The sequence below is a fragment of the Paenibacillus sp. plas6 genome (assembly GCF_057221655.1).
Map to the genome: position 1 here is coordinate 1,238,358 of NZ_CM170151.1, position 57,671 is coordinate 1,296,028.

The 57,671-nt window shown below is 38.5% G+C and carries 55 protein-coding genes, 1 pseudogene and 1 riboswitch (2 of these 57 cut by a window edge); of the genes and pseudogenes, 20 read left to right on the top strand and 36 right to left on the bottom strand.

What is annotated here, in order from left to right; all coding sequences use genetic code 11:
• On the bottom strand, positions 1-63 hold the start of the coding sequence (locus tag AC2TDL_RS05560) for a PAS domain-containing protein (protein WP_484699206.1). The gene continues 594 nt to the left of window position 1, outside the view; the window shows 63 of its 657 coding nt (coding positions 1-63); its start codon is at positions 61-63; its stop codon lies beyond the left edge, outside the window.
• Between the two features lie 53 nt (positions 64-116).
• Positions 117-710: a PAS domain-containing protein gene (locus tag AC2TDL_RS05565; RefSeq protein ID WP_484699207.1), complete on the bottom strand. Its 594-nt coding sequence runs from the start codon at positions 708-710 to the stop codon at positions 117-119.
• On the opposite strand from AC2TDL_RS05565, the gene AC2TDL_RS05570 reads away from it, so the two are divergent.
• Together AC2TDL_RS05570 and AC2TDL_RS05575 are read left to right on the top strand one after the other, a co-directional pair.
• Positions 695-1,027 carry a redoxin domain-containing protein gene (locus AC2TDL_RS05570; protein WP_484699208.1) on the top strand — a complete coding sequence of 111 codons (333 nt, stop codon included), beginning with the start codon at positions 695-697 and terminating at the stop codon, positions 1,025-1,027. The genes AC2TDL_RS05565 and AC2TDL_RS05570 overlap by 16 nt on opposite strands.
• 136 nt (positions 1,028-1,163) lie before the next feature.
• Complete coding sequence (locus tag AC2TDL_RS05575; protein ID WP_484699209.1) at positions 1,164-1,400, top strand: hypothetical protein; 237 nt, start codon at positions 1,164-1,166, stop codon at positions 1,398-1,400.
• A gap of 123 nt (positions 1,401-1,523) precedes the next feature.
• Here the strand turns inward: AC2TDL_RS05575 and AC2TDL_RS05580 are convergent.
• The 5 genes and pseudogenes from AC2TDL_RS05580 to AC2TDL_RS05600 all read right to left on the bottom strand — a co-directional run bounded on the left by AC2TDL_RS05580 (position 1,524) and on the right by AC2TDL_RS05600 (position 7,856).
• Positions 1,524-2,855 (bottom strand): annotated as a pseudogene (locus AC2TDL_RS05580) (IS3 family transposase).
• Positions 2,856-3,177: 322 nt separating this feature from the next.
• The gene (locus AC2TDL_RS05585) at positions 3,178-3,420 is read right to left on the bottom strand and encodes a hypothetical protein (protein ID WP_484699210.1); all 243 of its coding nucleotides are present in this window, start codon (positions 3,418-3,420) and stop codon (positions 3,178-3,180) included.
• A gap of 122 nt (positions 3,421-3,542) precedes the next feature.
• Positions 3,543-4,580 (bottom strand): PIN domain-containing protein, encoded by a 1,038-nt coding sequence (locus tag AC2TDL_RS05590; RefSeq protein ID WP_484699211.1) that lies wholly within the window; start codon positions 4,578-4,580, stop codon positions 3,543-3,545.
• A gap of 157 nt (positions 4,581-4,737) precedes the next feature.
• Positions 4,738-6,039 carry an ATP-binding domain-containing protein gene (locus tag AC2TDL_RS05595; protein WP_484699212.1) on the bottom strand — a complete coding sequence of 434 codons (1,302 nt, stop codon included), beginning with the start codon at positions 6,037-6,039 and terminating at the stop codon, positions 4,738-4,740.
• On the bottom strand, positions 6,036-7,856 hold the full coding sequence (locus AC2TDL_RS05600) for an ATP-dependent nuclease (RefSeq protein ID WP_484699213.1): 1,821 nt from the start codon (positions 7,854-7,856) through the stop codon (positions 6,036-6,038). Before AC2TDL_RS05600 ends, AC2TDL_RS05595 begins: the two co-directional genes overlap by 4 nt.
• Before the next feature lie 342 nt (positions 7,857-8,198).
• Between AC2TDL_RS05600 and AC2TDL_RS05605 the strand changes: the two genes are divergently transcribed.
• The 3 genes from AC2TDL_RS05605 (at position 8,199) to AC2TDL_RS05615 (ending at position 10,993) form a co-directional block, all read left to right on the top strand.
• The gene (locus AC2TDL_RS05605; protein ID WP_484699214.1) at positions 8,199-8,933 is read left to right on the top strand and encodes a hypothetical protein; all 735 of its coding nucleotides are present in this window, start codon (positions 8,199-8,201) and stop codon (positions 8,931-8,933) included.
• 77 nt (positions 8,934-9,010) lie between these two features.
• Positions 9,011-10,195 (top strand): IS256 family transposase, encoded by a 1,185-nt coding sequence (locus tag AC2TDL_RS05610; protein ID WP_484696077.1) that lies wholly within the window; start codon positions 9,011-9,013, stop codon positions 10,193-10,195.
• A gap of 144 nt (positions 10,196-10,339) precedes the next feature.
• The gene (locus AC2TDL_RS05615) at positions 10,340-10,993 is read left to right on the top strand and encodes a hypothetical protein (RefSeq protein ID WP_484699215.1); all 654 of its coding nucleotides are present in this window, start codon (positions 10,340-10,342) and stop codon (positions 10,991-10,993) included.
• 592 nt (positions 10,994-11,585) lie between these two features.
• Here the strand turns inward: AC2TDL_RS05615 and AC2TDL_RS05620 are convergent.
• Complete coding sequence (locus AC2TDL_RS05620; protein WP_484699216.1) at positions 11,586-11,720, bottom strand: hypothetical protein; 135 nt, start codon at positions 11,718-11,720, stop codon at positions 11,586-11,588.
• A 463-nt stretch (positions 11,721-12,183) separates the two neighbouring features.
• Between AC2TDL_RS05620 and AC2TDL_RS05625 the strand changes: the two genes are divergently transcribed.
• The 6 genes from AC2TDL_RS05625 (at position 12,184) to AC2TDL_RS05650 (ending at position 17,453) form a co-directional block, all read left to right on the top strand.
• On the top strand, positions 12,184-12,492 hold the full coding sequence (locus AC2TDL_RS05625; RefSeq protein WP_484699217.1) for a hypothetical protein: 309 nt from the start codon (positions 12,184-12,186) through the stop codon (positions 12,490-12,492).
• Positions 12,493-12,531: 39 nt separating this feature from the next.
• Positions 12,532-13,655 (top strand): IS3 family transposase gene (locus AC2TDL_RS05630; RefSeq protein ID WP_484699218.1). Its coding sequence is split into 2 segments (ribosomal slippage): positions 12,532-12,781 and positions 12,781-13,655, totalling 1,125 coding nucleotides; the frame shifts between segments, so codons are not numbered across the junction.
• An 18-nt stretch (positions 13,656-13,673) separates the two neighbouring features.
• The gene (locus AC2TDL_RS05635; RefSeq protein ID WP_484701057.1) at positions 13,674-14,144 is read left to right on the top strand and encodes a rolling circle replication-associated protein; all 471 of its coding nucleotides are present in this window, start codon (positions 13,674-13,676) and stop codon (positions 14,142-14,144) included.
• Positions 14,145-14,376: 232 nt separating this feature from the next.
• Positions 14,377-15,267, top strand: coding sequence for a recombinase family protein (locus AC2TDL_RS05640; RefSeq protein WP_484699219.1), 891 nt, complete (start codon positions 14,377-14,379; stop codon positions 15,265-15,267).
• Positions 15,268-15,298: 31 nt separating this feature from the next.
• Positions 15,299-15,757 carry a hypothetical protein gene (locus AC2TDL_RS05645; protein ID WP_484699220.1) on the top strand — a complete coding sequence of 153 codons (459 nt, stop codon included), beginning with the start codon at positions 15,299-15,301 and terminating at the stop codon, positions 15,755-15,757.
• A gap of 133 nt (positions 15,758-15,890) precedes the next feature.
• Positions 15,891-17,453 carry an IS1182 family transposase gene (locus AC2TDL_RS05650; RefSeq protein WP_484697438.1) on the top strand — a complete coding sequence of 521 codons (1,563 nt, stop codon included), beginning with the start codon at positions 15,891-15,893 and terminating at the stop codon, positions 17,451-17,453.
• A gap of 233 nt (positions 17,454-17,686) precedes the next feature.
• On the opposite strand, the gene rlmD is transcribed toward AC2TDL_RS05650, so the two are convergent.
• The 4 genes from rlmD to AC2TDL_RS05670 are packed head-to-tail and all read right to left on the bottom strand — an operon-like array spanning position 17,687 to position 21,299.
• Positions 17,687-19,237: a 23S rRNA (uracil(1939)-C(5))-methyltransferase RlmD gene (rlmD, locus tag AC2TDL_RS05655; protein ID WP_484701060.1), complete on the bottom strand. Its 1,551-nt coding sequence runs from the start codon at positions 19,235-19,237 to the stop codon at positions 17,687-17,689.
• Between the two features lie 42 nt (positions 19,238-19,279).
• Complete coding sequence (locus tag AC2TDL_RS05660; protein WP_484699221.1) at positions 19,280-20,191, bottom strand: diacylglycerol kinase; 912 nt, start codon at positions 20,189-20,191, stop codon at positions 19,280-19,282.
• An 11-nt stretch (positions 20,192-20,202) separates the two neighbouring features.
• On the bottom strand, positions 20,203-21,006 hold the full coding sequence (locus tag AC2TDL_RS05665) for a sirohydrochlorin chelatase (protein WP_484699222.1): 804 nt from the start codon (positions 21,004-21,006) through the stop codon (positions 20,203-20,205).
• A 2-nt stretch (positions 21,007-21,008) separates the two neighbouring features.
• Positions 21,009-21,299, bottom strand: a complete 291-nt coding sequence (locus AC2TDL_RS05670) for a YerC/YecD family TrpR-related protein (RefSeq protein ID WP_484699223.1) — start codon at positions 21,297-21,299, stop codon at positions 21,009-21,011.
• 239 nt (positions 21,300-21,538) lie between these two features.
• Here AC2TDL_RS05670 and AC2TDL_RS05675 point away from each other — a divergent pair, with 239 nt between their 5' ends.
• Positions 21,539-22,156 carry a hypothetical protein gene (locus tag AC2TDL_RS05675; protein WP_484699224.1) on the top strand — a complete coding sequence of 206 codons (618 nt, stop codon included), beginning with the start codon at positions 21,539-21,541 and terminating at the stop codon, positions 22,154-22,156.
• 158 nt (positions 22,157-22,314) lie between these two features.
• On the opposite strand, the gene AC2TDL_RS05680 is transcribed toward AC2TDL_RS05675, so the two are convergent.
• The 3 genes from AC2TDL_RS05680 to AC2TDL_RS05690 all read right to left on the bottom strand — a co-directional run bounded on the left by AC2TDL_RS05680 (position 22,315) and on the right by AC2TDL_RS05690 (position 25,185).
• The gene (locus AC2TDL_RS05680; RefSeq protein WP_484699225.1) at positions 22,315-23,310 is read right to left on the bottom strand and encodes an anion permease; all 996 of its coding nucleotides are present in this window, start codon (positions 23,308-23,310) and stop codon (positions 22,315-22,317) included.
• Between the two features lie 23 nt (positions 23,311-23,333).
• Positions 23,334-23,951, bottom strand: a complete 618-nt coding sequence (locus AC2TDL_RS05685; protein ID WP_484699226.1) for a DUF47 domain-containing protein — start codon at positions 23,949-23,951, stop codon at positions 23,334-23,336.
• 169 nt (positions 23,952-24,120) lie between these two features.
• On the bottom strand, positions 24,121-25,185 hold the full coding sequence (locus tag AC2TDL_RS05690) for a DUF3048 domain-containing protein (RefSeq protein WP_484699227.1): 1,065 nt from the start codon (positions 25,183-25,185) through the stop codon (positions 24,121-24,123).
• Between the two features lie 155 nt (positions 25,186-25,340).
• Between AC2TDL_RS05690 and AC2TDL_RS05695 the strand changes: the two genes are divergently transcribed.
• The 3 genes from AC2TDL_RS05695 to AC2TDL_RS05705 are packed head-to-tail and all read left to right on the top strand — an operon-like array spanning position 25,341 to position 29,090.
• Positions 25,341-26,453, top strand: a complete 1,113-nt coding sequence (locus tag AC2TDL_RS05695; RefSeq protein ID WP_484699228.1) for an endospore germination permease — start codon at positions 25,341-25,343, stop codon at positions 26,451-26,453.
• Entirely contained in the window at positions 26,431-27,936 is a 1,506-nt protein-coding gene (locus AC2TDL_RS05700) for a spore germination protein (RefSeq protein WP_484699229.1), read from the top strand. Before AC2TDL_RS05695 ends, AC2TDL_RS05700 begins: the two co-directional genes overlap by 23 nt.
• A complete protein-coding gene (locus tag AC2TDL_RS05705) occupies positions 27,936-29,090 on the top strand; it encodes a Ger(x)C family spore germination protein (protein ID WP_484699230.1) in 1,155 nt (384 codons plus the stop codon). Before AC2TDL_RS05700 ends, AC2TDL_RS05705 begins: the two co-directional genes overlap by 1 nt.
• Positions 29,091-29,238: 148 nt before the next feature.
• Here AC2TDL_RS05705 and AC2TDL_RS05710 read toward each other — a convergent pair whose 3' ends face one another.
• The 14 genes from AC2TDL_RS05710 to purE all read right to left on the bottom strand — a co-directional run bounded on the left by AC2TDL_RS05710 (position 29,239) and on the right by purE (position 45,506).
• Positions 29,239-30,066 carry an alpha/beta hydrolase gene (locus AC2TDL_RS05710; protein WP_484699231.1) on the bottom strand — a complete coding sequence of 276 codons (828 nt, stop codon included), beginning with the start codon at positions 30,064-30,066 and terminating at the stop codon, positions 29,239-29,241.
• 294 nt (positions 30,067-30,360) lie between these two features.
• Positions 30,361-31,212, bottom strand: coding sequence for a polysaccharide deacetylase family protein (locus tag AC2TDL_RS05715; protein WP_484699232.1), 852 nt, complete (start codon positions 31,210-31,212; stop codon positions 30,361-30,363).
• Between the two features lie 250 nt (positions 31,213-31,462).
• Complete coding sequence (gene purD, locus AC2TDL_RS05720; RefSeq protein ID WP_484699233.1) at positions 31,463-32,728, bottom strand: phosphoribosylamine--glycine ligase; 1,266 nt, start codon at positions 32,726-32,728, stop codon at positions 31,463-31,465.
• Positions 32,729-33,172: 444 nt separating this feature from the next.
• Positions 33,173-34,720: a bifunctional phosphoribosylaminoimidazolecarboxamide formyltransferase/IMP cyclohydrolase gene (gene purH, locus AC2TDL_RS05725; RefSeq protein WP_484699234.1), complete on the bottom strand. Its 1,548-nt coding sequence runs from the start codon at positions 34,718-34,720 to the stop codon at positions 33,173-33,175.
• A gap of 186 nt (positions 34,721-34,906) precedes the next feature.
• Positions 34,907-35,512, bottom strand: a complete 606-nt coding sequence (gene purN / locus AC2TDL_RS05730) for a phosphoribosylglycinamide formyltransferase (RefSeq protein ID WP_484699235.1) — start codon at positions 35,510-35,512, stop codon at positions 34,907-34,909.
• Positions 35,512-36,555 (bottom strand): phosphoribosylformylglycinamidine cyclo-ligase, encoded by a 1,044-nt coding sequence (purM, locus tag AC2TDL_RS05735; protein WP_484699236.1) that lies wholly within the window; start codon positions 36,553-36,555, stop codon positions 35,512-35,514. The genes purN and purM overlap by 1 nt, the downstream gene beginning before the upstream one ends.
• Before the next feature lie 218 nt (positions 36,556-36,773).
• A complete protein-coding gene (gene purF, locus AC2TDL_RS05740; RefSeq protein WP_484699237.1) occupies positions 36,774-38,255 on the bottom strand; it encodes an amidophosphoribosyltransferase in 1,482 nt (493 codons plus the stop codon).
• A complete protein-coding gene (gene purL / locus AC2TDL_RS05745) occupies positions 38,240-40,483 on the bottom strand; it encodes a phosphoribosylformylglycinamidine synthase subunit PurL (protein WP_484699238.1) in 2,244 nt (747 codons plus the stop codon). The genes purF and purL overlap by 16 nt, the downstream gene beginning before the upstream one ends.
• Complete coding sequence (purQ, locus tag AC2TDL_RS05750) at positions 40,461-41,156, bottom strand: phosphoribosylformylglycinamidine synthase subunit PurQ (RefSeq protein WP_484699239.1); 696 nt, start codon at positions 41,154-41,156, stop codon at positions 40,461-40,463. Before purQ ends, purL begins: the two co-directional genes overlap by 23 nt.
• Before the next feature lie 4 nt (positions 41,157-41,160).
• Positions 41,161-41,406: a phosphoribosylformylglycinamidine synthase subunit PurS gene (gene purS, locus AC2TDL_RS05755; protein ID WP_484701063.1), complete on the bottom strand. Its 246-nt coding sequence runs from the start codon at positions 41,404-41,406 to the stop codon at positions 41,161-41,163.
• A 33-nt stretch (positions 41,407-41,439) separates the two neighbouring features.
• A complete protein-coding gene (locus tag AC2TDL_RS05760; protein WP_484699240.1) occupies positions 41,440-42,342 on the bottom strand; it encodes a phosphoribosylaminoimidazolesuccinocarboxamide synthase in 903 nt (300 codons plus the stop codon).
• Between the two features lie 162 nt (positions 42,343-42,504).
• Complete coding sequence (gene purB / locus AC2TDL_RS05765) at positions 42,505-43,803, bottom strand: adenylosuccinate lyase (RefSeq protein WP_484699241.1); 1,299 nt, start codon at positions 43,801-43,803, stop codon at positions 42,505-42,507.
• 27 nt (positions 43,804-43,830) lie between these two features.
• Positions 43,831-45,024 carry a 5-(carboxyamino)imidazole ribonucleotide synthase gene (gene purK, locus AC2TDL_RS05770; RefSeq protein WP_484699242.1) on the bottom strand — a complete coding sequence of 398 codons (1,194 nt, stop codon included), beginning with the start codon at positions 45,022-45,024 and terminating at the stop codon, positions 43,831-43,833.
• Entirely contained in the window at positions 45,021-45,506 is a 486-nt protein-coding gene (gene purE / locus AC2TDL_RS05775) for a 5-(carboxyamino)imidazole ribonucleotide mutase (protein ID WP_484699243.1), read from the bottom strand. Before purE ends, purK begins: the two co-directional genes overlap by 4 nt.
• A gap of 310 nt (positions 45,507-45,816) precedes the next feature.
• A riboswitch (purine riboswitch) is annotated at positions 45,817-45,917 on the bottom strand.
• Positions 45,918-46,236: 319 nt separating this feature from the next.
• On the opposite strand from purE, the gene AC2TDL_RS05780 reads away from it, so the two are divergent.
• The 3 genes from AC2TDL_RS05780 (at position 46,237) to AC2TDL_RS05790 (ending at position 48,712) form a co-directional block, all read left to right on the top strand.
• Positions 46,237-47,520 carry a glycoside hydrolase family 18 protein gene (locus AC2TDL_RS05780; protein ID WP_484699244.1) on the top strand — a complete coding sequence of 428 codons (1,284 nt, stop codon included), beginning with the start codon at positions 46,237-46,239 and terminating at the stop codon, positions 47,518-47,520.
• Between the two features lie 250 nt (positions 47,521-47,770).
• Complete coding sequence (locus AC2TDL_RS05785; RefSeq protein ID WP_484699245.1) at positions 47,771-48,124, top strand: hypothetical protein; 354 nt, start codon at positions 47,771-47,773, stop codon at positions 48,122-48,124.
• A 225-nt stretch (positions 48,125-48,349) separates the two neighbouring features.
• The gene (locus tag AC2TDL_RS05790) at positions 48,350-48,712 is read left to right on the top strand and encodes a hypothetical protein (protein WP_484699246.1); all 363 of its coding nucleotides are present in this window, start codon (positions 48,350-48,352) and stop codon (positions 48,710-48,712) included.
• A gap of 104 nt (positions 48,713-48,816) precedes the next feature.
• Here AC2TDL_RS05790 and AC2TDL_RS05795 read toward each other — a convergent pair whose 3' ends face one another.
• From AC2TDL_RS05795 to msrA, 4 genes are all read right to left on the bottom strand, one after another.
• Positions 48,817-50,379, bottom strand: a complete 1,563-nt coding sequence (locus AC2TDL_RS05795; RefSeq protein ID WP_484697438.1) for an IS1182 family transposase — start codon at positions 50,377-50,379, stop codon at positions 48,817-48,819.
• 158 nt (positions 50,380-50,537) lie between these two features.
• Positions 50,538-51,677, bottom strand: coding sequence for a C39 family peptidase (locus tag AC2TDL_RS05800; protein ID WP_484699247.1), 1,140 nt, complete (start codon positions 51,675-51,677; stop codon positions 50,538-50,540).
• A gap of 448 nt (positions 51,678-52,125) precedes the next feature.
• Complete coding sequence (locus AC2TDL_RS05805) at positions 52,126-52,719, bottom strand: nitroreductase family protein (RefSeq protein ID WP_484699248.1); 594 nt, start codon at positions 52,717-52,719, stop codon at positions 52,126-52,128.
• 26 nt (positions 52,720-52,745) lie between these two features.
• Positions 52,746-53,696, bottom strand: a complete 951-nt coding sequence (gene msrA / locus AC2TDL_RS05810; protein ID WP_484699249.1) for a peptide-methionine (S)-S-oxide reductase MsrA — start codon at positions 53,694-53,696, stop codon at positions 52,746-52,748.
• 136 nt (positions 53,697-53,832) lie between these two features.
• Here msrA and AC2TDL_RS05815 point away from each other — a divergent pair, with 136 nt between their 5' ends.
• On the top strand, positions 53,833-54,285 hold the full coding sequence (locus AC2TDL_RS05815; protein WP_484699250.1) for a hypothetical protein: 453 nt from the start codon (positions 53,833-53,835) through the stop codon (positions 54,283-54,285).
• Complete coding sequence (locus tag AC2TDL_RS05820) at positions 54,282-55,352, top strand: phosphodiester glycosidase family protein (protein WP_484699251.1); 1,071 nt, start codon at positions 54,282-54,284, stop codon at positions 55,350-55,352. The genes AC2TDL_RS05815 and AC2TDL_RS05820 overlap by 4 nt, the downstream gene beginning before the upstream one ends.
• 45 nt (positions 55,353-55,397) lie before the next feature.
• On the opposite strand, the gene AC2TDL_RS05825 is transcribed toward AC2TDL_RS05820, so the two are convergent.
• The 3 genes in view from AC2TDL_RS05825 to AC2TDL_RS05835 are tightly spaced (at most 51 nt apart) and all read right to left on the bottom strand, a layout consistent with a single transcriptional unit that may run on beyond the window.
• Positions 55,398-56,390, bottom strand: a complete 993-nt coding sequence (locus AC2TDL_RS05825; protein WP_484699252.1) for a 5-oxoprolinase subunit C family protein — start codon at positions 56,388-56,390, stop codon at positions 55,398-55,400.
• A gap of 31 nt (positions 56,391-56,421) precedes the next feature.
• Entirely contained in the window at positions 56,422-57,162 is a 741-nt protein-coding gene (pxpB, locus tag AC2TDL_RS05830) for a 5-oxoprolinase subunit PxpB (RefSeq protein WP_484699253.1), read from the bottom strand.
• Positions 57,163-57,213: 51 nt separating this feature from the next.
• Positions 57,214-57,671, bottom strand: partial view of a LamB/YcsF family protein gene (locus tag AC2TDL_RS05835; RefSeq protein ID WP_484699254.1) — the 3' portion only. Its footprint extends 316 nt past the window's final position; the window shows 458 of its 774 coding nt (coding positions 317-774); its start codon lies off the right edge, out of view; its stop codon occupies positions 57,214-57,216.

A 57,671-nucleotide genomic window follows, 5' to 3' on the forward strand; every position in this document is an offset into this window, starting at 1 on the left:
GTCCCATGGTGCTTCGATCAATGCTTCATCAATAAGACTATAACGCTCATTTAACAGATTCATTTCGTTATCTCTTAATTTCTTCTCATGAATGTCTATGTTTATGCCAACAATCCTCAAAGGCACCCCCTATTATCTCGCAATGTTGTCCCTGTTGCGCGATGCCAGCGGATTTCACCATCTTTTCTGCGGATTCTATATTCAATATCATAAGGAGTTTTGCCTGAATAGTCATTGAGGTGATCTGCCAGAGCTTTGGTTACCATGTCTCGTTCCTCATCAAACAACCGCTCTGACCAGCTGCTAAGCACGTTCGGGAAGTCTGTTTCATTTTGAAAGCCAAGCAGTGCCCGATATTCGTCTGACCAAATGAATTGATTGTTTGGATTAGTTGAATCGCCGGCAACAACGGTCATATCCCAAATACCTGCTTGAACAGCCTGAGTGATTAAATCTAATCGAAGCTTATTTTCATAAGCAGCTTCTTGAAGCAATTTTACTGCAGCATTAAGGTTAGTTATGATTTCATTTACTTCAGATGGAGCTTGTTCTGGTGCTTGAATGGCAGCAGTCAGATCTCCTTTTGCAGTGGCGTTGAGTAATTGTCTTGATCCTTCTACTAATGCTTGGAGCGATTCAAATGATGTTGTTTTATTAAATAGAATTAAACGATTTCCGTGGCAAAGGTATTCTCTTGTATTTTGGGGCAAGCTGGTGCAGTCCATGTGAAAGAGAAATGCCTAGAATGAATGAAGCATATGCTGAAAAAATTGAAAATATCGAAATTTTAACAGTCAACCTTAGAGAAGGTATAATTATGGTTGAGAGTTTTAAAGACAAGTATGATATTGAGTTCCCAATTTTATTAGAGCCATATAACGAAATCGGTAAAAAATATAATGTGGTTGACATGCCTACAACCTTTCTTATAGACCAAAGTGGAAAAATTGTCGAAAAAGTCGTTGGCGAACTACGAACCAAAGAACAAGTTGTATCTTTAATGGCAAAGGTCAGTGTTAAGAATTAAGCTATTACTTTCTCTCGCTGACTGTATAGATTGTATCATTTATGGAAAAAAGCTAAATTAATGTAACAACCCCCTTTATCTTGTCGTCTTATATAATAAGGTAAGCAAATGACCATAAAAAGGAGGATTGGTATTAATGATCCTAACAAGATTTAGTAGCAATGCCTTAATTCGAGCAGCAGCTATTCTATCAGTTCTATTGGGTTTATTGTATCTGCCTTCTAACTATTCATTGCCCATTGTGGGGCTTGGCCCTGAACTTGCAGGAGGACAGCAACTAGCAAAACATTGGGCTATGTATGCAATGTACGGAGGGGCTATTATTTTCATCAGTTCTTTTTTACTGCAATGTAAGTCGATCCATCTTATTTAAACGCATTGTTTTAACTGCTTGTCTCATCGCTGCATCTTTACTGATTGTTGTGCAACTCCCTGAACGCCTTAAACAGACTAAATAAAAAGAGGAAGGGGAGCACTGACATAATAAAAAAAGAGTTTAAGCAACTAGTAGATGGTTTCTGTATTGAACAGGAGCCATCTTTTTTAGATTCCATTGGTAACGATAATTATTATAGTAAACTATGTAATGATCGATTTTAGCACGTAATTCATCTAGTGTTTTTACCATACTGAAATCAACTTCATCTTTGAGGTGACCGAAGAATGATTCTTGAGGAGCATTATCCCAGCAGTTGCCTCGACGTGACATAGATTGACCAAGCTTATAGTGTTTTTAATAGCTTTTGGAATTTTGGGCTTGTATAGTGAACACCTTGATCGGAATGAAGGAAGGCTTCTGAATGGAGCTTTACACGTTTATTGCGGAAGAGTTTTTTGACGGTTGTTGTCGCGATATCTAGTGTAATAGAGTCCGATACATGATAGGCTAATATTTCATTCGTGGATCCATCTTTAATCGTCGACAAATAAGCCATTGTTCCATTGTACGGAAGATAGCTGATGTCAGTTAATAATACTTTGCCTGGCACGCCTTGCTTAAATTGGCGCTGTAGTCTGTTCGGCACAACTCGATGCTCTTTTGTTGCTTTTGCCATTTGCTTTGCTTATATGGATTTACTTTGCGGTGAGGACATGTTATGCCATATTTTCGCATAATACGTTGGATCTTCTTGCGACTCATTACGATACCATAGTCATGCTCAAGTGTCATTTTAATCGAACGTGACCCCTTCTTATAGCCACGACGCTTGAAGGCTCTTAAAATGAAATCACGCGCTTCTACATCCTTTTGTTCTTTCATTGCTCGCACTTCACTTGTCTGTACATAGTGATAATAGCCAGAACGTGAGACGTTTAAGAGTTTGCAAAAATAAGTGACCATTCGTTGAAATGAAAACTGCTGAATGGTATCGAAAATCAGTTGGAATATTTTATCGGTGTTTAGTTTTTGCCTTTCGTTTAGCAGCCTCCTTTCGGTCACTTCGAGCTTTTTTAGCATTTCTATTTGGCTCTCTAATAGCTCAATACGCGCTGCTTGTCGTGCTAGTATTTCTGCTGTCGTTAACTCACGTTTTAAAGGTCTACCTGAACTCGTTTTTCGTGTATCGGTCAACCCAATTAAGCCATTCTTCTCATACGCTTTTCGCCAACGAGAGGAGGCTTGTTCAACCCGCTTGATACCGATCATCTCAATATCAAAGCCGGACTCTTTGAAGATCTGTCTTGGTGTTTTACCTGCTAAATAATCATCAATAAATTGATTCTTAAAGGCATCTGAATAAGTAATTGAACGTTCACTTACCTTTAATACATGGGGGTTCTTTAGTAATTGTTCTATCTGTTCGGATGAAAATAATTGCTTACTCATGCTCGCTCCATTTCTTATCACTCTTCAAAGTCTAGTATATAAAAATACCTGTAGTTTGCGTACTCTTTTTTAAGTGTCTTAACTACAGGTACCATTTTAAACGCTCCTATTTTTTTTATTATTTTCTTTATATGCTGGATTATCCCCGAAATACGGTCATACGACCTGAAAAATATAAAACTTCAAGTATTCCGTCTGCTCTTTTATCTACCGTATTTTTTCGATTCAGAAAATCAATCACAACCTCATCGTGCTTTTGACCATAACTATGACAATGCCCAGTCCACTCCACTATTTGATTCATCGCGAATTTCATGGCATATCATAATCCACTACCAAACTCCAGATTAATTCCTTCCATCGCTGACTCAGTGGCAATAATTATTGAAGTATAATTTTTAAAGTGCCCAACCATCTCGGTGCAAGTATCGGCCGTTTGATCATCATCCTTATGTCGCTCCAACCACGACTTATACTCTTTGCTATTTCCACCAATACTCCGATTTAATTGTCCTTCCGAACTAACAGTGAACAGCACTCCACATGGCGTGAGTGATTGTGACAACTTAAAATAATTGAGATGCACAGTGGTTACCTAAATCCATAACAATTCCGACAGTTATAACTACATAAATGACTACTCATTGTCGCAAAAATTAATGATAGGTTTAACTTTAATCTTATTTTTCAATTGAATTCTCTTTCTAGTTCAACATAATCTATAAATGATTTTTCATCTAATAAGTAAGTAATATTACTCTGTATCAAAATAGTTGTACTGCTATCTTCGGAAAGCATACCATCACCAGGATCATCACTATCATATGTTGGATCAATTGTTTCAATGCTAAAACTTACATCAACATCAATATCAAAGGATATGAGCATTGCATTTTCATCAATATCTAGGGAAATTTCATTTAATGTTATACTAAATCTTTCAATATACCCGTCAGTTCCCCAGCCACTAAAATAATCCCCTTCAAATTCAGAATTCATAAGCATATCATCAACAGTATCTTGTAGATATTCATTTTTCTCAAAAAACTTTATTAGTTCGTGTTCTAAAAACTGTTTATCGTATTCAAAATTATCAATAAAATAATCTCTTAAATTGTCTTCTTCATTTTCTAAAAATGCTGACAACGAATTATAATAGGATAGATTATGTATATCGGTAGATAAATCTTCATGTATACTATTTTGGTCTTTATTTGAGAAGTCTTTATAATTACTTGATATAAATGCAATGTTATCGGGCATCTTGTCATTACAATATTCTACGATACTTTCCCAGATAATAGCATCTTGAAATGAAACTTTATTTTCACTAAACGGCTTTATATTATTAAAATATTTTGAGGATATCTTCTCAATAATTTCAGGTGATTTAGGATAATCGATAATAATTATGTTATTTTCATCAATTATTTTGTCTAAAAATTGTTTATACTTATTAGTGAGTATATCTGCTTTTAAATTATTAAAATCAATTGACTCTGATGCCCCTAGCTTTATTAAATCATTTTTAGTACTCTTTATTTTTTTTACGAGTGGTCTGATTTCATCACGATATTTTTTTAATATTTCATAATAATTGAACTTGGTTATACACAATTCTACTGGTTCATATCGATTATATTTAAGTAATTTTTTTATATCTGATGATTTGAAATAAAAATCATTAAAAATGATATTCGTATCCAAAATAATTAAATAAGACATAAATAATTCACCTCTATTAAGAGTTAACCACTAGCAATAGCAATTGTATACAAAACAAATTGCAAAATATTTGAAACACTCGTTTATTGTAAATATTGTTTTTTATTTATGTATATTCATTCATTAAAACTAAAATTAGTCTTTAGTATACTTAGATTCATTGCTCTACACAAAAAGGAGATTTTTTTAATCTGCTGTTTGTTGGATTTCCTTGTACGATTATTATGCAAGATTCTTTTGCTCTTGTTACAGCGTTATATAGCAATCTTCTATTTGCTTCATCATCAGATCTGACATTATATGGCCATAGTATAATAACGCAATCAAATTCTTGATTTTTTGCTTGATGAATAGTCATAGCACGAACTGAAGATTTGAAATAACCACCATACGATTTAAGTTGTTGACAAATTAGTGAAATTTGTTCAATAATCTCAGAAACAGAAAATTCATTAATACCTCTTAAAGACTCTTGTTGGCGCATCCACTCTTTAAGCTGACTTGCCCCTGCAATTGTTTTATTGATCACTATATCACTAGCTTTTATTAACATATTAGAGTTCTCAGGCAGAATACTTTTAAGTTTTTCTTCCAGGCCTCTCACATCTTCTTCCCACTTTATATTAATAGGTGGCAGAGGAGTTGGATAGCGTTTTAACATGGTTCCTCCCAAAGCTAACTTATTAACTACGTTTCTTACAAATGGTGCATTAGATGGCTTGGTAGGGCTCAATATTGCTACTTGTTTTTTTATATTATTTAATAAAAAATTATTTAATAAAAAATATCCACATAAATGTATAGCGGGATAATGACTTGGAACCTCATGTATTCTGCAGTCTTTAAGACTAGTTATTCCTAGTCCATTACGTAAATTTTCAGCAACCTTTAGTAAGGATGCTTGGTTTGTTCTATGATTTTTTACTAATGAATAAGGTGTGCATACTGATTTCAACCAAACAACAGACTCACTTGGTTGAGTACTATTTAAATCTTGAAATTCATCTGCAGCAATAAATAATGTACAGTTTTTATTTAACTGTTTTATAATACCTAAGCGACCTTTCTTACAGTCTTGAGCTTCATCAACTAAAATAATAGGATATGTACTAGAAACCCACTTATTTACTAAGTCATTCTCCAATAACTTCGCTGCTACATTACAAGTTTCCTCGTAAGTATTAGGAAACTCAATTTGCAAATAATTAACCACCCCCCTCCAACGATTAACCAATTTCCAAGCAAAACTATCAAAAGTTAAACATTTAAATTTATTTTTTAATCGAGATTCTACTTGAAGTTTTTCAGAAAGCCTGTGCCTAGCTCCATGCATCATTGTTAGTCCTAAGATAAATTGTCCTTCTAATAGTGAATTTTTATCAATATGTTTCTTAAGATTACTTATTAATGCAGTCGTCTTACCGCTACCAGCGGGTCCTTCAAAAAAATGAATTGTCATTTTCTCCACACCCTTACATAGCTTTCACTTGTACTCCTATTATCCATTTCAAAACTAGACATGGAATAGTCTCTTTTAAATACTAATTGAACTATTGCATCTAATAGTTTACGAGCTCTCACAACACATTCAGTATAAGAATGAATAATACTAGTAATATCTTCATAAATTAAATAGTTTCCTTTGACCCCATTATTTTTAGCATCACTTTTTAATTTTGTAGACAGAGGATAGTCATCATCACATCCAAGTAAAGCTTCTACTTTTCTTTTTGCTTCAGCATTTGCTTCAACAATCCAAATAATAACGTCTTCAATAACCCAATCTCTTGGCCACTGAATAATTAATTTTGGTGGTTGGTTTAACTGTAAAAGTCTATTTATGTATCGATCTCCATCATTATCTCCATCAACAATTATCACTATTTGATTATGTACTCTGGATAAATAACTGTATGTATCTAATATAGAAGCATTGTGAGTTGGGATCACGCCGAAGCAAGAACCAAATGGTAAAAAATCATAATCATAGTCCAAATTCTCACTAGTTTCGGTGAATTTCACAAGAAGTCGGAACCATTCGAAATCTATTCTACCTTCAGGAATTAACAAGTATTCTTGCATGAGTGCAGATATCAAGTCATGCCTGTTATCAGTAAATAACTTTCTAATACTGTTAGGTGTAGAATTATCCAATGGTGCTTCTAATAATGGTTTAGCAAGTAAGTTTCCATCTTTATTATCTAATATTAAAATAGAAGTAGCTGGATAAAAAGCAACAAGATTTGAAGAATGACTAGTAATTATAGTTTGTTGCGCAATAGATTGCGTTCTGTATATTAGTCTTTTTTGTATCCCATAAGGAATATGCAATTCTGGTTCTTCTATTGAAAGAAGAAAATTTTGATCTGATCTTTGTCTTAAACTTCCTAGTTCTATGAGCAACAGAAGAATTTGAAGTGACAGTAGACCTGATCCTACTCTCCCTGCTGGTATAAGTGAATTAGTATAAAATTGAAAGTGAGGTGTAATGCAATTTAATAGTGAATCAATATCTGTGGATGTAATTCTTAACTTAATTTCAGGAGCTATCGGTAAAAAGCCCATTAATTCTGTATTCACTCTATTAATAAGCTTTCCTAATTCCCCAGTAGATTCTAATGGTGTTGTTGGGTTTCGTAGCTGATTTCTAATGTCTAATAATTCTTTAGAAGGAATTCCATCTATGGAAGATACTAATTTTCGAAATAATTCAGAATTAAATGAAATAAGCTTATCCCATGTTCTTGAAACCGGTATTGAATAGTACCCTAAATCTAATAACAATTTTCCAGGTACTTTATTAATAACTTCATATAAAAAAGGATCAACTATACTATCATCATCATGAAAATATCGTAATGCTTCAACTGCTAAAGTATCATGATCGAATCGTGCAGTATAACCTATTTCGGTACATAAGATATCTTCATCAGAGGATTTTAGTGATTTCACTATCTTCTCATTTTGATCCCACCATTTAGGTACTGCTCTTCCTTCCCTAAACCAGTTTAGATTGTAATCAGGATCATTTTTCACAAAATCAGCAATAGTAACTATTATTTTAATACGTGTACTTGGGATTGGTGCACTACCAAAAAAATCATGTTCAGTAATTGACTTCACCATTTTCTCCTTACCTAATACCAAAGAGATTGCATCAATCACTGTACTTTTTCCAACATTATTTGTTCCCATTAATATTGTATGTTGGTTAAAAAGAAGTGTCCCTTGCTTTATCCCCCTAAAATTTTCAATTCTAAGTCTGACTATTCTCATTATAATCATCCTTATAATATTTTTTTAACCATAATCAAATTATTTCCTTTTTTTTCAAAACAATATATAGCAAATCTACTTTATTATTTTATGTTACTAGTAGATCATTTTCAGTAACACCCCATTTCATCATCATCTTATACCGCTTTTTACAATCATATCCATGATATTATTATACCTTCTTGTAAATCAACTTCACACCTCTTCATCAAAAATAGAATATTTCTTCTATTCAAAATAATATTATGAAACAATTAAGAATGACTTACTTATCATCACTCCTATTTGCATTGAATAACTCTTTAGTTATTTGGCTAAAACAGTATTTAGGTGGTGATTTATTTGAGTATTACAAAAAGAAAATATGAAAGTTATGTTGGAAAGAAATTCGGTAAATTAACAGTAATAAATTATTATTCCTACAAAACAAAAAACGGTAGTTATAGATATATATTTCAATGTATTTGTGACTGCAATTCAGATAAAACAGTTGGTAAAGATGTCCATAATATCTTAAGTGGTAGAACTAGATCGTGTGGTTGTAAGCAAGGTACTAAAGATCATACTCAATTAATAGGAAAAAAATTTGGAAAACTAGTACCCATTAATTTTATTCAAAAACGAATTAAAAGAAAAATTGAAATTAGATATTTATGCCAATGCGATTGTGGTAATCAAAAGTTGGTTTCAGTAAAAAAATATGATTTGATACATGGAATACGAACACATTGTGGATGCCAACACTTTGCTCCTAATCGTTATGATGATCGTTTCCACGCCATTCTTCTTCATCATTACCAAAGCTCTATTGGTAAGCGTTCAAAACAATTAGGTTTTGGAGAGATTATTTCTTTTGATGATTTTGTTGAGTTAATACAACTTCCTTGTCATTATTGCAACACACCTTTTAGTGCAATGATAATTGACAGAGATTATAATCGTAAACCATCTACTATACCCGAGAGAATGATTTTTATAAATGGACTAGACCGTATAGATAATACAAAAGGATATACTATAGATAATATTGTGCCATGTTGTACACATTGTAACGAGAGTATAAAATATTATGTGTAAATGAATAAATGCAAAAGGAAGACCTTTTCTTGTAGAATTGAGTTACCACACAAAATTCACAGAGAGAGGTCTTCCCTATGAATCATTTTACAACAGATTTAGTCCAAGCTCTAGTTACAAAACAAGATGTGACTGAAATTTTTCGTATTCACCTCGAAAGAGCGATGAATCACTTGTTAACAACCGAGTTAACCGCCTTCCTAGATTACGAAAAGTATGATCGTGCAGGCTTCAATACAGGCAATTCTCGTAACGGCAGCTATACACGTACGCTCCATACGGAATACGGCGATCTGCACCTTCAAATCCCTCGTGATCGTAATGGAGCGTTCAAGCAGCAGACCGTAGCACCCTACAAGCGATCCAACGACACGTTAGAATCGTTTGTCATTCATATGTTCCAAAAGGGCGTAACCATGACTGAAATCGCTGATCTGATCGAGAAAATGTATGGGCATCATTACACCCCGCAAACCATTTCTAACATGACGCAAGTGATGGTAGGGCATGTGGATGCCTTCTTGAAACGCTCGTTAGCTACACGCTATGTCTGCGTCTATTTGGATGCAACCTACATTGCTGTAAAGCGTGAGACCGTTTCGAAAGAAGCGGTTTACTTAGCTGTTGGCATTCGCGAAGATGGTTCTAAGGAAGTGTTAAGCTATGCCATTGCTCCAACCGAGTCTGCTTACGTGTGGAAAGAGCTTCTGCAAGACCTTCGAGAAAGAGGCACAGAAGAAGTGCTACTCTTTATTTCTGATGGATTAAAAGGCATGGTTGATGCCATTTTCGAGGTCTTTCCAGGTGCCAAATACCAAACCTGTTGTGTTCATCTTGCTCGCAATCTTGCTCATAAAGTGCGTGTGTCTGATCGTGCTGAGATCTGTGATGATTTCAAGACCGTATACCGTGCAAAAGATGAGCAAGCTGGTCGTGAAGCACTAGAACGTTTCTGTGATAAGTGGAAAACTGCTTATCCTAAAGCAACGAAAGCCTTAGTGGAGAATCCCTATATCTTCACGTTTTACAGCTTTCCACAGTCGATTTGGAGAAGCATTTACTCTACTAATCTTATTGAATCCTTTAACAAGCAGATCAAGAAATATACCAAGCGGAAAGAGCAATTTCCTCATGAAGAAGCACTAGAAAAATTCTTAGTTTCACAGTTCGAAGGCTATAACCAACGCTTTGCTACAAGATGTCATATTGGCTTTGATCAAGCTCGTGCAGAACTACAAGCCATGTTCAAAAGCAACACGTAATTCAACTGCTACAAGTAAAAGTTATTTTTATTTACACAAACTTCTTGACGCTACCATTGTAACAAAGCAAAAGCAGAATTATCTTATGAAGAATTTAAAACATTAATTTCAAGAATATATCAAGTATTCATATTAAATGGTGGCATGAAAACAGATATTTTGCCATATGTACAACTAGATTTTAAAGCAATTTCTCGTCCTATAAGACTTGATAAGTCATATACTGTTGATGAAATGATTGGAAAAACATGTGGCTGGTTAACAGTTATTTCATATAAACAACATAAACGTCCAAGTGGTCAAAAATATATTAAAGTAATATGTAAATGTATTTGTGGAAATACTCATATTGTGGATAAATATGAAGTTATTCGTGGTAATACAATTAGTTGTGGATGTTTTCGAAAAAAATGGAGTAAAAGTAGATACCAAGACAGAACTACTTCTATAATTAAAAGCTTATATTCAAGATTAAAAAATCGTTCTAAAAATAAACTTGGATTTAATTCTATTTTACCTTTTGAAGCATACGCTTCCCTAATTTATCAACCTTGCTTTTATTGTGGAGTTTCTCACAGTAATATTGCAAAAGATAAATTAGATAATGAAACTAAACTTCCGATTAGTGATACTATTGTTTATTATAATGGTCTTGATCGAAAGGATAATACAAAAGGATACACTGAAGAAAATGTAGTACCTTGTTGTAAAAATTGCAATACAGCTAAATTTGATAAAAATATTGATCAATTCCATGATTGGATTATGCAAATATTCAATCACTGGGTAAAAGTATAAATCAACCTTAAATGACTGGTTGCTCTATTATTATTTAATTATGTATTTCGTACTAAGGAGGGGCAGTAAAACTTAAGTATATCTACTATGTAGTGAATGAAAAAGCCATGAAAAACGTACGAATTAATCATTCGATATGCTAATCAATTTCTACACTATTTAAGTTTCTCCTATGATTCGTAAGCTGAACGTTATCACTAATAAAATAGAAGCTGTCATTGTTAATCTTTCTTAACAGAAGACTAACAAATGAAAATACTCCGATCTTTTCAATAAATATCCTCACAAATGAACAGTTGCGATACAAAATTGAGGACAAATATTGATTATTCCTAGAATAAGTCGAGTTTAAGCTAATTATATCCTTTTGATACTTGATCGCATAATGATTAACAAAAAAATTATTATAGACTCTAGTCTCCTCCCCAGCATCCAATAAATTGAATTTACTCAACTATGCCAATTACCCGAAGTTAATAAATAGTTACTACAACAAATCAATTTCCTTTTTTATATCTAACCATTGCTTATAATCATCTTTTTTTCTTAACTGCTTAATGATTTCAAGTGTAGATTCATGTCCTTCCTCAGTTCATGTACGTTGCTCTGTCATTACTACGAAACCACCTGTATAAAAGCCTATTGGCAATAGTAATTTAATTACTTGTTTTTGTGTTATTCTTCTAATTCCTTTCGGCAACATTTTACCTATTCTCCTTTCCTTCATAAATCTTTCTCCAAGTTATTACTTTTTCCACCTCTAATCTATATTAATCATTAAGTTTAACTTATTAAAGACTATACGTGATAGCATATACTTTCTTTTACCCGAAGGGTATTAAAGGAGGGTGGGGCTCCGAACGTCACATTTTAGTTAGAACTATATTGTATCTAGTTCGTAAAATTTTTTTATATTTTTTCCTCAATATAGTAAAAACAACCCAAAATCAAAGAATTTCAAGTAATTCAAAGCTATTTTAAGATCAACACTAGGTAATTATCAATGACTATACGATAACTAATTTTGCCTCTATATGACTGCGCACCGCTAAGTATGACTTATTGTTTATCATTCTATATGATTAAAGCACATCATTTTTGACGTCAAATAATGTTGAATACATACAATGGAAACTAAATATTCACTTGATACTCTACTGATTATTTAGGTTTCTGTACGGAGGATCAATATGTTTCACGAAAACTATAGTATTAAGCTTATCCTTAGTGGCAATCGAATGGAGATTGTTAACTATGAAAAAGAAGTTATTCGCAATCGTCATAGTTTTGGAGGACGTAGATATCGTTCTTCAGAACCTAGTGTTCTCTTCAATGAAAATAGAAAAACTAGTACTAATCGAGCTGTTCAAAACTTCAAACGATTAGTGCATTGTAACTTTTCAACAAATAGTTCCTTTCTAACATTGACGTTTAACGATTGTTATTTACAATCAATTTGGATCGGCTACACTGAATTGGACAATTCTCTTAAGGTCTAGTAGATTGAAATCAAATCGACAAGGAACGGAGAGAATGTCATGCAGAAACGTGAGCGTCGGTCATTTACAGACGAGTTCAAGCAGCAGATGGTTCAACTTTACGAGAATGGGAAACCGCGTGCAGATATTTTGAGAGAATATGATCTGAGTGCATCTGCGTTTGACCGTTGGGTCAAAGAGAGTAGAACAACAGGTTCTTTCAAAGAAAAAGACAACCGAACCGAGGAAGAAAAGGAACTCATAGCGCTGCGTAAGGAAATCCAACGGTTGAAGATGGAAAACGATATTTTAAAGCAAGCAGCGCTGATCTTCGGACGAAAATAACGGTAATCCAGCAAAACGCTCATAAGTATCCCATATCGGCCATGTGCAAGATCCTTCAGGTCAATAGGAGTACCTACTACTACGAGAGCAATGAGCAATCATCTGTCAATGATGGAGTGGAACAAGCAATTATCCGTATTTTTGAAGAGAATCAGCGCGTGTATGGAGCAAGGAAAATCAAAGCAAAGCTTCAAGAAGAGGGAATGACGGTTTCCAGACGGCGCATTGGACGTCTGATGAAGAAAAACGGCTTGGTCTCGGTCTATACAGTGGCGCAGTATAAACCGCATATGTCGTCATGTAACGAATCGCCGATCCAGAACGAACTGAATCGCGAGTTTGCGAAAGAAGCACCACTGGAAGCCGTTGTGAGTGACTTGACATACGTTCGGGTCGCCAATAAATGGCACTATATTTGTTTGCTCGTGGACTTATTTAATCGGGAGATCATCGGTTACAGCTGCGGAAAATTTAAAGATGCCGCACTAGTCTATCAAGCATTGGCAAGCGTAAAAGGAGATCTACGCCAAATCCAGCTTTTTCACACAGATCGTGGCAGTGAGTTTAGAAATCTCACGATTGATGAAGTGATCAACACGTTCAAGATCAAGCGTTCATTGAGTATGAAAGGCTGTCCCTATGACAATGCAGTTGCGGAGGCAACCTTTAAGCTGATCAAAGCCGAGTTCGTGAGAAATCGCAAATTTGAATCGCTATCTCAGTTAAAGCAAGAGCTAGGAACATACGTCAAATGGTTTAACGAAGCTAGGATTCATTCCACACTAGGATATCTAAGCCCATTAGCGTACAAAGAGAAGGCACTTAAGAAATCTGTCTAGTCAGGTGTTGACAATCCAATTGCGACTGTAGAAGAATCTAGATTATTATTCAACAAGTTTATGAAGCGGTTACGAAAACACTATCCTTCTATAAAGCACTTAGGAGTTATAGAGTTTCAATCTGAGGTTGGTATTGACGGTCTACACTTTCACATTCTACTGAATGCTAGTAATTTATCTCATGACTATATAGAGATGTTATGGGGACTAGGTTACATATGGATTAAGCCAGTAGATAGTTCTAGTATAGATTCACTTATATCGTATATGAACAAGGCTGTAAATGACTCTAGACTCATTGGTAAACGTCTATATTTACGAAGTAAGAAGCTAACTTTACCTACCGTTATTACAGGCTCAGAAGCTCTTCATTATATTGAAGGTATAAATTTCGAACAACAAAAACTAATTCGTTCATTGTCTTTCCAATCTCAGCATTTTGGCGAGATTAAACATGAGGAGTATGAGCTGCAACCTGTTATCGACTAACACTCAACGAACTTACTCAATGAATAGTTTCATTATTACAACAAGAAAGAAGGTTTCCTATGACTACTCTTTACGATAGACGTATTGAACGATTTTTCGATAACAATTCTCCAACTTTAGATATAATTTTAGATTCATATGTAGATAGTGTAATTGACACATTATTATCCAATCATTACGATAATAATCAGGTAAACACTGTTGCATCTCATGAATTTGGAGGAAAAAAATTATGAGATGTGCAGTTTATATTCGTGTATCTACTAATCATGAAGAGCAACAGACTTCTATTCAAACTCAAAAAGATATTTTTTATCGTTTTATGAGTGAAAATGGCTGGGATCTATATCAAATCTATACCGATGTTGAAAGCGGAACGAGTGAAAATAGAAAGCAGCTTCAATTAATGTTACGAAATGCTAAAGAAAAGAAATTCGATATTATTCTTGCTAAAGATCTATCTAGACTCGCTAGAAACGGTAAGATATGCTACCAAATCCGAGAAATCGCACTAAAACATAACGTTCACATTGTCACGTTGGATAATGCGATTAATACAATCAAGAAAAATGATCATATGTTTGGTCTATATGCTTGGATTTATGAGCAAGAATCTAGAAACACTAGTGAGAGAGTTAAAAAAGCCTATATCAATGAAGCTAAAAAAGGACGATTCAAAGGCTCTATTCCACCCTATGGTTATAAAGTAAACCAAGGTAAATTGGAACTTAGAGATGATGGCACTCCAGATATTGTACGACGAATATTTAGTCAATATTTATCTGGTATGGGGTGTGATACTATTGCCAGATTATTATGTGATGAAGGAATAGTTTCTCCTTCTCAACTTGCTGGCAAAAGAAATGCTTCAGGTCTATGGCATTCATCTAGTATAAAACATATTCTCAAGAATCCACATTACTTAGGTCACTTGGTACAATGTAGAGAAACTACAAAAAGTGTCACTAGTTCTGTAAGGGAAAGTATTCCACAAGAACAATGGATAACGGTTTTCAATACGCATCCACCCATTATATCTCAAGCTGACTTTGATGCAGTAACAAAACCAAATGGCAATTCGAAAAAGGAATATAACTGCTCCCAAGGTTCACCTATTTACTAACTATATATTTTGTGCCGAATGTGGTCGTGCGATGTGGTATAAGGAAAACTCTAAAGGATATGCTTGTGGTACTCGTATTAAATATGGTTTAACTAAGTGTTCTAACAATATAAAGGCTCGTGAAAAGTTATTGGAACAACAAATACTCCATGATTTAAAAAGCTTTACTGGAGATGTGGATTTATCAGACATTGAATCGAGATTAGAAAAGAAACAACAGAACCACCAAAAGTCCCTTGAAAAAAAGCTTCAGAATATACGAGCTAAACTTGAATCGCTTTGCTCTAAAAAGAAAAAACTCCTTGATCTACTACTTGATGAAGTAATAAGCTCTGAAGACTATCAGCAACGCGTTGAAGATATTCAGCATGAAATGAATGAACTCAATGCTATGCAACAACAACTTTTACAGGGAGAAGGGACAATAGTTCCTTCAGCTATGTTCTCTGAACAATTAATCCGACAGTTAAAAGAGGCTGGGACAAAATAACCCAGCCTAACTAAAAACGGCGGTGACGTTTACGAAAGTAAAATGTCATCGCCGTTAAATTTTTAAATACAAAAGGAACACCATCTGTTAAAATTTTAGTACTCCTACAAAAACATTAAAGAAGGTGTTCCTTATGTACAAACAGTATAACATGAACCAATTAGTTTTGCCTCTAAATTTAGAAGTTAAATTAAATGAAAAAGATATTGCGTTTGCCATTCATCATTTGGTCGAAAGTATTCCCGATGAAGCGTTTCGTTCGTTTGTTCGTCGTGATGGTTGTCCATCCTATCATCCTCGCATGATGCTCAAGATCATTCTATGTGGCTACACCCAATCTGCCTTTTCTGGTCGTAAAATTGAAGCTCTAACGAAAGACAGTATTCGGATGATGTGGTTGGCACAAGGCTACGAACCTTGCTACCGCACAATCAATCGTTTCCGTGTTCATCCTGAGATGAAGGAATTAATCCGCCAGTGCTTTGTTCAATTTCGCTCGAAGTTAGTAGAAGAAAAGATCATTCACCAAGAAGCGATTTTCATTGATGGTACAAAGATTGAAGCGAATGCCAACAAGTTTACGTTTGTATGGAAAAAAGCCGTGGACAAGCATCATACTCGTCTAATCGAGAAGTCGAATCAATTGTACAACGAGTTATTGGAACAAAAGATTATTCCAGAGCTCGAACATGAGCAGGAACTCTCTACGGAAAACTTGTTGGAGATCGCAGAACACCTCGAACACGTGGTTGAAAGCTATACAGAAAAGATGGAAGCATCCGAAAATACGAGCGAACGAAAGCAATTACGAAGCAAGCGTAAAGTGCCAAAACAAATGCTCAAGCAAGTCCGTGAATGGATTGAACGAAAGAAAAAATACAAGCAGCATCAACAACAGTTTGGAGATCGAAACAGCTATTCGAAAACCGATCCGGATGCGACGTTTATGCGGATGAAAGATGACTATATGAAGAATGGTCAGTTAAAGCCTGGATACAACGTACAAATTGCGACAGAAGGACAATATACACTGGCGTATGGGATCTATCCTAATCCAACAGACACGAAGACGCTCATTCCTTTTCTTAATGAAATTGAAAACCAATACTTCGACTTACCTACCTACATCGTGGCGGACGCAGGCTATGGAAGTGAACAAAACTATGAGGATGTCATCACCAATCGCAAGCGTGTTCCATTGATGAAGTATACGATGTATGAGCGCGAACAAAAGAAGAAGGTAAAGAACGATCCCTTTCAACCGAGAAACTGGCAGTACGATACGGAGGAAGATCGATATACCTGCCCTAATGATCAATATCTCACCTTTCAACGCTATGCTACTCGTAAAGATAAAGGCGGGTTCCAACGTCAGTTTAAGATCTATTCATGTTCGGATTGTACAGGCTGTTCCTTCCGAACAAGCTGCACAAAGGCAGGAGAAGGACGAAATCGACAACTGTTAATAAACGATCGTTGGGAACAACAAAAAATATATGTACAAGAACAGCTTTCAGAAGAAAAAACAGGTGAACTCTACCGTCAACGTAAAATCGACGTAGAGCCAGTTTTTGGATTCTTGAAGGCTAATTTAGGTTTCACTCGCTTTTCAGTTCGAGGAAAACGGAAAGTTGAGCATGAGATTGGACTTGCCTTAATGGCAGTAAACTTAAGGAAATATGTGCTACGAACGTAGCATAGCATTAGAAAAACAGAGCCTAAAATGAGCAAACGGTGAAATCTTTGAACAGATTTCACCGTTTGCTTGTTTTAAGAGACAAGTTTTGTCCCAGGCTCTTTTTCTTGCTTTAGAGACTAGTTATGTCCCAGCCTCATTACAGAACTACTACATAGACTTGTTAAGCGTATTGAAATGAAGGCAGATGGCACCGCTAGAATATTCTATAATTTCTCGGCAGCCTCTGCCGTTTAATTTACATGAATGAGTAGTGACACACACTCCACATGCGCCGTTTGCGGAAACATATCGACTGGTGTAACCTCTACTGTCTGATAACCGCCGTCCTCCAGCACGCGTAAATCGCGCGCAAGCGTGGACGGGTTACAGCTTACGTAGACGACTCGCTTCGGTTTTATTTCCAATATCGTCTGCAGTAGTGCTTCGTCGCAGCCTTTACGAGGCGGGTCTACAACGATTACATCCGCATTCATTCCTTCCTGTTTCCAGCGTGGAATAACTACCTCGGCAGGTCCCGCTTCAAATGTTGTATTTTGCAAATCATTAAGCGCGGCATTACGCTTCGCATCCTCAATTGCTTCAGGCACAATTTCTACTCCGTACACATGAGCTGCCTGACGAGCTAAAAACAAGGAAATTGTACCAATCCCACAGTAGGCATCGATCACTTGCTCCTTACCTGTTAAGGCTGCATATTCCACAGCCTTGCGATACAGCGCTACCGTCTGCTCTGGATTGACCTGATAAAATGATCTCGCCGAGATAGCAAAGCGCAAGCCATCCAGCTCATCATAAATGACTTCATTACCCCAGATAACCTCAGTATGCTCACCAAAAATCGCATTCGTTACTTTGTTATTCACATTATGCACAATGCTTTTTAAGTTTGGAACACGCTGACGAAGCTGTTCAACTAGCTTATCTTGATGTGGAATTTTAGTTGTATTCGTAACTAGCACGACCATTACTTCGCCAGTCACTACACCAACTCTAGTCATCACATGACGCAGTACGCCTGTCGCGCTTTCCTCATGATAAGGCTCAATTCGTAACTTTCGTGCAATCTCCTTTACAATCGCAAGCACATCATCATTTAACTGCTTCTGAATTAGGCAAACATCCATATCAATAATGCGATGACTTCCTTTTGCATAAAAACCGCCAATTAGCTGACCATCCTGCGGCGAGGCACCAATCGGCAAGGCCGCCTTGTTGCGATAATACCAAGGATCATTCATTCCAATCGTAGGATGAACGACAATCTCATGCTGCGCTTGCTCTGTCGTCTGCTTCTCAGCAGCCCCAGCATGCTCAACCATCGCTTTATGCTCTAACCCTTCATCTATATTAGCAGCTTGTCTAGTCGGCTCACCCTTTACATTAAGTTTCGCGATTCGCGTTAAGTTATCAATGACATGCTGCCTTTTCCACTGAAGTTGCGCCTTATAGTCAAAATGCTGCAATTGACAGCCACCGCATTTATAATAAATCGGGCAAGGCGGCTCAATACGATCCGGACTAGCTTCCTTTAATGAAGTTAGCTTAGCAAAGCCATAATTTTTCTTGCTTTTTAATACTTTTGCTTCAATGGTTTCACCTGGCAATGCTTGCGGCACAAACAGAGTAAATCCTTGCTCTGTACGAGCTACTCCATCCCCGTCATGCGTTAAGCCAATGACTTGCGCAGTTACAATTTCATTTTTGGTATAAATCGTTTGTTCTGACCGTTCGTTTTTATTTGTAGTATTGTGTGACTTATGTCTAACTTTCTTTTTTGTCATAGTCATTCTCCGCTCTACATTAATAAGGGAAGTCCTATAGCGTTAGCTATATGTAGACTCCCCTGTCTCATCTTTAAAAATTTCGATATGGGATGGCAAATTTTCAAAAACAGCAGGTAATTCCCCGCCAAATTCTCCATCCAAATTTAATTGGACCTTGTTAGGCGAAGTAACCGTCAAGCGATTTGTACGAAAATGTACAACACTTGGGTCACCTAAATGTTCACCACGCAATGCTAAAGTGACCAGTCTAATAAACTCTGCCAAGTTACATTTACGAACAAGTAAAACATCAAAAAGTCCATCATTAAGCTTGGAATCAGGCGCTAAACGTTCAAATCCGCCAACTGAATTACTGTTACAAATTAAAAACATCATAAACTCGCCGATAAATGTGCCTACCCCTTCTGCCTGAAAGGTCAATTCAGTTGGTCGCAAATGCACCATTTTCTCTATACCCTTTAGATAGTAGGCTAATTGACCAATCATCGTTTTTAACTTTATCGGCACATCATAGGTCAGCTCTGTTAAAAAGCCGCCACCAGCGATATTAATAAAATAACGATCATTGGCACGTCCAACATCTATCGCCTCATAATATTGACGAATAATCAGTTCACAGGCATATTCCCAATGCTTAGGGATTCCCATCGCTCGGGCAAAATCATTGGTTGTGCCTACTGGAATAATTCCTAGCGGCAACCGATTAGGCTTATTAGCCAGCCCATTTACTACCTCGTTTAATGTACCGTCTCCACCTGCAGCGATCAGCATATCATAGCCGCCGCGTTCCAGCGTTCGTTCAACCTCTGCTGTGGCATCTCCTTCACCAGTTGTCGCATGACAAGTAACCTCTATTCCTGCTGCATCAAACTTTTGCAATATATCCGGCAATCTTCTACGCATTTCCTCGCGACCTGATGTTGGATTATATATAAGTCTTGCTTTCTTCATCAGCACACCCCTTAGTTTAACACATAGCTTCCAAAGCGTCTGGCAAGCAGCACCGACACTAATGGATTCGGCAAAAAGGTTGCTCCAGAATAGATATAGCTTAGTCCTTCTAAGCGTGCTGGTATCACACTTCTAGTAAAATAACCCGGACTAATAAATAATGGGATGACGACCACACGCAAGCTTTTCTCAAGCAGTTGCTGCAAGGCATTGCGCGAACCGTCAGGCAATAACGGAGCATAAGTAATCGCCTGAAACGGCCAACGCTCGCTTATTGCTGCAACGATTTTCTTCATTCCCATTTCCCATTTCTCATAAAAAAATGGCATGCTGCTGCCGTGACCGAGTAATAGCAATGCTTCTTGTTCTGGTTGCTGGGATAAATCCTGCAAATGCTCATGCACGATTTGGATAATTTCAGGCTCCGCACCTATCGGCTGATCAAATTCAATTTGTGCAGAAAATTGCAACGGCTCAAGATCACCGATAAAGCTGCTAATCGGAGAAAAATGAAATGCTTGTCTGATTTCTTCCACATGTGAGCTTCCCTCAGAAACAAACAGCGGCATAACATGAATCTTTGTTACCCCTTCACGTTCTAATGCATTAATACCGTCTTGAATTAGTCTTCCCTCAACTAATTCTAAATACGCTGCATATACTGGTGTAGCCTTACGGATCAAGCGCTGCTCCTCGCTAATTGCTTGATTAATCCATAATTGCTTAGCATGGATAACAGCATTATCAACAGCTTGTACCCAGGAATGCTCCCTTGAACCATGACTGATGACCAAAATACCGTGCTTTTGCATCATTATTATTTACCTAAACGATCCAAGGCAAGCTTATAACCGTCATTACCATAATTTAAGCAACGTTTGACACGAGAAATAGTTGCAGTACTTGCCCCTGTTTCCGATTCAATTTGATTATAGGTAGCTCCTTTGCCAAGCATGCGTGCCACTTCAAGACGCTGTGACATGGATTGAATTTCATTAACTGTACATAAATCATCAAAAAATATATAACATTCCTCAACAGTCTTTAGCGTCAAGATCGCTTCAAACAGTTGGTCGATCGTTTTATCGTTTAGTTTTTTTAGTTGCAAAGGAATCTCTCTCCTTAGTAGAATCTATTTCTATTATTGTAGCTTGAATACTATAAAATTTCAAACGTTACAGTATTCACGCTTTAAAGATATACAGAAGAAAGTAAAAGACAACTTCGAGCCACTAATCCTAAACTATAGGAATTTATCCTTGTTATTTTTCTGTTTTCTAGGCGAATGTCCATTCCTTATATATGCCCATGACATATGCTGTACTAACGAAACTGTAAGGGTTGTGATTGAAGATGAATTTCTCTCCGCATGCTCAAAGCTTTGCTTATCGGAGAAATCCAGCCCAGACTGTTCACCAATCAACCTTTCATCCAGGACAGGTTGGACATGGACATAACAGCGCCATATATCAAAATAGACCGCCGCAAACCCACTATTCAACAAGCGTTTCACCATTTCAACCAGCGCAAAATGTTCCTGTCGAAGTGAAAGAGAAGAAGAAGGAAACTAAACCTGGCGGATTTAATCTCGCTAGCTTAGCAAAATATGCCAATATTGATGAATTAAAAGGTTTAGTGGATCGCTTCGGTGGACTTGATGGGATATTAAGCACGGTAACAACAGTACAAAAGGTCATAAGTACCGTAGGACAAATAGCACCTATGGTTAAGGTGTTTACTGGTGTGCTTGGAAAAAATAAAAATTCTCAAGCAGAAGCAGAGCCTATCCCTGCTAGACGTCGTGTCCGCTCAACACGACCAGCTTCGCGGACAAAAAAAAGTACTTCAAGAAAAACTAGTGCCGCTTCACAATCACGAAGATCTGTGCAAGCTCGCCCCACTTCAGCTAGAGGGGTCCGCAGATCTACACCATTAACGATGAGACAGCCTAGTGGACGCAGATAACTGATGTCCTATTGCTCAGCAATGTTAAACCATTTTTGTAAATGTCCAATCCATTGAAAGCAGCTGCCATAAAAAACGCCGCAAGCGTGAGAAACATTTTCTCTACGCCAGCGGCGTTGCTACATAGTAAGTATTTCATTGCCCTAAATTCAGTGCAATTATAAAAATAAAGAATGATATATCCAAAAACATAACATGGAAATCCCTGCAGAAATCGGAATCGTAATAAACCAAGCAATAACAATTCGTCCAGCGACGCCCCACTTCACGGCAGCAAAACGTTTCGCACTACCAACACCAAGAATTGAAGATGTAATAACATGAGTAGTACTTACTGGAAGATGCAGGAACGTTGCACTTAAAATAACCATCGCTGAACCGACATCTGCGGCAAAACCGTTAATCGGCTCAATTTTAAAGATTTTCGTTCCCATCGTTTTAATGATCTTCCAACCGCCGATTGCTGTACCACAAGCCATTGCTGTCGCAGCAGCAAGCTTTACCCACAATGGAACATCCATCGTTTGTTGCCAATCCGCTGCTACGAGGGCAAAAACGATAATCCCCATAGCTTTTTGCGCATCGTTTGTACCATGTGAGAAAGCTTGGAACATCGCAGTTGCAATTTGTCCAAAGCGAAATCCTTTATTAATGGCATGTGGACTTTTCTTAGCGAAAATCCATTTAAGTATTGTCATAATGATAAAACCAACAGTGAATGCAAGAATTGGAGATAAAATCAACGCTTCCAGGATGTCAATAAATCCAGATGCATTCAACTTGTCAAAGCCTTCCGAAGAAATAACAGCTCCTGCAAGAGAACCGATTAAAGCGTGCGATGAAGACGAAGGAATTCCATACCACCATGTCACCAAATTCCAGATGATTGCACCGATTAGAGCAAAAACAACGACTTCCACCCCATGGGTTAATTCAGCTGGATTTGCAACCCCACTCCCGATTGTTTTTGCAACGCCTGTAAACGTAAGCGCACCTAAAAAGTTCATACATGCAGCCATCAAAATAGCTACACGCGGCTTAAGGGCACGTGTCGAAACAGAAGTTGCGATCGCATTAGCTGTATCGTGAAAGCCATTTATAAAATCAAATGCTAATGCAAGTACCACTACAGCTATTAACATATATATATCCATTAGATGTACCTCTGCTCTCTCGCTTAGCTGTTACGCATAACGATCGTTTCTAATGTATTTGCTACATCTTCGCAGCAATCGGTGGTTTGCTCTAAACGCTCATAAATCTCTTTACGTTTAATAAGCTCAATAGGGTCCTTGACATCAGCAAATAATCGATAAATGGATAGGTTCAATAATTCATCGCCTTCATTTTCCAAACCGTGAATTGCGATATTATGTTCACGAATTGGCAATAGCTTTTTACTTGTCAATAAATCAATTGCGCTCTTAATTTGATGCGCAGAACGAACAAGAATATCTGCAAAACGTGTAATGTATTCATCTTTTTCACTAACACCGTACATTAAAAAGCGTGTGCTAGTCGCTTCTAATCCATCCATCACATCATCAAGTGAAGTGGTAAGCGCCATAATGTCATCACGTTCAATCGGTGTAATAAACACCTTATTTAGCTCACTTAGTATGGTATGAGTTTTTTGATCACAATTGTTTTCATACTCTTTCATTTTCTTTACAAAACTTTCGACATCAGAGAGATCCGTAACACCTTTGGCAAAATATTCTGCTGCTTCAACAATTGTATCAGCCATTTCATCAAAAGTTCTGAAGAAAATATCTTTTTTTGATTTGTTAAACATGTCAATCTCCTTATCGACTTCAGAATGTAGCTCACAACGTCAAGCGCGTTCGCCACAATTAGTGTAACCTAGATTTGTTAACGGAATGTAAAAACTGCTGAAAAATTTATATTTTTCATCAATTTTTTTGTCACCTGATGTCGAATGTTATCGAAATAGTGCAATTTTGTTATTTCAACGTAATGTGATCCGTTATGTTTTTGCCAGTTGGCAGCACATGAATAATGCTTTTCCCCGGCACTAATTTAATTTCAGCTCCATCCTTAATAAAGCGTATCATTCCATCATCAGCCGCAATCCATTTCCCTTCTGTCAGTTCACCGTTATGAATCACGATTGCTTCGCCACCAGAATGTAGATCAACACTAAGTCTTCCTTCATTATCAAGTACTTTATGCGCAGTTTGCATAAAGATTAAATTATTCGCATATAGCTGCTCGTCATTATTTTTATCAATATGAGGTTCGTCATTAATGCTACGTTTGTACACTCGACTCTCCTCATCAAAGCTATAACCGACTCGATAATTTTTTAATTGAAATTGAACTTCTAGATTTTTAGCAGTGCCAATCGTTAAACTTGCAGCCTCTTCCTCACTCATAAAGTTGTAACCTTTAATCGTTACTTGATCACGATAACCTTTCGCACTTACACCTTCACGAAGCTTAGTTAAATTCGTATATAAATTATGCGGAGCTTTTCGTTCTTTACTGCGCCAATAATATTTCCCTGCATTCGAAATTTCATCTAAATAAGGCTTGTCCTGGCGCTGTAAAATAGCATATGCATCATTGCTCGCACCAGCATGGGCAATTATTGCATCATAGGAATCTGCTATTCCTATAAAATAAGGTCGGTTACTGCGTACTGGACCAATATCGAAATCAGTGCTTGCTGTACTTTGAAAAATTGCAACTAATCTTGTAATTCCGCCTTCTGCAAGCACCTCCCATATGACGTCTGCTTCCGTTAATCCGCTTTGTGGTCGTGCTGGTGCTAAATTGTTTATAAGCACAGCAATAGGTCGATATTCTGCTTGTTCCTCTATAGCTTTACCTGTAAGTAATCCAGTGAATGCAACGGTTTGAGGAGAAGGCGAAGCAGTTTCAACAATCTGAGTATTATTGCTATTAGTTGGAGCAGGTATTTCTCCACCGTTTCCTTCACTACATGCACCAAGAACTAGTCCGAAACTTAATAGAACACTTGCGATAAACATTGCTCTTTTTTTCATTTGGTTCCTCCTGCTTTATTCCATATATTCCAATGCCTCTAATTACCATTTAACCATTCTTTTAAATCATTGTCTTTGTTTTTTTCCACAATTTACGATTAAAATCCTTTTCTTTTTCACATCATAAGCTTATCACTTGGGGAGGAAACTTCATTATGGATATTCAAAGAGGAAATATTAGTTTATGGCTAGCGCTATCCATCATTATTTTAAGTAATGGAATTATGGCTCATGTCATTGCAATACCTGTTATTTTAAATGTCGCAGGACGAGACTCATGGATTGCGATTATACTTGCTACTCCATTTTTTATCGTGTGGGCTTATATATTTTTCTATATTATAAAAAGCTTAAATAAAGTCTCTGTTATTGATTGGGCAACAACGCACTGGGGAAAATATTGTTCATTTGTTTTTAAGCTAATCCTTTTTGCAATTTTATTCTTCAATGCGCTTTATACGATTATTGATACGTTAATGTGGACAGTTAGTACATACTTGCAACAAACACCAATTATTGTCGTGTCAACTTGTATGATGGTGCTCTGCGTGTTATTAGCTTATTGTGGATTGCAATCTATCTCCATCGTAGCTTCCATCTTGCTGCCAGTCGTTATCTTTTTAGGCTATTTTGTCGCTTCTGCGAATACAAAATATAAAGATTTTTCGTTGCTTTTTCCTATTTTTGATAACGGGATTATGCCGGTTGCAAGCGGAGCTTTTTATACATTGTCAGCTTTAATGGATATATGGATTTTGCTTCTTTATGCGCATCATATTAAGAAATTACCGAGCAAATTCAATATCCTCTTATTATCGCTCTTTTTAGTTCTTTTAGTGCTTGGACCAACCACAGGTGCAATTTCTGAATTCGGACCTACTGAGGCTTTAAAACAGCTGCATACAACGTTTGACCAGTGGAAGATATTAAGCTTAGGACAATTGCTTCAACACGTCGACTTTCTCTCGATATATCAGTGGCTGTCTGGTTCAATTATTAGAGCTTCGATATGTATTTATTTAATGATTGCCGTATTTCAGTTCAAACAAAATAAACAGCGACTGAAACTATTAATAATTTCATCAGTCGTCATGTTTTTATTGTTGTTTCTTCAATGGCGTGAGGATTTGAAACTGTTTTTGTTATTAAATTACGTGTTCCCGATTAGCTTAGTCTTTGTCTTGCTGTTAACTCTTGCTATTTTTATTACTCAGCTAGTTGTGCGTAGAAAGGAGACAGCTCAAGATGAACAAGGAAGTAAAAATTGATATGCAACAGCTAAATGAGGAGCAATTTCAAAGCTATTTCCAGCGGGATGCTGATATTGTTATTTTTACAAAGCAATATAAGACTAAAAATATTAGCAGTCCTTTTTATATGCAACCTCCAGTTGAAGTAATTTTCGTTATGTCTGAGGCGTTTATTGAAAACAGTACTTTTAAGGAAACAGCTCTGCCTTCAATTGTGGATACCTTTAATGAAACGGGCTTTCAATCGATAAAAGCAATCGAGCAATCTCCATTCATTAGCTGGTTTAAAGTGAGTACAGAAGAAGATCCGATTACCCTACATAAAATGTCTTCGCTTATGTATGAAGGCAATATTATGTGTGCAATTCCAAAACTAAAGGTCATTATGTCGATAAATATTGCTAAAATACCGATTCGATCTCTTGAGGAATCGGCGTCCGAAATTACGATTCGCGGACCAAAGGATGGCTTAGTAGAAGACATTGCTACAAATATTGCCCTTATCCGCAAAAGGCTACGTTCCGAACATCTATGTATTGAAGGCTATGCAATTGGCTCGTTTACTGAAACTAAACTCGCTTTACTTTATATGGGGAACATTGCTAATGATGATCTTATTGCTACAGTGAAAAAGCGCATTGATCATCTTGAAGTAGAGCAATTGATTACTATTGGGCAATTGGAAGAGATGATCGGAGATAATACTTACTTAATCCCAACCGTTGACTATTCGGCAAGACCCGACTATATTGTTGAGGCCTTGCTTAATGGTCGATTTGTCATCTTACTCGATAATAACCCAATGGCATTTATAGCACCCGGCAATGTATTTCAGCTTTTAAAATCACCTGAGGATAGCTACTTTCCTTTGCTTTCTAACAACATTAGCCGAATGTTTCGGCTTTTCTCATTAGTAAGCTCCATTTTCTTGCCTGGTTTTTTCATTGCCATTACAACCTTTCATCCCGATCAGTTGCCGTTTACTATGCTTGCGACCATTTCTTCAGCACGGATGGGGATACCGATGGAAGCCTCGATCGAGATGTTTCTTATTATTAGTTTTATGGAAATTTTTCGTGAGGCCAGTGTACGAATGCCAAGCAGCATGAGCCAAACAATAACTGTTGTAGGCGGACTTCTTATGGGAGAAGCAGCAATTCGTGCAGGCTTAGTATCGCCTATTATCGTTGTAGTTGCTGCTATATCGATTATTTCAGGAGCAACGCTTGTGAATCAATCTCTCGCGAATAGCGTAGTTCTTTATCGCTTCTTTGCTTTTTTATTAAGCTCAATTCTTGGTATATTTGGCTTTATTACAGCCTATATACTATTTATTTTATTTTTATCGAGAATCCATAGCTTCGGGGTTCCTTATTTGGCGCCACTTTCTCCATTAAGCTTAAGAAACTTTATTATTTCAGCTTTTCAATTGCCATTGCGGATGCGCAATACTCAGCCTTCGTATTTGCATACAAAGTCAAGAAAAAAGGATGAACAGTAATGAGTATTAAGCTGCTAACATGGCTTAAGCTATGTTTAATTATTTCTATATTATTTTCACTGACTGGATGTTGGAGTTCTACCAATATCCAGGATCAGCATTATGTATCAGCTATTGGCGTTGATTACGATGGAGAAAATTACACCGTTTTTGCGCAAACATTAAACTTTATGTTTGTAGCTAGCACTGAAGGCGGCCAAAGCACATCGGAGAATAGCACCTATGTCGGTAAAGGGGTAGGAAAAAGCTTGCATCTTGCGGTAGCTGATTTGTATAAAACTGCACAATTTCGTATTGAGTGGGGACATACTCAAGTTGTCGTAGTAAGTGAGCGGGCAATTATGAGCTTAGGCTCAGAGCTTGTCGATCGTGTCTATCGTTTTCCAGACAATCGCTATAACGTCTGGTTTTTTGTAACACAAGAACCTATTGAGGAACTATTTTTGGGAGATACATTTTATAGTTTCACAACTTTGCGCAGTCTGTTACATATGCCGGACAACTCCTATGATCAACTTATGACTTTACCGCCAATTTTAATGTTTAAGTACTTATCTGCCGTTAATGAGCCTGATCGATTATCCTGTGTGCCGGTTATTGGTTTTAACCAAAACCGCTGGTCATCTGAGAAGAAAAAGCTTAAACTTCCAATAATTACTGGCGGCTACTTTGCTTCCCCTACCGCTAATAAGATTGTAGAGATTGATAAATTAACAGGATATCGCTGGATTCAGCCTAAATTAACACGTACAATGTTGCTCGTTAAGGACATGGAAACAACGTATGGTGTGATTATCATTGACAAAGCTAAAGTAAAGAAAAAAGCAAAGTTAGTTAACGGCGAAGTTAAATTTACAATTGAAGCAAGTTATCGCGGAAGCTTGAATGAGTATTTAGAGGAACTTCCTTATGAAAAAATGATCGAGCTGATAAAAGAGCAAATTAAGAAAGAAATCATCGACGTATACAATTTGGGCGTTGAAGAGCAGCTTGATTTCTTTAATCTTATGCATAGCTTTCGTATGAAATATCCGCGTCAATGGAAGGAGATGACAAAGAATGGCAGCGAGTTTATTTTGACGAAAAATTCGATTGAAAATATTAATATCAAGCTAATTGTTCCAACGAACGGAAAATATAAACGACAAAAATAGTTGCTTTGTAAGTAAAGCATTCTCTCCAGTAACGGCATAAACCCTGCTGCTTCGTTATTTATCTCTGTTTGAAGCAGCAGGGTTTAGCTGTGGAGCTCGTTGTATCCCCGTTCGTTTTTATTCACCTTTATATACTCTTTGATATACCTTATATTGACCAGTTTACCCATTCATCAGCTCTTTTTTCAAGTCCCTCTAACCATTTTATTGTTGCACCAATTGCTTCTTGCTGTTGAGTGTAAGTAGAAAATGTATGATTAGCTTGAAAAATAATCTCTTTCTCACAGCTTCCCTCACTTCGAGTCCAAAAGATTTTTTGATAAAGGAAACCGTAATCGACTGGAATAACATCATCACTTGTACCATGAACAAGTAATACATCTCCTGAAAAACGTGTTGCTGCTTGAAACGGTTGATGATTCATTAGAGAATCAAAAAACAGAGGTGTTAACGTATAACCTAAATAATCTGTTTTCCCTTTCGTATAAGCTTCATCATAGCTTTGACGACCAACAATTCGAACAATGTCATTAAAAGGATAGCCTACCGCTGACCATAAAACTAGACGCTTTACTCGGCGATCTTTAACAGCAGTCATAATTGCAACTGCTCCTCCTAAACTATGACCTAATAATGTTAAGCGAGTCGGATCAAGGAAGTCGCAACTTGAAATATAGTCTATCACCGTACGTGTTTGATCGATCATGGAATCAAATCCAAGTTCGCCATATTCCCCGTCACTTTCCCCGCAGCCGCCATAATCAAATCTTAATACATAGTTTCCTTGAGCAGCCAATTGACGTGCTGTTTTGACAAACAATCGATCAACCCCGATGCGGCTACCAACAAAACCATGACAAATCACAACGACTGGGTACTTACCGTTCTTTTCAAGCTGCTCTGCTCCTTCATGCGGATAATGCAAAGTAGCTGCAAGTGATAGTCCTTCATGTGTAATCGTCAACTGTTTTTCCATATTATTTTCCTCCTAAACCTGTGTTGTTGCGTCCATGTTGTCTTATTAAGTTTTGCGATGTGCAAATTGAAAAATATCATCTATAAAGTGAATAAAATAAATTTATATTATTCCTACCTGTTTACTATGAATTGTATAAACAGAATAGCATGAGTAATTTCTGTTGTCAATACTGCTTCGACTACAAATTGACTTGCAAAAAAAGAGACAGGCCCAAATATTTTGCCTCATGTAACATCATTACATATGCAAAATAATCGCCTGTCTCCATAAATAGATAATTAAATTAGTTCTCTAAAGTTGATCAACCGTTACAAAGCTATATCCTTCATCTTTTAGCTTATCAATAAGTTGTGGCACCAGCTTAACCGTATTCTCAATATGTTTACTGCCAAAGCTGTGTAATAAGATTATTCCTCCGTCACGAGCATTGCTCATAATGTTTTCCAACATATCATCTACACTTGTCCCATCCCAATCGCGAGGGTCGATATTCCATAACACAATTTCCTTATTTAAGTTGTGTAAATGCTCTCTTACCTCATCGTTAACTGCACCATATGGCGGACGAACAAGAGAAGGAATATAACCTATCTCCTCTTTAATTTTATCGTCGGTGTTTTTAATCTCGGTTTCTAGCTCCTCTTTGCTGAGCTTCGTAAAACTTGGATGATAGTATGAATGATTGCCTATTAAATGACCTTCTGCATCAATTCGTTGCAATACTTCAGGGTATTTGTTAACCTGCATTCCTACTACAAAAAATGTTGCTTTAATCTCTTTCTCCTGCAAAATATCTAATATTCGCGGAGTGTAATTCAAATCGGGCCCATCGTCAAATGTAATTGCTATCTTCTTCACGTTCATTTCATTTTCTTCATCTTGCTCATTACTGTTTTCATTCCGTTCACTGCCATCGTTATGTTCAGTCTCACTAGGTTCATTTTCTGCATTTTGGGAAGTCCCAGTATCGGCTCCTGATGAATGTACAGCTGCATCAGCTAATGCCAGGCTATTTTCAGACGAAGCAGAAACAGGCTGATGTTGCTCAATGAAAGGATACGCTGAGCATCCTACCATTACACATACAATGATTAATAAGGCCGCAACTTGAATTGACCTGAAAAAAGAGTTTGATAACTTCATTGTTCACCCTCTATTCTAATTACATTCAGATCATCTTCGTGCAGCTTTTGAAAATGTAAATCTGTCTACAAATCTAGTATATCATAGAATTATTAGAAAATCTTAATTTTTTTAATAATTTTCTAATTTTTTTAGTAAATTAATAGGTTGAAGTAGAGCAAAAAATGCTGGCAGGTTTTGTATCAACCTGCCAGCATTTTGCTTTATCGAATTATACTAATCAAGTATTTCACTTGTCTCTGTATCACTACTATACTAAAGCTTTCATTGCAATATCAGTTCGATGCTGCATTCCTTCAAATTGAATATGTTTCACTGCCTCATAAGCATGCTCACGTGCTGAAGCAATATCTTTACCGCGTCCCACGATACCTAGAACACGACCACCGCTTGTAACAATATTTCCATCGGCATTTGCTGTTCCTGCATGGAATACTAGCGCACCTGTTGCTTCTGCTTCTTGCAAACCGCTAATCACTTTTCCTTTAGGATAGCTGCCCGGGTATCCTTCTGAAGCTAAAATTACACATACTGCTGCTTCATCATCCCATTGAATATCTATATCTGCTAAAGTGCCGTTCATTGCCGCTAACACAATATCTAGTAAATCTGTTTTTAAGCGCGGCAATACCACTTGAGTTTCTGGATCACCCATCCGTGCATTAAACTCAATCGTTTTAGGACCATCTTTTGTAATCATTAGTCCTGCAAAAAGTACTCCGCGGAATGGACGACCTTCACTTACCATCGCTTTGGCAGTAGGTTCAATAATCTTTACAATCGCCTCTTCAATAATCGCAGGATCGATATGCGGCAATGGAGAGTAAGTTCCCATTCCACCAGTATTCGGACCTTTATCGCCATCAAAAATCGGCTTATGATCTTGAGCAGGCACCATTGGTTTTACTGTTTCCCCATCAACAAAAGCAAGGATGGACATCTCCTGTCCAGCAAGAAACTCTTCAATAACGACCTGATTACCCGCATCGCCAAATACTTTATCGACCATAATAGAGTGAAGAGCTTGCTCAGCTTCCTCCAGTGTAGAAGCTACCGTAACGCCTTTACCTGCAGCTAGACCATCTGCTTTAATAACGATAGGCGCTTCCTGCTGCTTCAAGTAAGCAAGAGCTTCCTCGTAGCTTGTGAAAGTTTCATATTTGGCAGTTGGGATATTGTACTTTTTCAGCAAATTTTTCATAAAAATTTTGCTGCCTTCAATTTCAGCCGCAGCTTTGTTCGGACCAAATGCAGGAATACCTGCTGCTTCAAACGCATCAACAATACCTTGGGCTAGTGGATCATCTGGGCCTACAAAGACAAGATCAATTTTATTTTCCTTTGCAAATGCGATTAATTTATCAAACTCAAATACACCAATTGGCACACATTCAGCTACTTGAGCAATTCCTGCATTACCAGGTGCACAATACAGCTTGCTAACTTTATTGCTTTTCTTCAATGACCATGAAATGGCATGCTCGCGCCCGCCACTACCAATGACTAATATATTCACAATAATAGTCTCCTTTCAATGCGGTGAAGCTCGGTTCATCGTATGCAGATGCACAAATCTGAACCGAGCAATTTCAATGAGAGTTTAAAAACTTGAACTTCAGGACCGAGAAGATGACGTGAAGCTAGGGAACGAGTAGCGCAGCGTACACCTAAAGGTACGTGAGCAACGCAGGCTCCCGATGAATGTCATATTCGATGTCGACTAGGCTACAACGCTGTGCTTCGTCATCAAGTTTAAGTTTTTAAACAACTTTACAATGAGAGTTTAAAAACTTGAACTTCAGGACCGAGAAAATGACGTGAAGCTAGGGAACGAGTAGCGCAGCGTACACCTAAAGGTACGTGAGCAACGCAGGCTCCCGATGAATGTCATATTCGATGTCGACTGGGCTACAACGCTGTGCTTCGTCATCAAGTTTAAGTTTTTAAACAACTTCTATGATTAGTGTTTGAAATGACGTACCCCTGTAAACACCATCGCAATCCCATACTTATTCGCTGCCGCAATGGAATCCTCGTCTTTAATTGAACCGCCAGGTTGAATAATTGCAGTAATTCCTGCTTGCGCTGCAGCCTCAACAGTATCGCTCATTGGGAAGAATGCATCAGAAGCTAGCACTGCGCCTTTTGCTTTTTCACCAGCTTGCTCAATTGCAATACGAGCAGCGCCAACACGATTCATTTGGCCTGCGCCAACGCCAATTGTCATATCGTCTTTAGCAAGCAGAATTGCATTTGATTTCACATGTTTAACAACTTTCCAGCCAAACAATAGTTGCTTTAACTCTTCCTCTGTTGGCTTACGATCAGTTACAACTTTTAAGTCGTCAACAGAAAGATTGTGTACATCGCTTTCTTGGACAAGCATACCGCCGTCTACAGAAGTTACTAACCATTCTGATTTGCGTTCTTCTGCTGCTTTAAATTCACCAAGTTTTAGCAGGCGAATATTTTTCTTCTTCGTCAAAATCTCTAAAGCTTGAGAAGTAAAGTCTGGTGCAATAATGATTTCCAAGAAAATAGATGAAAGTAATTCTGCAGTATCTGCATCAATTGTGCGGTTAGCTGCAATAATACCGCCAAAAATCGATACAGGATCAGCTTCGTATGCTTTTTTGTAAGCCTGATGAATGTCTACGCCAATCCCTACTCCGCATGGATTCATATGTTTAACTGCAACAACAGCCGGTTCAGTAAATTCCTTCAAAATTGCTAATGCTGCATTTGCGTCATTAATGTTGTTATAGGAAAGCTCTTTACCATGAAGCTGCTCTGCAGTCGTAATATTTCCGCTTTCGGCAAGTGGCTTTTTATAGAAGGCTGCTTTTTGGTGAGGATTTTCACCATAACGTAAGTCTTGTACTTTTTCGTACGTAACTGTATACGTTTCTGGCAGTGGATCACCTTGTAGAGTAGACAAATAGTTAGAAATTAGGGAATCGTAAGCTGCTGTATGACGGAATACCTTCGCAGCCAGACGTTTACGAGTTTCTAGTGTTGTATCTCCATTAGCTTTAATTTCTTCTAGTACACCGTTATAGTCCGCTGCATCAACAACAACTGTTACAAATGCATGGTTTTTAGCTGCAGAACGAAGCATTGTAGGACCACCGATGTCAATGTTCTCAATCGCATCCTCATAAGTAACATCTGGCTTAGCAATTGTTTCTTTGAACGGATACAGATTAACAACGACAAGATCAATATAATCTAGCTCAAGATCCTTCATTGCTTTTTGATGTTCTTCATTATCGCGTACAGCTAGCAAACCGCTATGAACTGCTGGATGCAACGTTTTTACACGTCCATCTAAAATTTCAGGAAAGCCTGTAACATCAGAAATACCAATTACAGGTACACCTTCTTTTTGTAGCAAATTAAAAGTACCACCAGTTGAAATGATTTGTACTCCTTGCTCAGCTAATGAACGAGAAAACTCCACGATTCCTGTTTTGTCTGAAACACTAATTAACGCTCTACGAATTGCCACTTTATACCCTCCTAAAATTTCTTATTTATCATTTCGGCAGTAGTAAACTCTTCCGAACGCTTTTTAAACCTGATGCTCCCTTGTTTTATTTATTCTTGTTAGCATCAGGTTTAAAGGCGTTGCACTTTTCACTTCGTTCTCCAGAGCTTACTTTACCTTCACTGAAGAATTTCTGTGTAGTTTTTATTATTTAACAATTACATTTCTTCCATCAATGCTGACTTTACCAGCAGCGATCCATCCGATTACTTGTGGATACAGCTCATTTTCAATGCGATGGATACGCTCAGCGAGACTTTCTTCCGTATCCTCAGGCAAAATGTCTAACGGACGCTGTGCGATAATTGGTCCGCTGTCCAAACCACCATCAACAAAATGCACTGTAACACCTGTTACTTTTACACCATGCTCTAGCGCTTGTCCAATCGCATTGACACCTGGAAAGCTTGGCAACAGGGATGGATGAATATTAATCATTCGACCTTCATATGGCTCGACAAGCACTGAAGTGATGATTCTCATATATCCAGCTAATACGATTAAATCAACCTGCTTCTGCTGAAGGATGCCAAGTATTTCTTGCTCATACGCCTCACGTGAAGCATAATCCTTGGGCTTGAATACAAATGCTTCAATGTTAGCACGTTCTGCTCGTGCAACAACTTTAGCTTGAGGCTTATCACATACAAGAAGCTCGATGGATACATCGAGCTTCTTTGCCTGCACAGCATCAACAATAGCTTGAAAATTCGAGCCATTACCGGATGCAAATACAGCGACACGCAAAGTCATTACACTTCTGCTCCTGTAAACGTAACGATGCGATTGCCCTCAGTAACAGTACCGATGCGATATGCTTGTTCTCCAAGCTCATTCGCTAGACGTAACGCCTCGTCCGCTTGATCTGCTGGAACTACCACAACGAGTCCAATGCCCATATTAAACGTTGTGAACATATCCCGATTAGAAATATTTCCTTTTTGCTGCATTAAATTAAAGATTGGTAAAATCGGCCATGAGCCGTATTCAATATTAACGTTAACCCCTTCAGGCAGTACACGCGGAATGTTTTCAATAAAGCCGCCGCCAGTAATATGTGCCATCCCTTTTACGTTAACTTGCTGGATTAGCTTCAATGCAGATTTAACATAAATTTTCGTTGGCTCAAGCAGTACATCGCCAAGCTTAGCGCCGCCCAGTTCAGGCAATTCATCCTGCAATGAATAGCCAACTTGCTCAAGTAATAGCTTGCGAACAAGCGAGAACCCATTACTATGAATACCGCTGGAAGCAAAACCTAACACTGCATCTCCAGGGGCAATCGTAGAACCATCGATCATTTTTTTACGGTCAACAATTCCAACGGTAAAACCAGCAATATCATATTCTTCCTCAGAATACATACCTGGCATTTCTGCTGTTTCGCCACCGATCAATGCACAGCCAGATTGTACGCAGCCTTCAGAAATCCCTGCAACAATCGCTTCAATTTTCTCAGGCACTACTTTGCCGCAAGCAAGATAGTCTAGGAAGAATAATGGTTCTGCGCCTTGAACGATGATATCGTTGACGCACATCGCAACTGCGTCAATTCCGATCGTATCGTGCTTGTCCATTGCAAATGCGAGCTTAAGCTTTGTGCCGACTCCATCAGTTCCTGACACCAATACTGGCTCCTCATATTTGTCCTTATTTAAACCGAACAAACCTCCGAATCCACCAAGATCAGCCATAACCTCTGGACGGAAAGTACGCTTAACATGCTTTTTCATACGTTCTACTGCTTCATTACCTGCAGCAATATCGACGCCAGCTTTTTTGTACGCCTCTGACATTCAAGTCAACTCCTAAAAAATATTTCTGCTTCGTTCATGTACACTGCTTTCGAAATGCTCTAAGCGAAGCTAAGATTATAGTTAGATATTTTTATCTATGTTAAAATTCCGATCAATTTTAGTCAGTTACTCCCCAAACCAAGGTGACTAACAGCAGTTTGCAACAGTTAGTAGCCGACTTGTTGAGTCACTCTCAATCCATTTCTTCTATATCTCTATTAGCAGCTGCAGCTTTTATCAGATTCCTCGTCTACAACCGTTGGATAATCATTGTCAAAGCAAGCCATGCATAAACCGTGCTTATAATGCTCATTATAGGCACCAACAGATTCTCTAAAGCCTTGATCCGTTAAAAATGCAAGAGAATCTGCATTGATTTGCTGACGAATTTCCTCGATAGTTCGACTAGAAGCGATAAGCTCCTTGCGATCAGGTGTATCAATTCCGTAATAGCAAGGATTTTTAAATGGAGGTGATGTAATACGCACATGCACCTCTGTTGCCCCAGCTTCACGCAGCATATTAACAATTCGTAATGAAGTTGTTCCGCGAACGATTGAGTCATCAATCATGACAACACGTTTACCTTCAACAACTTTACGTACTGCAGACAGCTTCATTTTTACACCGCGTTCACGCAGCTCTTGTGAAGGCTGAATAAAGGTACGACCTGTATATTTATTTTTAATTAAGCCTAGCTCATAAGGAATTCCCGTCTGTTCAGCATAACCAATCGCTGCAGAAATACTAGAGTCAGGTACACCTGTTACAACATCTGCATCAACAAATGCTTCAATAGCAAGACGTTTACCCATACGTTTACGAGCTGAGTGGATATTTACCTCATGGATGTCGCTATCTGGGCGAGCGAAATAAATATATTCCATCGCACAAGTCGCACGACGAGATTCACCAGCATCATATCGATCGTAATGAATACCCTCTTTATCGAGAATAATCATTTCACCTGGTTGAATATCACGAATAAATTCGCCGCCAACTGTTTCAAAAGCGCATGTTTCTGAAGCGAATAAATAACCATCGCCAAGCTTAGCCATCGATAAAGGACGCAAACCATGCGGATCTGAAGCAACAATCAGTTTATCATTGGTCATAATTAAAAAGGCAAAGCCACCAACGATGCGACGAAGAGCATCACGAGTTGCTTCAATGAAATCTTTGCTGGAGCGAGCAATTAAATGAGCGATAACTTCTGTATCACTTGACGTTTGAAAAATAGAACCGCTATTTTCAAGTTCCTTGCGAATTTCTGGTGCATTAACTATATTACCGTTTGTTGCAATGGCAAGGTCTCCATCACGGTATTTAAAGATAAGCGGCTGAGCATTGGCAACCTTGCTTTCACCAGCAGTAGAATATCGCACATGACCAATTGCCCGTTCACCAGTCAAACGATCCATAATTGCTTGATCAAAAACTTCCTTAACTAGCCCCATCTCGCGATGATAGTGAAAGCTATTGCCCTTGCTGCCGTCAACTGTACAGATCCCTGCGCTTTCCTCACCGCGATGTTGAAGCGCATGTAAGCCAAAGAAAGTAATTTGCGCTGCGTTTTGGTGTCCGAAGACACCAAACACGCCGCATTCTTCTCTTAGCTTATCGAAAATATCGTCACGTCCAATACCTTCGTTATAATGATCTCCAGTCCATAGCTTCACGCCATTTATTTCATTAGACATGGGATCGCATCCTTCCACACACCCTCTAGTTTAGTAACTGGTGCGTTAATAGCTACCTTCTGATTAATGTTAATCACTAAATCCTCTCCGCCAACTGTACCGATAACAGCTGCTTTTACGCCATATTTTTCAATATGAGCTAGTAATTGCTCTACTTTATCAGCAGTTGCAGAAAGCAATACTCTAGACTGAGATTCGCTGAATAGATAGTGATCAGCACGAAGTTCTGTTTCCACTGCCACTTTAGCACCGATGCCGCCGCTAATACATGATTCAGCTAGGGCAACAGCTACGCCACCTTCAGATAAGTCATGAGCAGATGCAACTAGACCAGACTGAATTGCAGATAGAACTGCCTGTTGCAAGCTTTTCTCAACTTCAAGATCTAATACTGGAGGACGACCTGTTGGTGCGCCGTTTTTAATATATTGAAGTTCAGATCCACCGAACTCAGGTTTTGTTTCACCAAGAAGGATAATCACATCTCCTTCTTTCTTAAAGCTTTGAGTCGTAATATGCTCGATGTCATGTACAAGTCCAACCATACCGATAACTGGAGTTGGATAGATGGCACCTTTAGCATTTTCGTTATATAAGCTGACGTTACCGCCAGTAACTGGCGTTCCAAGCACGTTACAAGCTTCGCTTATACCTTCAGCAGCTTTTTCGATTTGCCAGAATACCTCTGGTTTTTCAGGTGAACCGAAGTTCAAGTTATCTGTAATTGCTAGCGGCTCGCCGCCTGAACATACGATATTGCGAGCTGCTTCTGAAACAGCAATTTTACCGCCAACTTCAGGATCTAGGTAAACATAACGACCGTTACAGTCAGTTGTCATCGCAAGTGCTTTACGTGTTCCATCAACAAGCACAACCGCTGCATCTGAACCTGGTTGGACTGCAGTCGCTGTACGAACCATATAGTCATATTGGTTATAAACCCATTCCTTGCTTGCTACTGTAGGAGATGCAAGAAGCTCTTCCAGTGTACCGTTCAAATCTGTGATTTCTGGGAAATCAGACGTATCTACATTAGCAAAATCATTGTAATAAGCAGGAACTTTAGATGGCTGATGATAAACAGGACATTCATCAACAAGCGCTTTTACAGGCATATCCGCAACTTGCTCACCTTTATGGAATAAGCGAAGGCGTCCATCATCCGTTACTTTACCTACTTTTTTACAAATAACGCCCCAGCGTTCAAAGATCTCCATCGCTTGCGCTTCATGCTGCGGTTCAACGACAAACAGCATACGCTCCTGGGATTCTGAAAGCATCATTTCATATGGTGTCATATTTGTCTCACGTTGTGGAACTTCATCTAGGTAAAGCTCTAAGCCATTACCAGCTTTAGATGCCATTTCCGCAGATGAACATGTTAAACCTGCCGCACCCATGTCTTGGATACCAAGTACGATGCCTGAATTAATAAGCTCAAGTGTAGCTTCCATAACCAATTTTTCCATGAATGGATCGCCGACTTGAACCGCTGTTTTCTTTTCTTCAGATTCCTCTGAAAGTTCAACAGAAGCAAAAGTAGCACCATGAATACCGTCACGACCAGTAGGAGGACCTACATAAAATACCGGGTTACCTACCCCTTTTGCCACACCGCGTTGAATTTTATCGTGTTCAATGATCCCAACGCACATTGCGTTAACAAGCGGATTACCTTCATAGCTTTCATCAAAGTTAACTTCACCTGCAACGGTTGGAATTCCGATACAGTTACCATAACCAGCAATACCAGCTACAACATTTTCAAATAAATATTTGACGCGCTCATTTTCAAGACGACCAAAGCGCAAGCTGTTAAGCAACGCAACTGGACGAGCGCCCATTGAGAAGATGTCGCGAATAATACCACCCACACCTGTTGCAGCTCCTTGATAAGGTTCAACTGCTGAAGGATGGTTATGTGATTCGATTTTAAATGCCACTGCCTGATTGTCGCCGATATCAACAATACCAGCGCCTTCACCTGGACCCATCAAAACTCTAGGACCAGAAGTCGGGAATTTTTTCAAAATTGGCTTAGAGTTTTTGTAAGCACAATGCTCTGACCACATGACACTGAATACACCGATTTCAGTGTAATTAGGCTTACGTCCAAGGAAGCCACAGATTAGCTCATACTCATAATCTGATACGCCGAATTGCTGATAGATTTTTTGCTCCGCAATTTGTTCTGCGGTTGGCTCCTTAGCTGTTAATTGCTGTGCCATGTTGTTCCCTCCATGTATTCAAAATCGATGTAAACATACGTTTTCCATCAGATGATCCAAGTAAGTCGCTGACTGCACGCTCTGGGTGAGGCATCATACCTACGACATTACCTGCTTTATTACTAATTCCTGCAATGTTATCTACAGAACCGTTAGGGTTAGAATCACCAGCATAACGGAAAATAATTTGGTTATTTGCTTTTAGTTCAGCAAGTGTTTCCTCGTCACAATAGTAGTTACCTTCACCATGTGCGATAGGAATATTAATAATTTCACCTTGTGCATAATCACGTGTAAATGGATTATTGTTATTCACAACCTCAAGCGGAGATTGGTGACAACGGAACTTAAGACCGTTGTTACGGATTAATGCACCTGGCAACAATTTAGCCTCGGTAAGAATTTGGAATCCGTTGCAAATTCCTAATATATATTTTCCTGCTTCAGCAGCTTTTTGTACCTCATTCATTACATTTGCAAAGCGAGCAATTGCTCCGCAGCGCAGATAGTCTCCGTAAGAGAAGCCTCCTGGTACAAGAATGCAATCATATTTAGATAAATCAGTTGCTGTATGCCATACATAATCTACTGCTTGTCCAATAGTTTGCTCTACAGCTTTATAGCAATCAATGTCACAGTTTGATCCCGGAAATACGAGTACCGCAAACTTCATTCTATTAGTCCTCCAGTTCAAATCGGTAGTCTTCAACAACCGTATTAGCTAGCAGCTTTTCACACATAACTTTTAAGCGAGCCTCAGCTTCTGCACGATCATTTGTATCAAGTTCAAGTTCCAAATATTTACCAATGCGAACTTTACTTACTTCATTAAAGCCAAGCGAATGAAGTCCGCCCTTTACTGCAACTCCTTGTGGATCCAGGACATTTTCTTTAATCGTTACATAAACAGTTGCTTTCATAATAGCCATTAGCCTCCCAAGACTTATCAATTTATTCTAGTTATCAAATTGCTTGCCAGTAAGACGAGTATAAATGCTGCGATAGCGTGCAGTGGTTTCCTCTACAACCTGCTGTGGAAGTGGAGCTGGCATGCTTTCACGATCCCAATCGGAATTTAGCAAATACGTGCGCACAGGCTCTTTGTCCATGCTATCTATTTCAATATCGTAAGCGTAATTTTCTTTTGCCCAGAAACGTGAAGAATCTGGTGTGAAGATTTCATCGATTAAGATGATTTCACCATCAATAATTCCAAATTCAAATTTGCAATCTGCTAATATAATGCCTTTATTTAAGCAATACTCATGTGCAAAATTGTAAAGTGCAAGACTACGCTCGCGTAGCGTTTCCGCTAGCTCCTTGCCAATTCGTTTTGCCATCTCCGCAAATGAGATATCTTCGTCATGACCAATATCATTTTTTGCAGATGGTGTAAAAATTGGAGCAGGCAATTTTTCATTTTTACGCAAACCTTCAGGCAACTTCTCACCATTAATCGTTCCGCTCTTTTCATACTGTCTCCAGCCACCGCCTGTAATATAGCCACGCACAATGCACTCCATATCAATGCGTTCTGCTTTGCGTGTAACCATTATGCGGTGCTTAAACAATTCAGGTTCAGTGATAATATCCCCAAGCTTGTACACATCAGTATGTACAACGTGGTTAGCAATCACATCCTCTGTTAGCTCAAACCAAAATGCTGAAAGTGAGTTAAGCACATTGCCTTTGTCAGGAACAGCAGGCTCAAGCACATAATCAAAAGCTGAAATACGATCAGTTACAACAATTAGAAAATGTTCACCCAAATCGTACAACTCTCGAACCTTGCCTTTGTATATCAGCGGAGCGCGAACATACTCAACCGCTGATGAAATAGCCTTCACTTGCGTAGTCATGAACTTTCCTCCTAAATGTAATATATTGCCTCACGTTGGCTACTCAGCTCTATGCTTATTCTAAGCAGCGAAACCTAGCTGCGGAGTGATAATGCTAGAAGCGCACAGCGCTAAACGCCAACGTGATCCAAAGCGGGGAGCCCGCTTTCCTTCTTCAGTTTACTATTCAGTTAAACCAAGACGTTTGAAGATGGTGTCCACATGTTTTAGATGCCAAGCTGGATTAAAGCAATCATCAATTTCCTCTGGCGATAGAACTGAAGTAATCTCCTCAGTTGCTTCAACAATTTCACGGAAAGATTGCTTAGTTTCCCAAGCCTGCATTGCACGTGGTTGTACCGTATCATAAGCTTGCTCGCGGCTAAAGCCTTTGTCGATAAGCTTCGTCATTACACGGCCAGAGAATGGCACACCATACGTTGCTTGCATATTGCGTTTCATATTTTCAGGGAACACCGTTAAGTTTTTAATGATGTTTCCTAGACGATTCAACATATAATTAAGCAGCATCGTTGCATCAGGCAAAATAACGCGCTCAACAGATGAATGAGAAATATCACGTTCATGCCATAGCGTTACATTTTCATAAGCTGAAATCATATGACCACGAATAACGCGAGATAGACCAGAAATGTTCTCACAGCCAATCGGATTGCGTTTATGCGGCATTGCAGATGAACCTTTTTGACCTTTGGCAAATGGCTCTTCAACCTCACGGAATTCACTTTTTTGCAGTGCGCGAATTTCTGTAGCGAATTTATCAAGAGAAGTTGCAATTAACGCCAGAGTTGCCATATATTCCGCATGACGGTCACGTTGCAAAGTTTGTGTTGAAATTGGAGCTGGCTTAATACCTAGCTTTTTGCAAACAAATTCTTCAACAAATGGATCAATGTTTGCATACGTACCTACTGCTCCAGAAATTTTACCATATTGCACATTGTCAGACGCATGATCGAAACGCTCTAGATTACGCTTCATTTCTTCATACCAAAGTGCAAGCTTTAAACCAAATGTTGTTGGCTCAGCATGTACACCATGCGTACGTCCCATCATTTGTGTATCTTTATATTTGATCGCTTGACCTCGTAAAATTTCGATGAAATTCACGATATCTTTGCGCAAAATTTCATTCGCTTGACGAAGCAGATAGCCGTTCGCAGTATCGACAACATCAGTCGAAGTTAAACCATAGTGAACCCATTTGCGTTCAGGTCCCAACGTTTCTGATACAGCACGTGTAAAAGCAATAACATCATGACGAGTTTCTTGCTCGATTTCATAAATGCGGTTAATATCAAAGCTAGCTTTTGCACGAAGTGCCTCTACATCCTCACGTGGGATAACACCTAGTTCAGCCCAAGCCTCACATGAACAAAGCTCAACCTCAAGCCAAGCCATAAATTTGTTTTGCTCTGTCCAGATAGCTCGCATCTCTGGTCTACTGTAACGCTCTAACATTCAAGTAACACCTTCCACTCTATATTTTTATTTATTCCAGCTATTCCACTCTTGTTGCCATATGCCTGTTTGTTCAATCCATTGCATAGCAGCTTCAATATTGGATGCCAGTACATTAACATGTCCCATTTTACGGTTATGAACCGCATCTGCCTTACCGTACAAATGTACTTTAGGCGTCACATTAAGCTTAGCCGCAAGCTCGTCCTTTTTGCTCATCAGTTCAAGCAGCGGCGCAACATGTTGACCAAGCACATTTACCATTACTACAGGTGTCGTTAAGCTTGTATCAGCAAGTGGCAAATTACATACCGCACGTACATGTTGCTCAAATTGTGAAGTACGACAAGCCTCCATCGTATAGTGACCGCTATTATGCGGACGTGGAGCAAGCTCGTTGACATAAAGCCCTTGCCGCTCCGTAACAAACATCTCCACTGCAATTAAACCTACCGCATCAAGCCCTTCCGCGATTTTGATTGCCAGCTTTTCGGCTTCTGCTCGCAGTTCACTTGAAATACGTGCCGGCACGATAGATAAATGAAGAATATTGCTTACATGAATATTTTCTGCCGCAGGAAACACTTTAACTTCACCTTGCGGACTTCGCGCAGCAATAACGGAAATTTCCTTTGTAAAATGAATAAATTGTTCAAGGACAAGCTCTGTTTTAGCTTTAGCAAGGGTTTCATATGCTTCAGCAACTTCATCAGCATGTTTAATTACCCATTGTCCTTTACCATCATAGCCGCCTGTTGCTGTTTTCAACACACAAGGAGTACCAAATTCAGCAACTCCTTGCTCCAAATCCGCTAATGACTTAATTTCACGATACGGAGCTACTGGCACACCTGCTGCTTCTATTGCTCGTTTTTCACGCAATCGGTGCTGTGTCGTATAAAGCAATTGATTGCCTTGCGGCACATAAGCCTCCTGCATTAGCATACCCGCTACCTCGGCGCTTACGTTTTCAAATTCATACGTAATTACATCGGCGCGTTGTGCTAACTTGCGTGCAGCTTCAGCATCATCGTATTTAGCAACAATTTGATCGCTCACTTGTCCCATTGGACCATTCTCAGTTGGGTCAAGCGTAACAAAGCGGTAGCCAAGCTCGCTGCCTGCATTTGCAAGCATGCGACCTAGCTGACCGCCGCCAAGAACGCCAATTGTTGCACCAGGAAGTATCGTTTTTATTTCCTTTACCTGCTGGCTATTCATAGTTCTTCACTGCTTTCTAAAACTTCTTGTTTCACTCGTTCACGACGAGCAGCAACCTTAGCTTGCACAGATGGATCAAAAGCGCCAATCATTTGAGCAGCTAGCAAGCCTGCATTTGTTGCTCCTGCGTTGCCAATCGCTACAGTTGCAACAGGAATTCCGCCAGGCATTTGAACAATCGACAGCAAGGAGTCAAGTCCGTTCAAATTTGATGATTTTACAGGCACGCCAATGACAGGAAGTGTTGTTTTCGCTGCAACCATACCTGGCAAATGAGCAGCCCCTCCGGCACCAGCAATAATTACTTTAATGCCTCGTTCAGCCGCTGTCTCTGCATACTCAAACATTAAATCTGGCGTACGATGTGCAGAAACGACCTTCTTTTCGTACGGGATTTCTAATTCATCAAGGATATCGCATGCCAGTTTCATCGTTGCCCAATCTGACTTACTTCCCATAATTACACCAACCTGTGCAGACATCAACCACTACCTACCTTCTTATATTAAAGTTTTACAACTGCATACTCTCTAAATGTCATTGTTTCCTTAATGACATAAAAAAACCTCTATCGAAGTGCTTACATATAGGAAGAGCAACTGCGCTTAGAGGTACATTTTTATCGCCTAAAAGTGATTACAGCATTAAATAAATAGCAAAAAATCTAGTCTATTCAACATTTAAGCGAAAAAAATTCCACTAGCAAATCTCGTGGCTCTACTTGCTACTGGACTTCGCAAAACTAGTAATTTCAAATGCTTCACCCTCAGGCTTTACAAATTTTCTATAAATAACTTGTATAACGAAGCTCGTAGTCCGGAAAGATTTGGTTCCGGGTAGAGACGTTTGAGCCATTCCCTCAAACATATACGAGATAATCATATTCTGTTTTTAACAACAATTATAGTTTAACGAATGTATTAGGCACTGTCAACAAAATACGAACATTCACAAACTTTTAATTCTTATAGTTCGTTTTTCTCACATAATCAATGGAATCTCAAAACGATTTCCCCTCTTTTTTTTGCATTATGCGCGAAAATCTAACATTATACGTCATTTATACACCGAATATTAGTGAAAACATGCAAACATATACAAATTACTAATAACATGTAACTTTTCAGAATATACTTTAGCGTATAATCCAACTTATTTTTTGTTCGATTTAGCGGATTAGCTATTTACATATTTTGATTAGGAGGGCTTAATATGCAAATTCATACTGTAAAGCGCAACGATTCGTTATGGAATCTCGCTCAGCATTATGGCGTTCCTCTCCAGCACATTATTGAAGTGAACAAAATTGAGCAAAGTGATCCGCTCATCGTTGGGCAAGCACTTATCATTCCATCTCCTTCAGGTAATCGAACGCATATCGTGGCGCGCGGTGAATCGTTATGGTCGATTGCTCGTCAATACGGATTAAGCTTGCAGGAAGTTGCTATCGCTAATCAACTCACTAATCCTGCCAACATTAAGCCTGGTCAATTGCTAATAATACCAGCACCTAAACTAACGAGGATTGAAGTAAATGGCTTTATGGAGCGTACGGATGAACAAGCTGTAGATGAAATTGTTCAGCACAGTAAAGAGCTTACATACGTCACCATGTTCAGTTATAAAATTAAGGGAGATGGAACATTAGAGGAGTTAGATGATGCAAACTTGCGTGATGCTGCACTGGGAAACAACGTTACCCCGATGATGGCAATAACGAATATAGCTGACGAAGGATTTTCTAGCGAGCTTATTCATGAAGTATTAAACAATCAGCAGAGCTATGCTCATCTAATTACTACCGTGGCAAATACAATGGCTGATCGAGGCTTTACAGCACTTAATATCGACTTTGAATATATTCCACCCGAAGATCACGAACTGTACAATTCATGGTTACGTGACATCACCGCCCATTTACATCAATTCGGCTATCTTGTTTCCACTTCATTAGCTCCGAAATATAGTGCAGAGCAACAAGGTGTACTTTATGAATCCCATGATTATAAGACTCATGGAGAAATCGTTGATTTTGTTATTCTTATGACCTATGAATGGGGCTGGACTGGCGGACCTCCGCGAGCTGTAGCTCCATTAAATGAAGTGACTAAAGTGATTAACTATGCCGTTACTGAAATCCCTGCAAATAAAATTATGCTGGGCATCCCTTTATATGGTTATCATTGGACATTGCCGTATGTCGAAGGCGAATCTCGCGCAACCGCACTTAGCACAGAAGACGCTATTAAATTAGCAAGAGAACGTAAAGCTGCAATTGAATACGATAATACCGCTCAAGCTCCTCATTTTTCCTTCTACGATACGGAGCATAAACAGCATATTGTATGGTTTGAGGATGCTCGCAGTCTACAAGCAAAATTTAATCTTGTGAAGCAATACGGTTTACGAGGAATTAGCTATTGGAAGCTGGGGATCGAAGCCGATACAAACTGGTATTTGCTAAGTGAAAATTTTTCGGTAAAAAAGCTGCTGTAATGTTCATCTATTCGTATTTAAATTATTTCCGATATAAGCTTACCTCTTTACACAGTGTATTAATTAGTATTTCATGAATAATGAAAAAATGTAAAAAACGATCACTTGTGATAGCTAAAGAACCTCCTATGAAAATTACAATAGAATCTAAATTTTAAATGATACACTAAAAAAAGAGTATCGGCATAACTCCAATAGAGTGGTTCAATTCAAGAACTCAATTTAGATTAATAAACTTATAGGAGTGTATATGAAAAAATATGCAGCTTATTGTATAACTTTATTGTTATTCATATTTATTGTTGCCTGCTCCAATCAAAATCAATCAAGCGGAGACTGGGCTTCTAATTTTGTCGTTTGGAACAAAAATTTGTATGTAGTAGGCAGTCAAACCATTAGTGCATCCGATATTGAAAATAAAATTGGCGAAGTCGAACAATTTTCAAACGATGAAAGCTTTACACCATCAAAAACATTCTCTAACAAATACAAAGAAGGAACCCCTCTGTATAAAATTTCAAATGTTGCAACTGACGAGGCAATCGCAATTGAGTTTAAAGGCAATTATTATAAGGCAAGCAACAGCGGTCCTTACGGAAAATAACACAATATAAATAAGGTGTTCAAACAGTCTTATCTCTCGACTGTTTGAACACCTTTTTTATCCCCTTAATAATTAGACATTTAGCAACATTATTACGGAGCGCAACCTATTTCCACTCAAGACTTAGCACTTTTAAGATAATCATCAATACCAAAACTCAATATTATGAATATATGTAACTTTTTTACAAAATGGTTCGTCAATATTGTAAAAGGAGGATGAGAAATGAAAATAACAAAATGCTTATGTTTACTTTTATTGATTAGTTTTATTTCTGGGTGTGGAGATCAAAGCTTCGATAAAGATTCGCTAAGTTTCTCAGATCAATTCGTGTTGACATATGGAAACGGCGATACATTAACGATTAACGATCCAGAAGTAATGGAAAACATCATTAAACTAATTAAAGATAACGAATATGAGCCTGTAGACCTTCCAGATAGTGTTGGTCAATATTTCACTTTGCAAGTGGCTGAAAATGTGCGTTATGTTAGTACAGGATATTTACATACAGAAAATTCCATTTATCGGGCACAAAATCGAGATATCGTATTGCAATTGTTTAACTATATTTTATCCTTAGAATAAAAAGAGCCTGGGACAAAACTTGTCTCTTAAAACAAGCAAACGGTGAAATCTGTTCAAAGATTTCACCGTTTGCTCATTTTAGGCTCTGTTTTTCTAATGCTATGCTACGTTCGTAGCACATATTTCCTTAAGTTTACTGCCATTAAGGCAAGTCCAATCTCATGCTCAACTTTCCGTTTTCCTCGAACTGAAAAGCGAGTGAAACCTAAATTAGCCTTCAAGAATCCAAAAACTGGCTCTACGTCGATTTTACGTTGACGGTAGAGTTCACCTGTTTTTTCTTCTGAAAGCTGTTCTTGTACATATATTTTTTGTTGTTCCCAACGATCGTTTATTAACAGTTGTCGATTTCGTCCTTCTCCTGCCTTTGTGCAGCTTGTTCGGAAGGAACAGCCTGTACAATCCGAACATGAATAGATCTTAAACTGACGTTGGAACCCGCCTTTATCTTTACGAGTAGCATAGCGTTGAAAGGTGAGATATTGATCATTAGGGCAGGTATATCGATCTTCCTCCGTATCGTACTGCCAGTTTCTCGGTTGAAAGGGATCGTTCTTTACCTTCTTCTTTTGTTCGCGCTCATACATCGTATACTTCATCAATGGAACACGCTTGCGATTGGTGATGACATCCTCATAGTTTTGTTCACTTCCATAGCCTGCGTCCGCCACGATGTAGGTAGGTAAGTCGAAGTATTGGTTTTCAATTTCATTAAGAAAAGGAATGAGCGTCTTCGTGTCTGTTGGATTAGGATAGATCCCATACGCCAGTGTATATTGTCCTTCTGTCGCAATTTGTACGTTGTATCCAGGCTTTAACTGACCATTCTTCATATAGTCATCTTTCATCCGCATAAACGTCGCATCCGGATCGGTTTTCGAATAGCTGTTTCGATCTCCAAACTGTTGTTGATGCTGCTTGTATTTTTTCTTTCGTTCAATCCATTCACGGACTTGCTTGAGCATTTGTTTTGGCACTTTACGCTTGCTTCGTAATTGCTTTCGTTCGCTCGTATTTTCGGATGCTTCCATCTTTTCTGTATAGCTTTCAACCACGTGTTCGAGGTGTTCTGCGATCTCCAACAAGTTTTCCGTAGAGAGTTCCTGCTCATGTTCGAGCTCTGGAATAATCTTTTGTTCCAATAACTCGTTGTACAATTGATTCGACTTCTCGATTAGACGAGTATGATGCTTGTCCACGGCTTTTTTCCATACAAACGTAAACTTGTTGGCATTCGCTTCAATCTTTGTACCATCAATGAAAATCGCTTCTTGGTGAATGATCTTTTCTTCTACTAACTTCGAGCGAAATTGAACAAAGCACTGGCGGATTAATTCCTTCATCTCAGGATGAACACGGAAACGATTGATTGTGCGGTAGCAAGGTTCGTAGCCTTGTGCCAACCACATCATCCGAATACTGTCTTTCGTTAGAGCTTCAATTTTACGACCAGAAAAGGCAGATTGGGTGTAGCCACATAGAATGATCTTGAGCATCATGCGAGGATGATAGGATGGACAACCATCACGACGAACAAACGAACGAAACGCTTCATCGGGAATACTTTCGACCAAATGATGAATGGCAAACGCAATATCTTTTTCATTTAATTTAACTTCTAAATTTAGAGGCAAAACTAATTGGTTCATGTTATACTGTTTGTACATAAGGAACACCTTCTTTAATGTTTTTGTAGGAGTACTAAAATTTTAACAGATGGTGTTCCTTTTGTATTTAAAAATTTAACGGCGATGACATTTTACTTTCGTAAACGTCACCGCCGTTTTTAGTTAGGCTGGGTTATTTTGTCCCAGCCTCTTGCTTTTTATGATGGCTTAACTGTAACTGTCTCGTTCCAAGAAAGAGCAGGTACATAAAGATATACCGATTTAGGTGTAGAATCCCAAGTATCTCGTACGATTACATATCTAAACCATGCCAGATTACTTTCCGTATCTTGATACTCTTCATATCCTACACCAGTCATATCGTGATTACCATATGTTGCATCATTAACTGTGTTTATAATATCTGGTCTATTATTATTGATTTCTGTCTTATGATTCGAAAAATTGGCAGATGTTCTTTTAACTGTAACAGTGTAGCCACGATCAGACCAGAATTTAGTCATTCCAGTAACTCGATCATTCCAACCAGTGCCACCATCACTATTCGTATTCATATAGGATGAGCCTGCTAACACATCAATTAAAGTGTTAGAAGTTGTTGTACTAGCTAAAAGATTTGTATAGCCTTGAGAATAACGATAATACCAAATAATGTTAGCAAAAGATGTAGGGCTGCATCCTTTTCTCCATGAAAAATCAGGTACATCTGATAGGATTTTAGAAGAATAACTTATAATCGTAAATGGTTGAACTTCTGATTGAATGCTAAAGTTTGGAGCATTATCTAGCTGAAGCACTGTTGATTCATCGTTTTCTAAAATATCTGCTGAGATATGTTTGCCAGCTAATATCCCTTTGCTCTTAAGCTCTGTTTTGTCTTTCCATTCTTCTTCACGAATATCAAAGTATGTTTCATCTTCTGTTTCTATGAAATATTGCGTTAAACCTACATAAATAGCTTTGTCATCACTCTCTTTTTTATCGTACGGTGAATTACCTTCACGGGCAGCCTCGATTACTACAGGTTTTTCGTCTGCTGAGACTATTAAATAGCCTGCATCTCCAAATTCATTATTAACATCAAATAAAAACGAAGTCACATTACCATCAAAATCAAATAGAGGAAATTCATATTCTAACTCTACTTTTTCCCACTCGTAATATTCTCCAGCTGTACTGATTACTTTAATGTAATTTTTTGCTGCTGAAATTGCACTTTCTTTTAACTCATTAAATTTTGCTTCAGATGATAATTCATTGGCAGAAACAGTCATCGGGATTAAAGACAAGAAGACTAATAAAGAAAAACTTAAACCACAGGTTTTCAAAATTTTCACAACATTTCCTCCTTAATTCCCATTTTTTAGTATTTCGTGCCTTATGTGCAGGTTTATTATTAATTTTAATGAGGTTTATTCAATTAATAAATACCTATTTTTGTATATTGAAAAATAATTTGGAAAAAGATATAATTAGTAAATATGTCCTTGTTGCTAAATAATTTATGAATAATTCCAAAGAATGCTGCAAAAAAGCAGCTGTGCATTTCATGCGATCAGCTGCCGTTTTGGATCATTTTCATTTTTATACATTCCATTTTTCTAGTATATCAATTTGCATTTATTCTATCTCATGCAAAACTATCTATAATTAATTTCAATAAATTCACAAAAGTAAAGGTATTCAATTAGCTTTAAGTTAATAAAGCCATTGAATACCTTATCGAATTAACTCAATTTTGCAGCTTTACATCGTTCATCTCTATGTACGATTAAGCTTATTTTGTTAGCCTTCTACCCACTCTGTTACTTCCTGCACTGCACGACGGCTTGGCACAATTGCAGTCATATCAGGATAACCGATATAGATAAAGCCAACAATTTGCTCATCTTCACGTAATTTAAATTGCTTATTCATCTCTGGATGAGTCATAGGGGCACCTGAACGCCAAATAGCCCCTAAACCAACAGCGTGAACAGCTAACAGTAAATTTTGCACAGCTGCTTGTGCTGCAGCAAGCTCCTCAGCTAAAACCGCACGAGGATCATCAGAAGGGGAGCAGATCGCTGCAATAACAACTGGAGCGCGGAATGCTTTTTTAACTTCCTTCTCATATTTTTCCGCATCTTGATCCCCTGTTGTCGCACGATAAACATTCCCGTAACCTTCACCAAGCAATTTTCTTCCTTCACCTGTCATCACAACAAAACGCCAAGGTTGTGTATTATGATGACTTGGTGCCCAAGTGGCAGCCTCTAAAACTTGTTCAATTAGCGCACGAGGCACATCATCTTTCTTCACGCGACCGATCGAGCGACGCTCACGCAACGCTGCTAGCACCTGTTTACCAGCTTCGTTTACACTATTTTGCTCTGTCATCCGGGTTAATCTCCTCTTCGTCTATCTTATTTTTCAAACAGCTTTAGATATTGTCCATACCCGCGTTCAACAAGCTTATCTTTAGGTATAAACTCTAACGCTGCCGAATTAATACAATAGCGCAGACCAGTCGGCTGCGGTCCATCCTCAAACACATGACCAAGATGTGAATCACCGTATTTTGAGCGCACTTCAGTACGAATCATTCCGTGTGAAACATCTAGCTCCTCCACGATATGATCTTCTTCGAGCGGTTTCGTAAAGCTAGGCCAGCCGCAATGAGCATCAAATTTATCTTTTGAGCTAAACAATGGCTCTCCAGATACAATATCAACATAGATGCCTTCCTCACGATGATCCCAAAATTCATTGCGAAACGGCGGCTCTGTTGCATTATGCTGCGTTACCTCATATTGGATTGGAGTAAGCCGCACTCTTAGCTCGGCATCATTCTTTTTAACCGACCAATGCTGTTTTATAAACGCATCTCTGCCAGAGCCTTTGCGATACATTTTGTAGCGAAACGGATTCTTCTTATAGTAATCCTGATGGTATTCCTCCGCAGGATAGAATTCCTTAGCGGGTACAATTTGTGTCACTATTGGCTTATCAAATACACCACTTTGTGCAAGCTGCTCTTTCGAACGCTCTGCAGCTTGACGTTGCTCTTCTGAATGATAGAAAATAAATGTTCGGTACGAATGTCCACGATCATGAAATTGTCCGCCATCATCTGTCGGGTCGATTTGCTTCCAATATTTATCAAGCAATTGCTCATAGCTAATTATAGAAGGGTCAAATTCAATTTGCACTGCTTCGACATGACCAGTCGTGTCAGAGCATACCTCTTCATACGTTGGAAAAGGTTTATCTCCTCCCGTATATCCTGAGGTAACAGAAAGAACACCAGCCATGCGATCAAAAGGAGTAACCATGCACCAAAAGCATCCTCCTGCAAATGTTGCCAATTCAGTCATAACTATTCCCTCCTTCTCGAGTGTTTACAGTTATCATTATACATGACAGACTGTTCTATACCAAATTGTAACAATATAAAGAACATGCGAACTTTTTGTCATAAAATGCGTCTAATTCATATAGAGGTGAATCAAATTGTCAGACATGCAAGTCAAACTATCAAATCAATCTACACAACCTGTTACAGAAAAGCGCCAGCAGCGCATTAAGAAACGTAATCGTCGGTTACTCCTCTTAAACTTTTTCATGCTATGGGTTCTCCTCATTTTTGTTGGTCTCTATGGTGCTCATATGTATATGAACAAACTAGAAGCTCGTCTTACAGTCGAGATACAGCAAGAAACCGAGCAGAAGCTTAAAACACTTGAAAGCAGCTATGAAACTCGTTTGCAGGAGCTCGATAACAGTTATCAGCAACAACTTACTGCACTTAGCGACAAAATTAATGAGCTAAATGAACTGCTAACTTTTGTTAAAGATAACAGCAGTGATAAAAATGATGATAATAATCAGCTCTATTCACAAATTAAAGAGATTAAGTCGCAATTGCAAAAGCTGCAAAAAAGTATGGAGCTGTTGAAATCATGAACAGTATTCAATTTCTCAATCGGTTAATGCTGCTAGTTGTAGCTCCGTTTATTGGCATTCTTATCGCAATTATTATTTTTATAAATAAGGATCAGCCAAGCATCACGCCGATTGCGAATTCCTTTAAGATGCAAAGTGCTGCCGAGCAAAGCTATCAATCTGCCTTTGAAAGTTTAGCCCAAAGCACTGAGCTTGCAAAAGTTGCTAAATCAAATATTGAAAGCAGCTATAGTACTTATCATGAAGCAACTTCTTTAGTGAAATCATTGCTTTCCACTGTAAAAAAGACGCTTGATTATCCTTATTCAGTCTACGATAAAAAAATTAGTAGTAAGCTTGGCACACCGTCTGCTACGATTAATAGCGATAAGCTAAAAGCTCAGCTATATTATAAAAACTATGAAAACTTTAAAGGATACGCTGTGAAGATTAAGTTAAAATCAAGCTCGGCAGTAAAAATGGTTTTAGGCGGAGATAAATTAGGAGACGCAATGACAACGAAACAGGCTGCGAAGCTGCACGGTGCAGCTGTTGCGATTAATGCTGGAGGGTTTGCTGATTCAGGCTCTAAGCGCTATCCAATCGGAACAACCATTATTGACGGCGAATATGTGGACGGCTTTCAGCCTAGTAAAAATGATTTATTTTTTGTTGGCTTTAATAGTGATAATGAATTGATTGGCGGCAAATTTACTGAGAAAGAACAGCTGGATAAGCTAAAGCCGCGTTTTGGGGCAAGCTTTGTACCAATATTGCTTAAGGACGGCAAAAAACAAGCAATACCTAAAAAATGGCAAATCTCTCCAAGTCGTGCTCCTCGTGTCGTATTAGCAAACTATAAGGACGACCAAATTTTACTGTTTGTAACCGATGGTTATAATACAAATGGAAGTAAAGGGGCTACATTAACAGAACTGCAAACGATACTGCAAAATCTCGGAGTGGTATCTGCCTATAATATGGACGGCGGCGGTTCAGCAACGCTTATATTTAACGGAAAGCTAATTAACTCACCGTCAGATGGTCAGTTACGCAAGCTGCCAACCCATTTGCTCTTTTTTAAATAGGCAGCTGCAGCTCAACTCAATATACTTAAAAAAACAGCGATAGACTCAAGAGCTGCATTTGAGTCTTATCGCTGTTTTTAATAATGCCATATCCTGTTCATACTCTAGCAGAAGACGCTCTGCTTCCTCCTGAGAAATAGCAACAAACCGGATCGCATCCCCAGGCTTTAACTGGGCAAAAACAGGAATATCTACTGCGGCAACGATACCGATTCGTGGATATCCTCCAGTAGTTTGTCGATCAGCTAGCAGGACGATTGGCTGACCATTAGCCGGTAATTGGATAAGACCATGAACTGTTCCCTGTGATATTAGCTCCGCCTTTGTTTTCAGCTCTAGCGGCTCTCCCTGCAAGCGATAACCCATGCGATCGGATTGCATGTCCACTCTCCATACGCTGCTATTCCACTTTTCTTTACTTATCTCCGTTAGCCATTCGTACTCAGGTCCTGCTATGTAACGAATGGTTACCACATCATCTAGCACAATTGCAAAATGCTGTGCAGTAAAGGAAAGTCGCTGCTCCGATTGCAGCTTTTTCCACAATCGCGCACAATTGGATTGCTCAGAAAACGCCTTTACCTCCAGTACATCGCCACTTCGCAATGCGCGCCCATCAAAGCCGCCAAACCCGCCTCGAATATTGGTGCTATAGCTGCCCAGCACTTTGCATACATCAAAGCCTCCAGCTACAGCAATATATACGCGACATCCGCTTTCGTATTTCGCAAAGGAAAGTGTTTCTCCTTTATGGACAAGAATCGATTGCCACATCGGTACTGGAACATTGTTCATATAAGGCGTCATGTCACCGCCGCAAATTGCGATTAAATGATTTTCTGTAAAAGTTAATACTGCTCCCGCAAGTGTCAACTCCAGCACAGCCTCATCTTGTTCATTACCGACAAGCAGATTAGCTACACGAGCCGCGCCTTCATCCATTGCTCCATTAATATTAACCCCATATTTTTGATAGCCATATCGCCCACGATCCTGTATTGTAGCAAACATTCCGCTCCTTTTTATTGCAATCGCCATATGTTCCCTCCTCAAACTCTTTCTATCTATCCTACGTCCAGTGCAGCTCGCCAATGCTAAAAAATTGCTGCTCAGTTATCGGAATAAATTTGATCCGATCCCCCGCTTGAATTAATGTAGGCACTTCATATTCGGGATGGAATAGCTTAAGCGGTGTACGTCCAATAATTCTCCAGCCGCCAGGCGTTTTTATCGGGTAAATGCCTGTTTGCTCCCCTGCAATGCCAACGCTTCCAGGTTCAATCGAGGCACTTGGAATAGCTTTACGCGGCATCGCGATCGCAGGATTCATCCCACCTAAATACGGAAAACCGGGAGTAAAGCCAAGCATATGCACCAGATAGGTCGTTCCGCTATGAATTGCAATTACTTCTTCGACTGAAAGATCATTATAATTCGCTACTTCAACAAGATCAGGTCCAAAGCTGCCCCCGTAGCATACAGGAATTTCAACAATCCTGCCTTGATACTCTTCGAACTGCTCAGGCTGAAGCGTAAAGTCATTTAAACAAGCTAATATTTGCTGCTTTAGCCATTGACTTGGCAGCATCGGCATTTGATCGCTTTGCTCTAGATTACGCCATATTTTACTCGGTTCATAATGTACTGTTATCGTACAATAGGCTGGAACGTATTCAACAACACCATACAGCTTTTCTGCTTCAAGCCTCGCTAACAAGCCAACTACTTTCCGATGTGTTTCCTCATTGATTTCATTGCCAACTGTAATTAGCAACGCCCTTTCACCAAGCGGCGTAATTGACACGTCCATATTAACCTCAACCTCATTTCTGTAAAAATCGTTAATTAAAATAACGTTATGCTAGAGTTCCAAATGCTTAGATGGATGAGCAATTTCAATACCTGCTTCTTTCAATGCCTTCGATAATTGAGTAACATGCTCTAAAGCATCAGGAGAATCGCCATGCACACAAATTGTATCTGCGCGCATATGAATATCTTCTCCTGTGCGGCTTTCCACTTTATATTCCTTAACCATTCGAATCATCCGTTCTGTTGAATATTTCGATTGAACAATTAATGCTTGCTCATGAGAGCGAGGTGTTAATGTACCGTCTTTTTCATAATTTCGATCAGCAAATACTTCATTTAATGTCCGAAGGCCAGCCCGTGCCCCTGCCTTAACAAGCTTACTATTCGATTGACCCACTAAATAAATATCCGGGTCTATACGATAGGCTGCTTCAGCAATCGCTTCAGCAACTGCATCACTTTCATTAGCCATATGATAAAGCGCTCCATGCGGCTTGACATGCTGCA

Coding starts and splice junctions, on each gene's coding strand:
- AC2TDL_RS05575 (WP_484699209.1), top strand. CDS start 1,164: ATGATCCTAACAAGATTTAGTAGCAATGCCTTAATTCGAGCAGCAGCT.
- AC2TDL_RS05590 (WP_484699211.1), bottom strand. CDS start 4,580: ATGTCTTATTTAATTATTTTGGATACGAATATCATTTTTAATGATTTT.
- AC2TDL_RS05595 (WP_484699212.1), bottom strand. CDS start 6,039: ATGACAATTCATTTTTTTGAAGGACCCGCTGGTAGCGGTAAGACGACT.
- AC2TDL_RS05600 (WP_484699213.1), bottom strand. CDS start 7,856: ATGAGAATAGTCAGACTTAGAATTGAAAATTTTAGGGGGATAAAGCAA.
- AC2TDL_RS05610 (WP_484696077.1), top strand. CDS start 9,011: ATGAATCATTTTACAACAGATTTAGTCCAAGCTCTAGTTACAAAACAA.
- AC2TDL_RS05615 (WP_484699215.1), top strand. CDS start 10,340: ATGAAAACAGATATTTTGCCATATGTACAACTAGATTTTAAAGCAATT.
- AC2TDL_RS05620 (WP_484699216.1), bottom strand. CDS start 11,720: ATGAAGGAAAGGAGAATAGGTAAAATGTTGCCGAAAGGAATTAGAAGA.
- AC2TDL_RS05625 (WP_484699217.1), top strand. CDS start 12,184: ATGTTTCACGAAAACTATAGTATTAAGCTTATCCTTAGTGGCAATCGA.
- AC2TDL_RS05640 (WP_484699219.1), top strand. CDS start 14,377: ATGAGATGTGCAGTTTATATTCGTGTATCTACTAATCATGAAGAGCAA.
- AC2TDL_RS05645 (WP_484699220.1), top strand. CDS start 15,299: ATGTGGTATAAGGAAAACTCTAAAGGATATGCTTGTGGTACTCGTATT.
- AC2TDL_RS05650 (WP_484697438.1), top strand. CDS start 15,891: ATGTACAAACAGTATAACATGAACCAATTAGTTTTGCCTCTAAATTTA.
- rlmD (WP_484701060.1), bottom strand. CDS start 19,237: ATGACAAAAAAGAAAGTTAGACATAAGTCACACAATACTACAAATAAA.
- AC2TDL_RS05660 (WP_484699221.1), bottom strand. CDS start 20,191: ATGAAGAAAGCAAGACTTATATATAATCCAACATCAGGTCGCGAGGAA.
- AC2TDL_RS05665 (WP_484699222.1), bottom strand. CDS start 21,006: ATGATGCAAAAGCACGGTATTTTGGTCATCAGTCATGGTTCAAGGGAG.
- AC2TDL_RS05680 (WP_484699225.1), bottom strand. CDS start 23,310: ATGGATATATATATGTTAATAGCTGTAGTGGTACTTGCATTAGCATTT.
- AC2TDL_RS05685 (WP_484699226.1), bottom strand. CDS start 23,951: ATGTTTAACAAATCAAAAAAAGATATTTTCTTCAGAACTTTTGATGAA.
- AC2TDL_RS05690 (WP_484699227.1), bottom strand. CDS start 25,185: ATGAAAAAAAGAGCAATGTTTATCGCAAGTGTTCTATTAAGTTTCGGA.
- AC2TDL_RS05695 (WP_484699228.1), top strand. CDS start 25,341: ATGGATATTCAAAGAGGAAATATTAGTTTATGGCTAGCGCTATCCATC.
- AC2TDL_RS05700 (WP_484699229.1), top strand. CDS start 26,431: ATGAACAAGGAAGTAAAAATTGATATGCAACAGCTAAATGAGGAGCAA.
- AC2TDL_RS05705 (WP_484699230.1), top strand. CDS start 27,936: ATGAGTATTAAGCTGCTAACATGGCTTAAGCTATGTTTAATTATTTCT.
- AC2TDL_RS05710 (WP_484699231.1), bottom strand. CDS start 30,066: ATGGAAAAACAGTTGACGATTACACATGAAGGACTATCACTTGCAGCT.
- AC2TDL_RS05715 (WP_484699232.1), bottom strand. CDS start 31,212: ATGAAGTTATCAAACTCTTTTTTCAGGTCAATTCAAGTTGCGGCCTTA.
- purN (WP_484699235.1), bottom strand. CDS start 35,512: ATGACTTTGCGTGTCGCTGTATTTGCATCCGGTAATGGCTCGAATTTT.
- purM (WP_484699236.1), bottom strand. CDS start 36,555: ATGTCAGAGGCGTACAAAAAAGCTGGCGTCGATATTGCTGCAGGTAAT.
- purF (WP_484699237.1), bottom strand. CDS start 38,255: ATGTCTAATGAAATAAATGGCGTGAAGCTATGGACTGGAGATCATTAT.
- purL (WP_484699238.1), bottom strand. CDS start 40,483: ATGGCACAGCAATTAACAGCTAAGGAGCCAACCGCAGAACAAATTGCG.
- purQ (WP_484699239.1), bottom strand. CDS start 41,156: ATGAAGTTTGCGGTACTCGTATTTCCGGGATCAAACTGTGACATTGAT.
- AC2TDL_RS05760 (WP_484699240.1), bottom strand. CDS start 42,342: ATGACTACGCAAGTGAAGGCTATTTCATCAGCGGTTGAGTATGTTCGC.
- purB (WP_484699241.1), bottom strand. CDS start 43,803: ATGTTAGAGCGTTACAGTAGACCAGAGATGCGAGCTATCTGGACAGAG.
- purK (WP_484699242.1), bottom strand. CDS start 45,024: ATGAATAGCCAGCAGGTAAAGGAAATAAAAACGATACTTCCTGGTGCA.
- purE (WP_484699243.1), bottom strand. CDS start 45,506: ATGTCTGCACAGGTTGGTGTAATTATGGGAAGTAAGTCAGATTGGGCA.
- AC2TDL_RS05780 (WP_484699244.1), top strand. CDS start 46,237: ATGCAAATTCATACTGTAAAGCGCAACGATTCGTTATGGAATCTCGCT.
- AC2TDL_RS05785 (WP_484699245.1), top strand. CDS start 47,771: ATGAAAAAATATGCAGCTTATTGTATAACTTTATTGTTATTCATATTT.
- AC2TDL_RS05790 (WP_484699246.1), top strand. CDS start 48,350: ATGAAAATAACAAAATGCTTATGTTTACTTTTATTGATTAGTTTTATT.
- AC2TDL_RS05795 (WP_484697438.1), bottom strand. CDS start 50,379: ATGTACAAACAGTATAACATGAACCAATTAGTTTTGCCTCTAAATTTA.
- AC2TDL_RS05805 (WP_484699248.1), bottom strand. CDS start 52,719: ATGACAGAGCAAAATAGTGTAAACGAAGCTGGTAAACAGGTGCTAGCA.
- msrA (WP_484699249.1), bottom strand. CDS start 53,696: ATGACTGAATTGGCAACATTTGCAGGAGGATGCTTTTGGTGCATGGTT.
- AC2TDL_RS05820 (WP_484699251.1), top strand. CDS start 54,282: ATGAACAGTATTCAATTTCTCAATCGGTTAATGCTGCTAGTTGTAGCT.
- AC2TDL_RS05825 (WP_484699252.1), bottom strand. CDS start 56,390: ATGGCGATTGCAATAAAAAGGAGCGGAATGTTTGCTACAATACAGGAT.
- pxpB (WP_484699253.1), bottom strand. CDS start 57,162: ATGGACGTGTCAATTACGCCGCTTGGTGAAAGGGCGTTGCTAATTACA.